We start from the raw sequence: 55,272 nt of genomic DNA on the forward strand, positions 1-55,272 counted from the left end.
TGACAGCTCCTCCAGGACCTCGGCGGTGTCGGCGCCGGGCAGCGGGGCCAGGCGGCGGACGGTGGCGGGCGTCGCGGAGAACTTCACCGGGATCCCGATGGAACGGATCGTGCCCTCGGTCGGGTGCCGCACCTCGTCGAGCAGGTGGCCGTCGCGGACGTACGGGTCCTCGTGCGCCTTGTCCAGCTCCAGCACCGGCCCGAACGGGATGCTGTGCTTCGCGCACACCTCGGCCCAGTCCTCGCTGGTCAGCGCCGGGGCGCACGCGTCGACGAGGCCCATCAGGTCGTCGCTGTCGCCGGGATCGATCCGCTCGCCGGCGACGCGCGGGTCCTCGACCAGGTCGGGACGGCCCGCCGCGGCGAAGAAGTCGCGGAAGTTCTGCGGGTTGTAGGGCACCACGCACGCGAGCCCGTCCTTGGTGTGCACGGCGTGGTGGCCCTTGGCCATCGACAGGTTGAAGCCCGTCGGCCCCTCCTCGGGCACGAACGCGTGGCCGGAGAGGTGCTCGACCAGGTTGAACGCGATCATCGTGTCCGCCATCGGGATCTCGACGCGCTGGCCCTGCCCGGTGCGGTTCCGGTGCACCAGCGCGGCCAGCACGCTGTAGGCGATGGTCAGCGACGAGACCTTGTCGCCGAGGATCGTCGGGAGGTAGACGGGCCGGCCAAGGGCCCGGTTCGCGATGTCGACCAGACCGGACGCGCCCTGGATCGTCTCGTCGTAGGCGGCGGTGCCGGCGCGGTCGGAATCGCCGCGGAAGCCCTGGGCGTGGGCGTAGACCAGGCCGGGGTTGCGCTCGGCGACGTCGGCGTAGTCCATGCCGAGCCTGCTCAGGGCGCCGGGACGCATGTTGGTGATCAGCACGTCGGCCGTGTCGATCAGTTCGAGGGCCTTCTCGCGGTCGCCCTCGTCCTTCAGGTTGAGGGCGACGCTGCGCTTGTTGCGGTTGACGTTGAGGCTCAACGGGGTCATGCCCGGCGTGGTGCGGTAGCGGCCGTTGCGGACGGTGTCCACAGGCGACTCGATCTTGATCACGTCGGCGCCGAGGTCTCCGAGGATCTGGGCCGCGTACGGGCCCATCACCACGGTCGAGAGGTCGATCACCCGCACGCCGTCCAGCGGACCGGCGGTGATGTCCTTCATCGTTCGTCCTTTCGCACCTGTTCGTTCCTGCACCTCCGAAGTTAGTGAGGAACGGCGAGAAAGGGAACGATCATGTCGCGAACAATGGTATGACCACAGCGGTCACACCATTGTTCATTTGACGATCGGTTCGGCGAAGATTTCTTTCGCGGTGTCGACGAGGTCGTCCAGGTCGCCTCCGGAGCCCCGGTCGTGCCGCCACAGCAGACCGGTGTCGAGTTGCGCCCGGAAGTCCTCGAACGGCAGCACCGCCATGTTCTCCAGGCGGTATCCGCTCATCGCGCTGTCCTCGTCGAGCATCGAAACGGAGAACCCGAGGCCGCTCGACACGATCTCCGAGGTGCCCTGGTAGCCGGTGTTGCTCAGCTGGATGCGCTTTTTGATGCCCAGTTCGCGCAGCTGCCGGTCGAGCTGGTCGAAATACGCGGGCATTATTTCTTCCGGCGACTTCGCGTACGCGAGTTCGGTCAGATCGGCCAATTTGACCGAATCACGTCCCTCGAACTGGTCGGCGGGCACCACGGCGCCGAGGCGTTCGGTCATCACGTGCAGGACGTCGAGAGAGGCCTCCTGCACGGGCAGCCGCGCCAACGCGAGTGCGAGCCTGCCGTCCTTCACCGCCGCGACGAGGTCCGAGGTCGTCCCCGGCCACCGCTTGACCTCGAACCGCCCGGCGACGCGCTCGGCCAGTGCGGTCAGCCGTTCCCGCAGCGCCGGGTGGACCCCCGCCGGCATGCCGACCAGCACCGTGACGCGGTCCGGTCCCGTGGCCTGGTCGAGCCGCCACCGGATGGACCCGACCCGGTCGAGCACGTCCCGCGCGATCGGCAGCAGGGCGGCGCCCGCGTCCGTCAGCGCCACGTGGTGGGTGCTGCGGTCGAACAACGGCCGCCCCAGCTCGTGTTCGAGGTCCTTGATGCGCTGGCTCAACGGCGACGCGGCCATGTGCAGCTTCCGCGCCGCCGCCGAGAAGTTGAGCTCCTCGGCGACCGCCACGAAGTACCTGAGGTGCAGCAGTTCCACGTGATCAGACTAGGCCGTTCGGGTCAGCCGTCCAGCGCGGCCAGTTTCCGCGAAGCCTCCGACTCGCCCCACCGGAACCCGATGCGCCGCGACAACTCCACCGCCTCGCCGTAGGAGGCTCGCGCCTGCTCCGCCCGCCCGGCGAGTTCGTGCACGATGCCCCGGTCGAGCAGCACGCCCGCCTCGATCTGCCGGTCCCCCACCGACCGCGCGAGCCGCAGCGCCTCGTCCGCCAGCTCCAGCGCCTGGTCGAGGGACCCGAGCTGGCGGTGGGCGTCGGCCATGTTCGCGAGCGCGTGCAGCTCGCCCGACCTGTCGCCGCACGCCCGCAGCGTCACGAGCGTCTCCTCGTAGCACGCCAGCGCGGCGGGGAGGTCGCCGAGAGCCGCGTGCACCAGCCCCAGGTTCGTGCGCACGTAGGCCGCGCCCTGCGAGTCGTCCAGTTCCTCGCGCAACGCGAGCGACTCCCGCAACGACTCCAAAGCGGCGGGCAGGTCGCGGCGGCGCCAGTGGGTGATGCCGAGGTTGTTGAGCGTCACGGCTTCCAGCCGGCGGTCGTGCAGCTGCCGGGCCAGGGTCAGGGCCGCCGTCCAGTGCCGCTGGGCCTCGGCGAACCTGAAGCCGCGCTCGCAGGCGGCGCCGAGTTCCTTCAGCGCCAACGCTTCCGCGCGCACGTCGCCCAAAGACCGCGCGGCCTCCAGCGCCAGCGCGTTCAGCGCGGCCCAGTCCGCCACCTCGGAGCGGCGGCGGAAGTACCACGACAGGCCGGTGGCGAAGGCGATCGCGTCGGCCGGGGAGGCCTGGTGCGCGGCGGCGATCAGGTTGTCGCGCTCCTCGGCGAGCCAGAGGTCGGTCGGGTTGTCCGCCAACGCCTCCAGGTAGTGCTTGTGCAGGCGTTCGAGTGCCAGCGACCGTTCTTCCGGCGACTCGCAGGCGCGGCACCGCTCGCGGGCGAAGAGGCGCAGCAGGTCGTGCAGCGCGAACCGGCCGGGCACCGGTTCCTCGACCAGGTGCGCGTCGGCCAGTTCGGCGAGCAGCTCCTCCACGTCCGGCACGTCGGTCAGCGCCCGTGCCGCGGCGACCGCGAAGTCCGGACCGTCGAGGAGCCCCAGCAGGCGGAACACCCTTGCCACGTCAGGGGATCCCAGCTCGGCGTAGCTGACCTCGAAGGCCGAGCGGACCGCGACGTCACCGAGCCTGAGCTCGTCGAGCCGGTGCGTCTCGTCCGCCAGGCGCGCGGCGAGCAGCGGTGCGGTCCACTGTGGACGGGCGGCCAGCCGCGCGCCCGCGATGCGCAACGCCAGCGGCAGCCCGCCGCACCAGCGCACCAGGTCCGCGGCGTCCTGCACCTCGCCGGCGACGCCCTCCAGCAGCCGGGAGGCGTCGTCCAGGGGCAGCGCGCCGAGTTTGACGTACGAGGCACCGGCCAGCTCGGTCAGCGGGCGGCGGGAGGTGATCAGCACGGCCGAGCCGGGACCGGTCGGCAACAGGCGTTTGACCTGGCCTGCGGTGGCGACGTTGTCCAGCACCACGAGCAGCCGGCGCGACGCGGTGAGCGAGCGGTAGCGCAGGGCCTCCTCGTCACCGGGCCGTTCGCCGAGGGCGCGCAGGAACTGGCTCAGCACCCGCTCGGAGGCGCCGTCGGAGAGGTCGGCGTAGAGCTGGCCGTCCGGGAACCGCGACGCGATCTCGTGCGCGGCCCGCACCGCGAGCGCCGACTTGCCGATGCCCGCCTGCCCGGTGATCACGCACACCGCGACCCTGTCCTGCCGCAGCCGCGCCCGGAGCAGGTCCAGCTCGCGAGCCCGTCCGGCGAAGGTGACGACGTCCGGCGGCAACTGCCGGATCGCCGCCGCGCCAACGGGTTTCGCGCGCAGAACCTCGGCCTGCAGACGCCGCAACGACTCCCCCGGCTCGACGCCGAGCTCGTCCATCAGCACCCGGCGGCACTCCTGGTAGGCGGCCAGCGCCTCCGCCGGCCTGCCCGCACGGTGCAGCGCGACCATCTGCTGCTCGCGCAGGCGTTCGTTCAACGGGTGCTCGCGCACCCACTCGCCCAGGTCGGCGACGACCTCGACGTGCCGGCCGAGGTCGAGCTCCGCCTCCGCGCACTCGACCCGCGCGGCCAGCCGCAGTTCCTCCAGCTGGGCCACGACCCCGCGCAACAGCCCGGACGCCGCGAGGTCCGCGAGGGCGGGCCCGCGCCACAACGCGAGCGCCTCGCGGTAGCTCTGCGGCGTGCGTTCCCGGCGGGCGACGGCGAGCAGGTCGGTGAAACGGGTGAGGTCCAACTCCGCCGGGTCGACCGACATCAGGTACCCCGGTGCCCGCGAGAGCAGCCGCGAGCCGACGACCTTGCGCAGCTGGTAGACGTAGACCTGGAGGTTCTTCAGCGCCGTCTTGGGCGGGGCGTCGTCCCACAGCACGCTGATCAGGCGGTCGACCGACAGCACCCGGCCCGCCTGCGCGAGGAGCAACGCGAGCACCGCTCGTTGTTTGGGCGGCCCAAGGCCCAGCCGCACGCCGTCGTCGGCGTAACACTCGACCGGCCCGAGCACCCGGAACTCCACAACTCCCGATCGTAACCACCATCCACATACCGGACACATGCCACGCGCCACGACGTTTGGTCCATGACGAGAACCCCACTGGCACTGGTGGTGGCACTAGGCACCCTGGCCGCCGCCGTGTCCCCCGCCCAGGCCGTCGAGCCCTACTCCTCCAGCCCGTCGCAGTCGCACGCCGTGAAGTCGGCCAACGGCTACGACGTGGTCGTCGGCGGCGTGAAGAGAGCCACCTTCACCGTCAGCGATCCCGCTTACACCATCAAGTCCACGTCCTCCGCCGATGGCGCGCTGGCGGCCGTGATCTCCGACTTCGACGGCACGAGCGGCGGTGCGCTGCACACCGTCGACCGCTATGGCAAGTCCCGTTTCGTGGCCCGCGGAAAGATCACGTCGGCCGTGTTCCACGGCTCCTCGCTGGCCTACGCCGACGGCGAGAACGTCGTGGTCGACGGCGCCTCTGTCGGCACGCTCAAGGGCCGTGCGCCCGAGTTGCTCGGCTTCACCTCCGACGGCACCGGGCTCCTCGCCGTGCAGCACCCGGACGTCGCCGACGACAGCACGTTCGTGGGCTCGCTGGTGCGGTTCGACCTGAAGTCCGGCGCCGCCAAGCCGTTGATCACGTCGGACTCGTCCGCGCTGTACCGCGACTTCAAACTCGTCGACGTCCGGGGCGAGCGGCACGTCAGCTTCGTCAAGCACAACGAGATCTACCGCTGCGGTGGCACCGAACCGCAGTGGCTGGGCCTCGCGTCGGAACACGGCGAGATCCGCTCGTTGGTCGGCCAGACCCGGCACCACTACCGCGGCGCGGTGTGGAGCACCGACGGCACGCGCGTCGCGTACGAGGTGATGGGATGCGTGACCGACAAGGCGCTCGGTCCCGACCAGTTCGCGGCCTTCAACGGCGTCTACGTGCAGGAACTGGCCTCGGGCAAGGCCTCGCGGGTCGTCGAGGGCCTGTCGTTCACGCACGCGCTGACCGGTTTCGACGGCACCGAGGCCGTGATCGGCAGCCCTGCCCGCGGCTACGTGAAGGCGTCCGGGCTTCGAGCGGCGACGCTCGACGGTGAGGTCACGACGATGGGCCGGCTGAACCGCGCCGAGTACATCCACCAGCTGTGGGACACGCGCAACGACTTCAACGGCAACTCGTCCTGCGGCCCGACCAGCGCCGTGATCGACCTCGTCACCTACCAGCTGCCCACCGAGTTCGGCGTGCAGGTCTCCCAACCGTTCTCGCACTACTCGAAGTGGGGCCGCTACATCACCGACGAGTTCTCCAACCGCGGCACCACCTTCAACCGCACGATGGCCGACTGGGGCCGCACCGGCAGCTGGAAAGGCGCGCACGGCTGGATCACCGGCTACTACTGCGGCGGCAACCCGGCCCGCCCCTGCGCCTCGTGGGAGTCGGAGCGCGACTTCCTGGCGCGCAACGGCGCCGCGGTGCAGCAGGGCAACTTCACGCCGGCGCAGGTCCGCGCGTTCCTCGACCAGGGCAAGTTCGTGATCATGAGCGGCACGTGGGGCTCGACGGCCGGGCACCTGTCCGTGGTGATCGGGTACCACGACAACGGCCAGTTCTACGTCCACGACACCTATGGCGCGGGCACGGACGGCAGCTACGACGGGGCGAACCAGTTGTACAGCTGGAACTACATCGCGCCGGTGCAGATGTGGGCCGCCTGACGACCTCCTACCGGCGGACCCCGGGGACCTGGTCGTCGAGCGGATCGCCCGGCGCGGGGGTCTCCGGGGAGCGCTGCGCCTCGGCGTGGACCTCGACGTTCGTCCGGTGGGCGACGGGATCCCAGATCTCCTCGAACGGCGCCATGAGCGACTGACCACTGCCGGTCCGGCGGGCCCGCAGGGCGTACCACGTGAACCCCGCGAGGGTCAGCGGCAGGCTCAGGAACGCGGCCACGCCGAGCAGGAGGTCCATGCGCCCGACTGTACAGTGACACGACGTTTCCAGAAACACCGTGTTACTGAATGGGCGAGTGATGGCCAGGCTCACGAGGGTCGAACAGCAAGCACGCACGCACGAACACCTGCTGCGCGCCGGGCGGCAGGTGTTCCTGCGCAAGGGTTTCCTCGCAGCGTCGGTCGAGGAGATCGCCGCCGAGGCCGGCTACACCCGAGGCGCCGTCTACAAGCACTTCGGCGGCAAGGAGGGGCTGTGGCTGGCGATCGTCGAGGCCGACGCGGGAACCCACCTCGACGGTCTGCGGCAGGCCCTCGGCCGGACCGGTGACCGCGACGAACTGATCGCGACGCTCGGCGGCGCCGCCCACGAAGAGGCGGCGAAGTGGACCGCCGTGACGGCCGAGGTGCTCGCCGCCACGGCCCAGCAACCTCAGATCGCGGCGCAGGTGGCCGCACTCCAGCAGCGGCACGACGCCCAGGTCGTCACCCTGCTCGCCGAGCACTTCGAGCGACTCGGACTCGACCCGGTGCTGCCCGTGGACCAGATCGTCGTCGTGATCGGAGCACTGGGGATCGGACTGGCCCTGCGTCAGGCCGTCCTGCGGGAGCCGGCGGCGGACGTCCTCGCACAGGTACTGGGGACGATGCTCCGAAGTACTTGACGCCGACCGTCAAGTACTTGATATCGTCTGTCAAGTGGCGACCCTCTCCGAACACGTGGACCTGCGGAACGACCTGATCCGGCTCGTGACGAGCCGCCTGCTCGACCCGCTGGAGATCCTGCTGCCGCAGGCCGGCCTGGCCGACCTGCGGTTGTCGGTCCGCGCCGACGCCGACATGTGGGCGGCCCAGTTGCTCGGACCCGACGACGCGCTGGCCCGGCAGGTCACCGTCCGCCTGCTGTCCGTGCTCTACCCCGGTGACACGCCGTTCGACCCGCCCGAGAGCTGGTGGGCGACACCGCTCGGCCGGGTCACCGCGCGCCGCGCCGGCCACCCAGGCAGGGACCACGTGTCGTTGGGCGTGGCCGGCGCGATGCTCGGCATCACCCGCCAGGGCGTGCACGACCTCGTGAACCGCGCCAAGTTGCTGCGGCACCCGGACGGCGGCGTGACCGTCGACTCGATCCGCGCACGACTGAGCCTGAGGAGAGACCAGTGAGGTTGGCAGCGACCGATTTCGGCGGCGACGGACGGCCGTTCCTGCTCCTGCACGGACTGGGCGGCGACAGGACGGCGTGGGAAACGCTTGCGCCGCAACTGGACGGACGTGCCGTGGCCGTCGACCTGCGCGGGCACGGCGACTCACCCGACGGCCCCTGGGACTGGGACGCGGTGCTCGACGACCTCGAGGACGCGACCGTCCAGTTCGGACTCGTCAGCCCGGTGGTCGTCGGCCACTCGCTGGGCGGCGTGATCGCCGGCCTGTGGGCGTTGCGGCACCCGGACTGCCCGGCGGCCGTCAGCCTGGACGGACACCGTTCCGCCACAACGCATCCGGCGAACTACTCGGGTCTGCCCGAAGAAGAGGTGGTCGAGGGCCTGGCCAGGTTGAACGCGATCTTCGACGCGCAGTTGGAGACGATCACCCGCCCGTCCCGCGAGATCCTCTCGGTGCTGCGGACCTCACCGGAGCTCCTCGACGCGCTCCCGGTCTTCGCGAAGGTGACCGTGCCGTTCCTGCTGGTGCTCGCCACCCGAAACCTGCCGGTGCCACCGGACCTCGTGCCGCTGTTCGACGCCCACCGCGCCGGTCTGCGCCGTGACCTGCCCCCGAACGTCGAGGTGCACGAGATCGACGCGTCGCACGGCATGGTCGCCGAACGGCCGGCGGAGGTCGCGGCGGCCGTGAATCACTTCGTGAGCAGTCGCTTCAGCGCCTGACGTGCGCGGCGCGGCGCCGCCTCGTCGTGCTCCAGCTGCAGGAAGTGGTTGAGCGCCAGCATGACGCCGAGGATCTCGTAGATCAGCTGCTCGACGTCGGTGTCCGGCTTGAGGTCGCCGTCGCTCACCGCGCGCCGGATGTGGATGCGCAGGTCCCGGCGCCACAACGCGTTCATGCCCGCCAGCGCGTCCCGCACCCGCCCGCTGCGGCCGTCGAACTCGGCCGTGGCGGCGGTGAAGAAGCACCCGCCGGGCAGCACCTCGCGTTCGAGGTAGGACACCCACGCCTCGCAGACCTCAATCAGGCGCGGCAGCCCCGACGGCATCTGCTTCACCTTGCGCGGCACCTCGCGCAGGAAGACCTCCGCGGCCTGGTCGACCACCGCGAGCTGCAGGGCCTCCTTGGTGCCGAAGTGCCCGAGCAACCCGGCCTTGCTCATCCCGAGCTCCGCGGCGAGCCGCCCGATCGTGAGCCCCTCGAGCCCTTCCGCCGAGGCGATGGCGAGGCTGCGGTCGAGGATGCGCTGCCGAGTCTCGAGGGTGTCGGCGACAGATCTGCGCGGGCTCATCCCTGTAGTTTACGTCTCTTTAGCTACCGACCGATCGGTTGCTATATTCGCGGCGTCGCAGCCTCGCCGAAGGAGCCCACCTTGTCCGGATCACGTGTCGTAGCGTTCGGCCACCACCAGCCCGAGCGAGTGCTGACCAACGCCGACCTGGAGAAGATGGTCGACACCAACGACGAGTGGATCCTCCAGCGCACCGGCATCGCGACCCGCCGCATCGCCGCCCCCACGGAAACCGTGGCGGACATGGCCTCCGAAGCAGGCGCGAAGGCCCTCGCCGCCTCCGGCCTGGCTCCGTCCGACATCGGCCAGGTCATCGTCGCCACCTGCTCGGCCATCGACCGCTCCCCCTCCACCGCGGCACAGGTGGCGGCACGGCTGGAGATCCCGTCCGCGGTCGTCTTCGACCTCAACAACGCCTGCGCCGGCTTCTGCACCGCCCTCGCCACCGCCGACCACACGATCCGCGCGGGCGCAGCACGCCACGCGCTCGTCATCGGCGCCGAGAAGATGTCCGACCTCGTCGACTGGACGGACCGCTCGTCCTGCATCCTGCTGGGCGACGGCGCCGGCGCGGCCGTGGTCAGCGCCTCCCCCGACGCCCTCATCGGCCCGGCCACGTGGGGCTCGGACCCCACCCGCGCGAACGCCGTCCGCCTGGTCGACGAGTGGCAGCCGCGCTTCGCCCAGGAGGGCCAGTCGGTCTTCCGCTGGGCCACCAGCGAACTCCCGTCGATCGCGGTCGAGGCCTGCGAACGGGCGGGCATCGCCGTCACGGACCTCGCGGCCGTCGTCACGCACCAGGCCAACCTGCGGATCATCGAGGCACTCACGCGCAAGCTCGGCCTGAGCCCCGGCACGGTGATCGGCCGCGACGTGGTGGAGTCCGGCAACACCTCGGCCGCGTCCGTTCCGCTCGCGCTGTCCAAAATGGCCGAGCGCGGGGAACTGCCTTCGGGTCAGCCGGTGCTGTTGTTCGCGTTCGGCGGCGGGTTGTCGTGGGCGGGCCAGGTGATCACGGCTCCGTAGGGCGGCGGCCCGCCGCACCACCGGGGGCGCCGGCACGCCGAACACACCTGCTGCCAAGCAATGGCGGAGCCGGGGGCACCTGCTGTCAAGCAATGGCGGAGCCGGGGGCGCACCTGCTGCCCAACGCAATGGCGAAGCCGAGGCGTCCTTACCTCGCCTGCCCGAGCAAGCGGTGGTGACCCGGCCCCGACGGGGATTGGGGCTTGACTTCGGGTGCGAGGCCTTGAACTTGACCACTCGGCCGGGCTTCACAGACCGGCCTTTTCCAGGCCGAGAAGGCCTCGCAAGGGCCCCGAAGTCAAGCCCCAATCGCAATCGTCGCGAAGCGGCGATGAAACAACCCGGCTCGACAAGGCCCACGCAACCACCCTCGCCAGGTGACGCGACCGCACGCCACGCGACCACCTCGCTGGAACCGGCGCCAGCCCGCACAAGCACAAGCCGCACAACCCGAACCGCACATAGGCCGGTGTGGCGACTCGGGAGCCCGCCGAGCCGCCACACCGTTGGTGACGCACGAGAAGGAGATCCAAGCTGCCGGCGCGGGAACGAGCGCATCGCCGCGTGACGTCATCGGTCCGCCACCTGGCCACGCGGGCGACGTCGGAGTTCGCCGCTCCCGCTTGCCCTGTACCGGCAACCGCACCTCCTCTACCTGGTTAGGGCCTCGCGCGTCCTCCGCCCGAGCGCACCATCTCCGGCCTCGAGCGCGAGTGCCTCCGCCGCTGCAATGGCGGGGACATCGACGACGAGACGGACGGGGGAACGGATGATGCGTGGGCGGCGACCGGTTCGGGAACCGGGATCATGGTGGTCGGGAGGACCTCCGGTTCCGCAGCCGGCTCGGGCTGCGTCCACACCGGGGTGTTCGTCTCGACCTCGTTCTGCCGGAACAGTTCCGGGGTCTCGGTGATGATCTTGCCCGGCGATTCCAGACCCACGATGCCGACGAGCTTGCCGTTGGCGATGAAGCCGGTGAGTCCGTTCACGTCGGTGGTGTCGGTGCCGAGCACGGGCAGGCCCGCGCCCTGCACGCGCATGCCGTACTGCTCGGTCCAGAAGCGGGGCACCGGCGTGTAGGTCTTGGCGTGGTTGCGGCCCACGAGGAGGTTCTCGGCCGCGGCGCGGCCTCCCTCGACGGCGTTCAGCCAGTGCTCGACGCGGCGGACCACGCCGTTGAAGCGCATGTTGGGCCAGCGGGCCACGTCGCCGCAGGCGACGAGGTTCTCGGCGCCGACCACGTGGTTGGTGGAGTCGCACAGGACGCCGTCGGAGATGTCGAGGCCGGAGCCGCGCAGCCAGTCGACGGCCGGCGAGGCGCCCACGGCCAGCACCACGCACGAGGCGAAGAAGACCTGACCATCGCTCAGGTGGATCCCGATGCCGCCGGGCTGGCGCACCCAGTGCTTGATGCCGACGCCGGTGGCCAGGCGGACGCCGTGCTCGACGTGCGCCTCGGTGATCTTCTTGCCGATGTCGTCGCCGACCACGCCGCCCAGCAAGGCGGGCGAACGCACGATCAGCGCGACGTCGCGGCCCATGTGGCGCACCGAGCACGCGAGCTCGCAGCCGATGAAGCCGCCGCCGATGACGGCGACGAGTCCCTGGGACTGGCGGATGTTCTTGCGGATCGCGACCGCGTCGTCCAGCGTCCGCAGCACGTGCACCCGCGGGTCGTGGCGCGGAGCCCCGCCCATCGCGCGGGCGTCGACGCCCGTGGCGATGATCATGCCGTCGTACTTGATCTCCTCGCCGCCCGGGACCCAGACCGACTGCTTCTTCGGGTCCAGGTGCAGGGCCGGGGAGTTCAGCCGCCACTCGGCGTCGAGGTCTCCGGAGAACGACAGCAACGCGTCGTCCGGGGTCCACTCCCCGGTGATGATCTGCTTCGACAGGCACGGGCGGTGGTACGGGAGGTGCCGCTCGGCGGACAGGATGGTGATCTGCCCGTCGAAACCCATCTCCCGCAGCCGTTCCGCGGAACGGACTCCACCGAGTCCGCCGCCGACGACCACGATCCGTTCGCTCACTTCACTCGCTCCCTGATCTCGATCGCGCGCATCGGGCACGCGCGCTGTGCCGCCCGGGCCTGAGCGAAGTGCTCCTCTGGCGGCCGGCGGTTGTAGGTCAGGCGGTTGTCCTCGATCAACTGGAAGACGTCGGGGGCCTCCGCCTGGCAGGTGCCGTAGCGGTGGCACTTCTCGTTGTTGACGCTCACGTCCATCGCGTCGCCCTCGCCGACGCCGGGTTCCTTGCCGCGCTCGGAGTCGAGCATGCCGATGCGCACCAGCACCTCGGGAGGCAGGAACCTGGCGAGCGCCAGGGTCGCGGTGGGGACGAGAACGGTGAGGCCGGCCAGCCAGAGAACGGACAGGTTGCCGTTCGCGATGGCGCCGAACCAGGAGTGCACCACGGTGATGCCCACCGCGATGTACGCCGTCTGGTGGAACCTCAACCACTTGCGGTAGAAGACTTTGTGCCTCATCGAGGCGAGGACGGCGATCGCGAGCATGACCTCCAGGCCGAGGATGCCCAGCGCGTGCCGGAAGAGACCGCCGTCGACGAACGGCAGGACGAGCTTGACGAAGCTGAACGTACCGGTCTGGATCAGCGTGAACGCGAACGCGTGGACGCAGCCGAACGCGATCGCCAGCGACGCGAGCACCATGTGCCCGTTCTTCAAACCCTCACGGCCGGTGAGCTTCTCGGCCCACCCGGTCGCGATCAGCACACCCCAGGACAGGGTGGCGCACATCAGGACGTAAGCCAGCCTGGCAGACAGCTGCGCCATCTTCTTGACGCCCGCGTCGAACTCGGACGACTGGGCCACCAGGAGCGGAATCTGGCTCGACAACAACTCTTCCTCCGGAGAAACCACTGGGTGGGACTACCTCGCGGGAACCCGCCCGGTCCTGGGTGCAGGAGTGGACACATCAGAACCGGGCGGGTGGGAACAGGTCCGCGTTGGAGTGCCTCTGACCTTGGGACACCACCTCCGTTTCCCGTTGCCACAACGGGGTCTTGCGAATCACCGCACCGGTCGTCGCGGGCGGAGTACTCGGAGCAGGAGCACCGTGAGGACGGCTCCCGCGGCGGTGACCGTGAGGATCACCCACATGTTCGGCCCCTCGTTCGAGGCCAGGGTCGCGTTGATGATGCCGCCGGCGGGCTGCGGTTCGGCGAACGACGAGTCGCCCGCGAGACCGGTGCTCTCCAGCAACGTCATGTGCTTCATCACCACGTCGATGCCCGCCTGGGCGAACCCGCGGATGACGTCGTTGCGGGTCCCCGAGCGCACCTTCGCGATGAAGGGGAAAATCTGGCCGTGCGCGGCGCGCAACCGGGCGACGAACGCCTGGTCGAACGCGTCACCCTCAAGCGCGTTGATCTCTTCCATCCACGACTGCTGTGCCGGGTTCGGCACGTCGGGCGTGGTCAGCCCGAACCCCGCGGCCGTCTTCTTCGTCAGCGCGTCCAGCATCATGTGGTCGAGCATGATCATCTTGCCGATCTGCTTGACCCTGGCGTTGGACGCCTTGGTGGCCGTGAGCTCGCCCATGGGCATCTCCCACAGGCCTGCGAGGCGCACCCGGTTGAGCAGTTCGCGGTCGTTCGCGGTCAGCGGTCCGCTCGGGGTGTCCATCACTCCCCCGGTGTCCGCGGGCTGTGCTGCAGCCGTGGCGGTCAGACCGGAGAAGAGGAACAACAGCGCAAAGACGGTGGCGAGGGCTCTGGTCATCGTCTTGTTGTCCTCGTTGTCCAAAGGAAGTCGATAGGGGGCGAATGATTTGCGGCTGAGCAGTGGGCTCAGTAACCGGGCGCTGCCGGAGGTGGCGCGGACTGCGGTGTCTGCGCCGTTCCGGAACCGGGGGACGTGCTCGGCGTACTGCTGCTCTTGCTGTTGTTCTGCGCTTTTCCGCCGGTGATCTTGGCGCCGTTGGGGGCCGTGACCCACCACGTGCCGCCCTTGCCCTGGCCCTTCATGTCGCCGGCGACCTTGTCCTCGGCGTAGGTGTACTGGGGCCAGCCCTGGATGGTGAGCTGCTTGGTGCCGTCCGGCCTGGTCAGGACGCCCATGGAGATCGGATCCACACCGGTCGCCATCGGCGTCTTGTCGGCGAGGACCGGCTTCCAGGCCTTCGCGCACTCCCCTTCGCAGTTGGACTTCGAGGGCTTGGGAACGTCCTTGTCGAACCGGTAGAGCGGGAGCCCCTCGGCGTCGATGACGAACCAGCCCATCTGGTCGTTGTTCGCGATGAAGTAGTTGTTCATACCGCTCAGATCAGCGGGTTTGGCCTGCAGGCCACCGGCGGCGGCCGCCCCACCGGGAGGGGTCTGGGTGCTGCCGCACGCGGTGAGGGAGAGAGCCAGTGCCGCCAGGGCGGTGATGGCTGGTCCACGTCGCATCGGCAGGTCCTTTCTCGGCGGGGTACCGAGGAGTACGGACACGATCCGGCAACGGTTCACGGACTTCGTGAGGAATATTTGCCTCTCGACTTCGGACGGTTGATGGGGCAAGGATGTCCCCCGTGGCGCGGCATAGACGTCAACGTGAGTTAGACGAACAATCACCAAGACCGGGATCTCTCGAGGAAGAGTTGATCCGTCGGCTGTACGAGGAATTCGGCAGTGCCCTGCTGGGACACTGCATGAGGTTGACGGGCCACGATCGCCAGTGGGCCGAGGACATCGTGCAGGAAACCCTGGTCAGGGCATGGCGCAACGCCGAGAAACTCGAGCGTGATCCCGTGCTCTTGCGGTCGTGGTTGTTCACGGTGGCAAGGCGGTTGGTCATTGACGACAGGCGCAAGAGAAGCGTCCGTCCGCAGGAGTTCGAACTGACCCCTTCGGACGAGTCGCCCTCCGGCAGCGAAGAGGATCGCACCCTCGCGGCGATCGTCGTGGCGGAGGCGATGAACGGTCTCTCGGAGGAACACAGGGAGGCTATTCTCGAAACATATCTGCGGGACCGCACCGTCGGTGAGGCCGCGGCGGCACTGGGTGTGCCACCGGGAACGGTCAAGTCGAGGGTGTACTACGCGCTCCGTGCGTTGCGGCGTGCGTTGCACGATCGGGGAGAGACGCGGTGACAACGGCACCAGATCACCTCGACGTCGCCGCCTACGTGCTCGGCATCCTCGATGCCGATGAGGTGGAGGCGTTCGAGAACCACCTGACCGAGTGTCGGCGGTGCGCGCTCGACCTGCGCGACTTCGCGGTGGTGCCGGACCTCATCGACGAGGCCGACGCCGGCGGGATGCTGCGCGGAACGGCCCCGGAACGCCCCGACGGCAAGTCGGTGCGGGTCATGCTCGACGCCGTCGCCGCGCGCAGGAAGCGCCGACGGTGGTTCGTCGCCCAGGGCGTCGCGGCCGCCGCCGCCGGCGTCGTGGCGGTGACGGCCGTGGTCACGACGCTCGTCGTGCGCGGCAGCGATGAAGGTTCGAACCAGGCGGCACCCCAGAACCCCGGCACGTCGACGTCGCAGACGAGGGTGGCGAACAACTCCTCCGACAAGTCGATGGAGCTCAAGCACCAGGACCCGAACAGCGGCGTCGGCACGAAGATCACCGCGTCCGACGAGCCGTCCGGGACGGCGATGGACATCGAGATCTCCGGCATGGCGGGCCCCGGCAGGGGATCGCTCGTCGCCGTCGGACGGGCGGGCCGCGTCGCGCAGGTCACGTCCTGGTACGCCCCGGAACCGGTGGCAGGGGACAAGAAGACCATCAAGCTGGCCGCCAACGTGGCCATGCGGTGGCACGAGATCGCGACGTTCCGGATCGTCGACGAGAACGGCAAGACGCTGCTCGAGGTCGTCGCTTCCTGACCTTTCCCGGCACCAGACCGCTGCCCCCATCGGATCCGTGAGATCCTGTGGGGGCAGTTGTCGTTCGAGGGGAAGGCTGTCTACGTGGCGATTGGCCCGTCAGCGGTCGAGCGCTGGCTCGATCTGTCCACAGAGGAGCTGCGCGTGCAGGTCTCGCGGCTCGTCTCCGCCCGGCTCCCGGGTGATCACGCTGTGTGGCAGGCGATTCGGCGTCATCCAGCACTGGTCCCCCGCATCCGCGGTGTCCTCTCCGGACTCGCGGCCACGGCGGCCGGTTCCAAGGACGAGGCCATGCAGAAGGTCTGGATCTCCAAGGCGCGCGCCGCCCTGGACCAGACCGCGGCCGCGCCGGTGAAGGCGGCGCCGAAGCCGGTGGTTGAAGAGGTGCCCGCGGAGGAACCCGAAGCGGTGATCGAGCTGCGGGAGCCGGAGCCGCAGCAGAGGCAACCGCACAGGGCCGTGCCGACGATGCTCTTCCAGGAGCCGAGCTAGCCGGTGCGACAGGAGGCGTAGGTGGAGCGTTCAGGTGGGGAGGGACGCCCTCGCGGCTCCGGCCCGCACGTCCACCACGACGACGCGGGAGCGGTGCCACGATCCGTCCGCGAACCCGCCCGCCGCGTTTCGAGTCACTAGGGAGCCCAGCACAGATGGTCGTCCTCGGATCGCTCGTCTCGTTGTCCGGTCTGCTGATCCTGCTGCTCCGCGACGCCCCTCTAGGCGGCCTGAGCCCTGCCGTCGCCGGCTGGGTGATGATCCCGCTGGGTCTGGTGTTCGCGGGGCTCGGCGTGCTGCGCAACCGCCGCAAGCGCGCCCAGAACGGTCCCGGCCCGGTCGGCAACCCGATCGCGCGCCTGAAGGCGTTGCCGCGGCTGTTCAGGACGTGGCGGAGCGGGAAGTACCCCGAGCTGCCGCGCAGCCAGGTGCTGATGTGGGCGGTGGCACTGGTCTACCTCGTGTCGCCGATCGACGTCCTGCCGGAGTTCCTTCCGGTGATCGGCGTGACCGACGACGCGGGTGTCCTCGTGTGGCTGCTCAGCAGCCTTTCGATCGCCTCAGGCTCGTACCTGCGCTGGGAGAAGGGCCATGGCGACACGGGTCGCGGGATCGAGGCCCCGTGAGGCCTCCTCGCGCATGATCTCGGCCAGGCCGGGCGAGACGTCCGCCACGGCCTGGAAGCCGAGGCGTTCGTAGTACGGCGCGTTCCACGGGATGTCGCGGAACGTGGTCAGCGTCACGGCGCGCTCGGCACGGGTGACGTGCTCGATGAGCGCAGCGCCGATCCCCTGACGTGCGTGCGAGGGGTGCACGCTCACCTGGTGGACGTGTGTGGCGCCGTCGACGTCCCCGACGGCGATGAACGCCACGGGCACGCCTTCCGCGCCGATCGCGACCCAGACCTCCTGTTCGGCGAGGTCCTCGAGGGACATCGGGTCGTCGTCGGCGATCTCGGGCATTCCGGCGTCTCGGAACGGTTCTCCGGACGCGATTTCGATCTGCTGGAGGTACGGCAGCTCGGCTGGTTGGGCGAGACGGATCAACACGCCCGTCATCCTGGTAGGTCGGACGCGTACCTTCCAGCCCGATAACGTTAAAGTCCGACTTGATGCGAACCAAGACAGTGCGCGTCCTCCTGGTCGAGGACGACGATGGCGACGCGGTGCTCGTGGAGGCACTGCTGGAAGAGGCGAACGCGCCGTTCGTGCTGTCGCGCGCCGGCACGCTCGCCGAGGCGGAGCAGATGCTCTCCGACGCCGAGTGCGTGCTGCTCGACCTCGGTCTGCCCGACTCACAGGGGCTCACCGGCCTGCACAGGCTGCTCGCCAAGCAGAACGCGCCGGCGATCCTGGTGCTGACCGGCCTCGACGACGAGCGCGAGGGCATCGACGCGGTCGCCGCGGGTGCCGAGGACTACCTCATCAAGGGCAAGGTCGACGGCGAGCTGCTGCTGCGCGGCGTCCGGTACGCGGTCGAACGCCGCCGCGCCGAGGACGCCCAGCGCAAGCTCCGCGAGGCGGAGCTGATCGCCGCCGAACGGGCCAGGCTCGAACGCGGCCTGCTGCCTCCCCCGCTGCTGCAGAACTCGGACGTCGACCTGGAGGTCCGCTACCAGCCCGGTGGCCAGCGGATGCTGCTCGGCGGCGACTTCTACGACGCGGTCGGCCTGCCGGACGGCACCGTGCACGCGATCATCGGTGACGTCTGCGGCCACGGCCCGGACGAGGCCGCACTGGGCGTCTGCCTGCGGATCGCGTGGCGCGCGCTGGTGCTCGCGGGCGAACCGGCGGAGAAGGTGCTCAAGACGCTCGACCAGGTCCTCGTCGCCGAACGGCACGGCGAGGGCATCTTCACCACGGCCTGCATGGTCACGGTGTCGCCGGACCGCCGCTCGGCCCGCTACTTCCTCGCGGGGCACCCCGAGCCGCTGATGATGGTCGGCAGGCAGATCGTGGACCTGCCGAAGTCGAAGATCGGCGTGCCGCTGGGCGTGCTGACGGACTACGCGTGGACCGGTGTGGACGTGCCGCTGCCGTCCGGCTGGTCGCTCGCCTGCTACACGGATGGACTGATCGAGGGCCGGGTACCCGACGACGTCGACCGCCTCGGTGTCGAACGCCTGTGCGAGATCCTGGGCAGACACCTGCAGGACGGCCCCAACTGGATGGACTCGGTCATCGCGGAGGTGACGGAGCTCAACGGCGGGGCGCTCGACGACGACGTGGCCATCCTGCTGCTGAAGGACGGAAAGTGAACCTGCCCCAACGGCTGCCGGCGAGCCGGCTGCTGGGCGTCATCGTGGTGGTCCTGCTGGCCATGACCGCGGTGGCGATCTCCTCCACGGTCGTCGCGCTCGACGCGCTCAGCTCCTCGCGGGCGCGGTCCGTCGACCGGATCGAACCCGCCGCACGCCGCGCGAACGACCTGAACCGCGCCCTGCTCGACCAGGAGACCGGCGTGCGCGGTTTCACCCTGACCGGGCAGAACGACTTCCTGCAGCCCTACCGGGACGGTCAGGCGGCCGAGACCGAGGCCGCCAGGACCGTCGTCGACCTGGTCGGCGACGTGAACGGCCGGGTCGGCCGCATCCAGGAGCTGGCCGGCCGGTGGCGCTCCGAGTACGCCGAGCCGACCGTCGCCACCGTCCAGCAGTCCGGTCCCGCCTCGGGCACCGGGGTGACCATCGAACGCGGGAAGGTGCTGTTCGACGAGATCCGCGCGGAGACGGCGGCACTGCAGTCCGACATCGGCGGGCTCGGCCGGGAAGCGCGCGCCAACCTCGACCGTGCGGCGAACGTGGTGTTGTGGCTGGTCATCGGCATGGGCGTGCTGCTGGTGGCGGTGATCGGCGGCCTGTCGCTGCTGCTGCACCGCCTGCTGATCGCGCCGCTCGCGAACCTCGCCGACCACACCCGGCAGGTGGCGTCCGGCGACTTCGAGCACGAGATCGACGCGGACGGCCCGCGCGAGACCGTGCAGCTCGGCGAGGACGTCGACGCGATGCGCCGCCGGATCGTGCAGGAGCTCGCGACGCTCGAGATGGCGAAGTCCGAGCTGCAGCGTTCGAACTCGGAGCTGGAGCAGTTCGCCTACGTCGCCTCGCACGACCTGCAGGAACCGCTGCGCAAGGTGGCGTCGTTCTGCCAGCTGCTGCAACGGCGCTACGGCGGCCAGCTCGACGAGCGCGCCGACCAGTACATCGGCTTCGCGGTGGACGGCGCCAAGCGCATGCAGGTGCTGATCAACGACCTGCTGGCGTTCTCCCGCGTCGGCCGCATGACCCGCGAGCTGATGGTGATCGACCTGAACGACCTCGTGCGCCAGGTCGTCGACAGCTACTCCGACCGCATCGAGGAGACCGGGGCGAGGCTCGACATCGCGGAGCTCCCCTCGGTGCGCGGTGAGGCGTCGCTGCTCAGCGCCGTCTTCCAGAACCTGATCAGCAACGCGCTCAAGTTCAAGGGCGACGAGGCACCGGTGATCAGCATCGCCGTGGAGCAGGACGGCGAGATGTGGAAGTTCACGGTGCGTGACAACGGCATCGGGATCGAGCCGGAGTACGCTGACCGGATCTTCGTCATCTTCCAGCGCCTGCACCCGAAGGACGCGTATCCGGGCACGGGCATCGGACTGGCGATGTGCCGGAAGATCGTCGAGTACCACGGCGGCACCATCTGGCTGAAGACCGATGTGGACTCCGGCACCACTTTTGAGTTCACCCTGCCCGTGGTACCCGAACTCGTCGCCCAAGCTGAGGAAGTACATGTCTGAGTCACCGCTGAACGTGATCGACGTCCTGCTCGTCGAGGACGACCCGGGCGATGCCCTGATGACGCAGGAGGCGTTCGAGCACCACAAGATCCGCAACCAGCTGCACGTGGTGAAGGACGGCGTGGAGGCGCTGGAGTTCCTGCGCCGCGAGGGCCAGTACGAGAACGCGCCGCGGCCGGGCCTGATCCTGCTCGACCTCAACCTGCCCCGCAAGGACGGCCGCGAGGTGCTGAGCGAGGTCAAGGCGGACGCCGAGCTGCGCTCGATCCCCGTCGTGGTGCTGACGACCTCCGAGGCGGAGGAGGACATCCTGCGCAGCTACAGCCTCTACGCAAACGCCTACGTGACGAAGCCGGTCGACTTCGACAGGTTCATCGAGGTCGTCCGGCAGATCGATGACTTCTTCGTCACCGTAGTGAAGCTGCCCCGCTGATCACGGCGGCACTGAAGTCCAGGCAGGAGCGGCAGATCTGCGCTTCCGCGCTTGAAAACACAGGCGCGGACTTGCTGCAGAACGAACAGTCGCCCACCTCGGCCACCTGGCCTTCCGAGATGCACAGGTCGCAGATCAACGCGGCCGGTCCGGCCATCATCTTGCCGACGTCGGCGGCGCCACGTCCGCAGAACCAGCAGCGTTCGGTCCTCTTGGACTGTTCCACGATCTGATGAACGCGCTGATGACTCATGCTCAGCGCTTCCGCGATCTCGCGCATCGACCCACCGGCGCGGTGCAGCTTCAGCACGCTGTGGTGGTACACGGCTTTCGCGATGTCGGCCTGGTCTTGGGCAGCGGCGGAGGCGGTCCCCGCCTTCCGTGCCGCTGCCAGCAGTTCTTCGTCCAGCGTCATGCCGTCTACCGTAGCTAGACGCGTCTACCTGAGATAGACGCCGTCCAGGTGAAGTAGACGCTCAGTCGACGCTGCGGACGATCACCGGTTCGTCGTCGGCCTGCACGACCCATTCCTGGGGCTCGCGGGGTTCAGGGAAGACCGGGGCCCAGATCCCCGTCCCACCGGGACGACGACCCTTCCTCAACTCGAATTCCTCTCGCGTGGTCATGCACTTCGGCTACCCGTCCCGGCGGAACGTATGCCTGTCAGCATGGTCGTGATGGCGTCCATGACCCTGCGCGTCGCCTCGTCGAGCACCGCCGCGGTGAGCTCGCGGCCGTAGAGGTCGGACAGGTCGACGGGCGCGCCCGCGACGACCTCGATCTTCTTGCGCGGCAACAACCTCGGCAGGAGGCTGCCCTTGGGCAGCAGGTCCTGGGTGCCCCACTCGGCGACCGGCACGACGGGCACGCGGGCCTCCAGCGCCATCCGCGCGACACCCGACTTGCCCTTCATCGGCCAGTTGTCGGGGTCCGTGGTGAACGTGCCCTCGGGGAACGCCATCACGCACTGACCCTCTCGCAACGCCTCCACGGCGGGCCTCAGCGCCTCCGAGGCCTTCACCGTGCCGCGTTCGACCGGGATGTGGCCACCGGACCGCATGATCCAGCCGACGACCGGTGCTCGCCACAGGGAGGCCTTCGCGAGCACTCGCGGCACCCGGTTCGACATGAGCGCGAACACCACGGCCGCCACCGCGTCCGCGTTGGACAGGTGGTTGAACGCGAGGACCACACCGCCGTTGCCCGGCACGTGGTGCTTGCCCCGCACCCGCAGCCGCACGAACAGCACCACGAAGGGCCACAGCACGTCGATCGCCAGCGAGAACCAGAAGCCACGGCCCCTGCGGGGCATCTTCCAGGTCCAGGCGGCCAGCTCAAGCGGTCTCACGCGGAGTATTCGAGCACGCCGGCGTTCAGAGTTCGGGTCAATTCGCCACGTTCGACCAGAACGTCGAGATGAGCGGCCGTCTCGCCGATCGCCAGCACCTGGTTGAACATGTCGAGGTCGTCGAAGCGGCGCTGGTGGCGCGTCCAGCCGATCTTGCGCGCGGTCTCGAACGCGCTGCCCGCCACGGCCTTGCCGATCTCCTCCAGGCGCTGCTCGTGGAAGTGCAGCAGCTCGTCGACGCGGGCGTGCGAGCTGTCGGTCACCTCGCCGTGCGCGGGCAGCAGCTTGAGGTCCGGCAGCTCGCGGGTGAGCCGCAGCGACGTCATGTAGTCACCCAGCGGCAGTTCGGGCCGCAACGGCTCGAAGCCGATCGACGGCGTGATGTGCGGCAGCACGTGGTCGCCGGAGAACAGCACCTTCGCGGTGTGGTCGACGAACACGACGTGCCCGCGCGTGTGCCCCGGCGTCGGGATCACCTCGAGCCTGCGGTGCTCCAGGTCCACGGTGCTGCGGACGAGCCACTCGTCCGGCTCCTCGTAGTCGCGCAACGCGTCACCGCGGTCGACGTGGTGCATGATCTTGATCCACGTCTCGGCCAGCTCCGCGGCACCCCACTTGCGCAGGTCGGCGACGTGCTGGTCGTCCTGGCCGTGCAGCATGTGGTTCAGCGACGGCTGCTCGCCGAGACCCAGCCCGATCCTGCTGCCGAACGTCCGGCGCAGCGACACGGCCATCGTGAAGTGGTCGCGGTGGACGTGCGTGATGAGGAACCGCTTGATGTCCTCGAAGCCCTTGTCCAGGGCGCCGAGGGCCGCTTCGAGCTGGGCCCTCGCCTCGTCCAGCGCCCAGCCGGAGTCGATCAGCACGAGGCCGTCGCCGTCCTCGATCGCGTAGACGTTCACCGCGCGCAGCCCGTCGTTCGGCAGCGGCAGCGGAATCCGGTGCACACCTGGTGCGACCTCGAACGCGCCCGGCTCACTCCACACGCTCGCCCACCTCGTCGTTAGCGACAGCAACTAATTCTTACCGGATGGTAACCCGGTATTCGGGGTGCTTGTCGATGTACTTCGCCACGAACGGGCACAGCGGCGAGATCTTGATGTTCCGCGCCTTCACGTCGTCGAGCGCGAACTGCGCGAGCTTGCCGCCGAGGCCCTGGCCGGCGTACGCGTCGTCGACCTCGGTGTGCACGAGGGCGAGGACTCCCCCGACGTTCCGGTACTCCAGGAAGCCGGCGAGCTCGCCGTCGACGTGGATCTCGTAGCGGCTCTCGGCCTCGTTGTTGGTGACCATCTGGCGTGCTCTCCGTCCTCGTGGGCTCCACACGGCCGTGCGGTGCTTCCTGCTTCAACAGCCTTGCGGCGAGGATGTTCCGGCTCGCGCCGCCCGGACCCGTGGCCGGTACGACGATCACCGTAGCGCGCCGCGGCGGGCCCCGTCGGGCGCGAGTTCGATCTCGGTCCGCCACCCCCGGCGCCGACGATGGAAAATGGCGGTCATGGACGTCTACCTCCTGATCCTGGGTGACCACCTGCCCAACCCCTGCACGGGCGAGGAGGTGTCGCAGGCCGACCGGCTGCGCGCGATGGTGGAGCAGGCGGTCGTGGCGGAGCAGGCGGGGTTCGCGGGTGTCGCCATCGGTGAGCACCACTTCACGCGCTACATCGTGTCCGCGCCCGAGCTGCTGCTGGCGTCCGTGGCGGCGCGGACGAGCACGCTGCGGCTCTCGACGGGCGTGACGCTGCTCGCCCACCGCGATCCGGTGCTGGTGGCCGAGGCGCTGGCGACGCTCGACGTGCTGTCGAACGGGCGCGCGGAGCTGATCGTGGCGCGCGGGGTCGACCAGCAGACCGACGCGGCGTTCGGGGTGCAGCCCGGCGAGCTGCGGGCGCGGTTCGAGGAGCACCTGCGGTTGCTGCTCAAGCTGCTGGAGGAGCCGTCGGTGAGCTGGGACGGGCGGTTCCGGGGGCAGCTCGACGACGTGACGACGACGCCGCGGCCGGTGCAGACGCCGCGGCCCACGGTGTGGATCGGGTCGGGGTCCGCGGTGTCGGCGGACCTGGGCGCGGAGCTCGAGATGCCGCTGATGCTGCCGTCGACCCTGCGGGACCCGTCGATCTACCGCGAGGTCGTGCAGCGCTACCGGGAGCGCTTCCCCACCGGGCGCGTCGGCGTGCCGAGCCACGTGTTCGTGGCGAACGACGACGCGCGGGAGCGCTGGCGGCCGCACCTGGCCGAGTACGCGCGGTTCGCGGACCCGTGGCGCGGGGACGGCGACATCGACGTCGACGCGATCATGGACGGTGCCGCGGTGTGCGGGACGCCGGACGAGGTCGCCGCGCGGCTGAACGAGCTGGCGGAGCACCTGTCCATCGACACGCACCTCGTGATGGTGGACATCGGGGGCATGCCGCACGAGTCGGTCGTCGAGACGATCCGGTTGTTCGGCGCGGAAGTGCTCCCGAAACTTGTTTAACGTGCTCGGTGCCAAGGGTTAACACAGGCCGGGCACCATTGAGGCGTGGGCATCACCGTCATCGGCATCACGCATCCTGGGCAGGTCGGGGCGCTCCCCGACGGCACGAACGTGCTGGTGCTGGCCGATGACGGCACGTTCGCCGAGGAGTTCCTCGACACCGACTTCGGCGCCCACCAGCTCGTGGTGCGCGCGTTCGGACGCGGGTCGGCTTTCTTCGGAGTGGCGGACAAGGCTCGTGAGTTGGGTGCGGATCGGATCCTCTTCGGTGGTGCGCACGACACCGCCGCCTCTTTCACCACCGGAGAGGATCCGGTGCTCGTGCTCGGCGTGCGCCCGCCCGGCGGCCCCATCGCGTGCAACGCGGCGTTCCTCGAGTGGCTGGACCGCTGGCCGCGGCCGGCCCGCGCCTACCACGGCGACGTCGACCACTGGCTCGCCGAGAACGCGCTGCGCGAAGGCCTGCGCGTCGAACTGGTTTCATGGCTGATGGAACCGTCCGTCCCCATGCGACGGAAGTTGACGGCCTAGTCATCTCAAGGCGGAAGACACTGTCCCGCCGGTGAAATACCGTTCCTCTCGTCGCACGCGATGACGCGTACGCACCGGAGCCGAGAGCTCGCTCGTCGTGTGCCCACTCGGGGGTAGGCGCACACTGGTTCAGGGTCATCTCAGGGGAGAACCTGAGCCTTCGGTGCGGCGGCGTCACCGAAGATGGTGCGCACGAAGCCCACAGAGGGGAACAGACAGGTGAGCGCGTCCGATGGAGTCGCGGCGAGAGCCGTCGACGTGTGGAAGTCCTATGGGTCCGGCGACGCCGCCGTGACCGCGCTCGCGGGGGTGAGCGTCGACCTGGAGAAGTCCAGGTTCACCGCGATCATGGGCCCGTCCGGTTCGGGCAAGTCGACGTTGATGCACTGCCTCGCGGGGCTGGACGACGTCACGAGCGGTGAGGTGTGGGTCGGGGACACCAAGGTCACCGGGTTGAAGGACCGCGGGCTCACGGAGCTGCGGCGCGACAAGGTCGGCTTCATCTTCCAGCAGTTCAACCTGCTGCCGACGCTGACCGCGGAGGAGAACATCACCCTGCCGCTCGCGATCGGCGGCAAGAAGGTCGACAGGGACTGGTTCGACGTCGTCGTCGACACGGTGGGTCTGAGGGACAGGCTGACCCACCGGCCGACGCAGCTCTCGGGTGGTCAGCAGCAGCGCGTGGCGTGCGCGCGTGCGCTCGTCTCCCGCCCCGACGTGGTCTTCGCGGACGAGCCGACGGGCAACCTGGACTCGCAGTCCGGTGCCGAGGTCCTCGGGTTCCTGCAGCGGTCCGCCCGCGAGTTCGGGCAGACGATCGTGATGGTCACGCACGACGCCAACGCCGCGTCGTACGCCGACCGCGTCATCTTCCTCAAGGACGGCCACATCGTCCGCGAGCTGCTGTCGCCGTCGGCCGACGAGGTCCTCGACACGATGAAGCACCTCGACTCCGTGGTCGCGGTGCCGCATGTTTAAGGCGACTCTGAAGAGCTTGCTCTCGCGCAAGCTCCGTCTCGTGCTGTCCGCGCTCGCGGTGGTGCTGGGCGTGATGTTCGTGTCCGGTTCGTTCGTCCTGACCGACACGCTCCAGCGTTCGTTCACCGACCTGTTCTCCTCGGCGTTCGCCAACGTGGACGTGTCGGTGTCTCCGAAGGCGGAGAAGGGCAAGCAACCGGAACCGCTGACGCCGCAGGCGATCGCGGACGTGAAGTCGGTGCCGGGGGTGGCGTCGGCGGTCGGGGACGTGCAGGGGTCCGCGCGGCCGATCGGCAAGAACGGCAAGGTCATCACCACGTCGGGCTCGCCGCGGTTCGGTTTCAACTGGACGGGCACCGGCCAGGAGAAGATCCGCGACGGCAAGGCACCCGCCGCCGAGAACGAGGTCGCCGTCGGCGGTTTCCTCGCGACCACCGGTGGTTTCAAGGTCGGCGACGACATCGCGTTGCTGACACTGGAGCCGAAGAAGACCTTCAAGATCACCGGCATCTACGAGTACGCGGGCGGACGCGACTCGCTCGGCGGTGAGCTGTCGGTGGCGTTCACCGAGCCGGTCGCGCAGCAGTTGTTGCTGGGCAAGAAGGACGTGTTCTCCGGCATCACCGTCACGGCGGCGCAGGGCACGTCGGATGACGCGCTGCGCGACGCCGTCGCGGCCAAGCTCGGTTCCGGCTACGACGTCAAGACCGGCGCTGCGCTCGCGAAGGAACAGGCCGACCAGATCAACGAGGGCCTGAAGTTCTTCAACTACGTGCTGCTCGGCTTCGCGGGCATCGCGTTGTTCGTCGGCATCTTCATCATCCTCAACACGTTCTCCATCATCGTCGCCCAGCGCACGCGGGAACTGGCGCTGCTGCGGTCGATGGGCGCCTCGCGCGGCCAGGTCATCGGGTCCGTGGTGCTGGAGGCGTTGGTGATCGGCCTGATCGCGTCGATCGTCGGTCTCGGGGCCGGCGTGGGCGTGGGCGCGTTGCTGGCCACCATCTTCAGCTCGCTGGGCGGCAGCAGCCTGCAGCTCGCGGGGATCGGCGTGCCGATGTCGGCGATCATCTCGTCGTTCGCGGTGGGCATGATCGTCACCGTGGTCGCGGCGGTCATGCCGGCGCTGCGGGCGTCGCGGATCGCCCCGGTCGCGGCGATGCGGGAGGCGGCGACGCCGGACCGCCCGCTCACGAAGATCACGATCACGGGCGCGGCCGTCGCGGCTCTGGGCGGCACGTCGCTGGGGTTCGGCTTCAACCAGGCCTCGCTGCCGTTGATCTTCGGCGGCATCCTGGTGGCGTTCGTCGGTGTCGCGCTGCTGACCCCGATCCTGTCGAAGCCGATGGTGTCGCTGATCGGCCGCCTGCTGTCGTGGTCGATGCCGGGTCTGCTGGGCCGCCGCAACTCCGCGCGCAACCCGCGCCGCACCGCCATCACCGCGGCCGCCCTGATGGTCGGCATCTCGCTGATCACCGGCGTGAGCGTGGTGCTGACGTCGGCGACCAAGTCGATCGAGAAGCTGGCCTCCGGTCAGCTCCAGACCGACCTGATCATCTCCGGCGAGGGCCAGGTGGAGGGCCAGCCCGCCACGTTCCAGCGCGACGTGCTGACGAAGGTCGAGAAGACCGACGGCGTGAAGTCGGCCTTCGGCTGGGCGTCGGACGGCGTGCTGCAGGGCGAGGACCAGCTCTTCGCCGTCGCGGTCACGGACGTGAACGCGCTGAAAGAGATGTTCGCCCTCAAGCCGAAGTCCGGTGCCATCTCGCCGTTGCGGGACGACCAGCTCGGCCTGCCGGAGGACCTCGCGACCGAGAAGGGCTGGACGGTCGGCAGCACGATCACGTTGCAGCTGGCCAAGGGCGAGCCCCGCACGTACACGGTCGGCTTCGTCTGGGCCAAGTCCCAGGTGCTCCAGGGCGCGATGGTGCTGCCCGAGTCGGCGTCGAAGGACTTCCGCTCGGACCAGATCGGCCAGGCCTTCGCCCAGGTGCAGCCGGGGGCGAACGTGGCGGACGTGCAGAAGCGCGTCGAGCCGCTGTTCGCGGACAACCCGGAGATCACCGTCCAGGACCGCAGCGGGTTCGTGAAGCAGACGACCTCGCAGTTCGACACGGTCCTGCTGATGATCCAGATCCTGCTGGCCCTGGCGATCCTGATCGCGGTGCTCGGCGTCATCAACACCCTGGCGCTGTCGGTGATCGAGCGGACCCGCGAGCTGGGCCTGCTGCGCGCCATCGGCATGCGGCGGGCGCAGGTGATGCGGATGATCACCGTCGAGTCGGTGGTGATCTCGGTGTTCGGCGCGGTCCTCGGCCTCGCGGTCGGCCTCGCGCTGGGCGTCGCGACCGTGCAGGCGCTGAAGGACCAGGGCATCTCGGAGCTCGGGTTCCCGTGGGCCACGATGGCGCAGTACCTGGTGGTGGCGGCGGTGGTCGGCGTGGTGGCGGCGATCCTGCCGGCGATCAGGGCGGCGCGGCTGAACGTGCTGGACGCGATCGCCTACGAGTGAGGCGAACCGGGGCGGTCGCGCCTGGGGTGAGCCGTGCGGAAGCGGCTGTGCCGGGCGGTCGCCTCTGGTGAGGCGAACAGAGGGTGCCGTGCCGGCCGCCGCGGACCGGTGAGGCGAAGGGGAGGGTGCCGTGCCAGGCCTTCGCGGGCCGGCACGGCACCCTCCTATCGTGCGTGCTCACTCGCGGGAGGGGCTGCGCCGGGCCGCCGCTGGCCGACACAACCCCTCCCCTCTCTCACGCGTGCGGGCAGGTGTCCCTGTACGCGGAGATGAGCGTGTTCGGCGCGGGCGCCGGGCACAGGAACTGGTCGTACCGCACGTCGTCGTCCACGAACCGCTTCAACCACGACAGCGTGTACTTCCGCACCGTCACGTTGTCGCTGCGCGGCGCCGAGTGGTCACCGCCGCGCAGTTCGAGGAACGCCTTGTCCGGCGCCGCGGTGATCGAGTTGTAGAACGGCGTCGAGTGCTGCGAGTTCGGCGCGGTGGGGTCGTTCTGGCCGCCGAGCACCAGGGTCGGCACCTGGACCGTCGACCAGTTCTTCGTGGTGTGCCAGCCGGCCATCGGGATCGACGCCTGCAGGGCGGGGCGGGTCGCGGAGGCGCGCAACGCTCCCCCGCCGCCCATGGAGTGGCCCATGACCGACAGGCGCGAGGCGTCCACGCGCGGGTTGGTGCGGACCACGTAGTCGAGCGCGGCCAGCAGCTGGCGGCCTCGGCTGTCCGGGTCGTCGAAACCGGACAGGGTGTTGATGGTGATCACCACGAAGCCGTAGGACGCCAGGCGCGGGCCGAAGTGCGCGACGGACGTCTGGGTGGCGGTGAAGCCCGGTGAGATGGCGACCGCGCCGAACGTGAGGTCGCTGGTCGGTGTGTAGACGGTGCCGCCGCCGAAGTTCGACTGGCGGGCCACGGCCGCGGACGTCACGGCGAACGTGCCCCTGGCGGCTTCGACGGAGGCGGCCGTGGGTGCGGGGCCGCGTTCGTAGGGGTTGGCCGCCGCGGTGGCGACGGCGGGGGCGGTGGCTGGGATCAGCGCCAGGACCAGCGCCGCAAGCATGGGTTTGACGCGCACGACGAAGACACCTCAATTGGTTGCAGGGGAACCAAAAGCGACGGCGAGGCACACGCTACCGCCCGGTAGCCCCGCTCCGATCCGGCCATATGGATGGTTACCGGGATGTTTCGACGGTGTTCGACGGCACGTCGTCGAAATCGACGCGGTCACCCAGCGCAGCGGACCGGGACGTTGTCGTCCTGTCCAGTCACCGGAGAAGCGGTATGCGGCGACTCGGACGGCCCACGAGGGTGATCTATGCCCACCCGCAGACAGTTCCTCGTCCTGAGCTCCACAGCGGCACTCACCGGTCTGCTGTCCGAGACGCCCGCGACGGCCGCCGAGACCGCGCAGCCGTTCGCGTCCTACTGGCACCCGGCGACGATCCTGAACTGGGACCCGTCGACCGACCGGGACGCGAAGTACAACCGCAGCACCGTTCCGCTCGCGAGACGGGTCGCCCCGGCCAGACCGGCCAACGCGCACGCCCGCCCGAACGAGGCCAGGGTGCAGGCGCTGGTGGCCTACGCGCCGACGAGCGGCAACCCCGCGCAGGGCTCGCTCGACATGAACTACTACGCCACGAACTACTGGCAGTACATCGACGAGCTGGTGTTCTGGGGCGGATCCGCGTCCGAGGGCCTGATCCTCGCGCCGAACCCGACCGTCACCGACGCCGCGCACCGCAACGGCGTCAGGGTGATCGGCAACGTCTTCCTCCCGCCCACGGCGTACGGCGGTCAGATCCAGTGGGTCCGCGACTTCGTGAGGCGCGAGGGCGACCGGTTCCCGGTGGCGGACAAGATGGTCCAGGTCGCGCGTCACCACGGGTTCGACGGCTGGTTCCTCAACCAGGAGACCGCCGGCGGCAACACCCAGCTCGCCACCGACATGCGCGACTTCATCGTCTACCTGAAGAAGTCCGGGCTGCGGGTCATCTGGTACGACGCGATGACCGACACGGGCAGCGTCAGCTGGCAGAACGCCCTGACCGCGCGCAACCGGGCGTTCTTCGAGCAGTCCGACGAGATGTTCCTGAACTTCTGGTGGAGCACGCAGGGCCTCGCGAACTCGGCGGCGCTCGCGCAGCAGATGGGGCGCAGCCCGTACGACCTGGCGTCCGGGGTGGACGTCGAGGCCAACGGCTACAACACGAGCGTCACCTGGGCGAGCATCTTCCCCGAGGGCAGGCCGCACGTGACCTCGCTCGGCTTCTACCGTCCGGAGTGGACGTTCAAGTCCTCCACGGGCCCCGCCGACTTCTACAGCCGCGACAACAGGTTCTGGGTCGGCCAGAACGGCGACCCGTCGAACACCACGACGACCGCGAACTGGAAGGGCGTCGCCCACTACGTCACCGAGCTGACGCCGATCACGCAGCTGCCGTTCGTCACGAACTTCAACACCGGCCACGGCAGGAAGTTCGCCGTCAACGGGACCGTGCGCTCGACGCAGGCGTGGAACAACCTGTCGTTGCAGGACGTCCTGCCGACGTGGCGGTGGAGCGTCACGGGCAGCGGCACGAAGGTCACGCCGTCGCTCGACTGGGACGACCCGTACGACGGCGGCACCGCGCTGAAGATCACCGGCACCCCGCAGTCCGCCAACGACGTCCGCCTGTTCGCGACGTCGCTGAGGCTCACCGGCGCCAGCCAGTTCGAGATCGTGCACCGCACGGGCACCGGACCGTCGCGGCTGCAGGCCGTCCTGAAGATCGGCACGACCGAGCAGGTCCTCGACCTCGGCGGCGTCAGCGGGGCGTGGCGGCGCAGCGTCTTCCCGCTCGGCGAGCACTCCGGCGCCACGCTCACCGAGATCTCGCTGCGCGTGCTGCCCGGGGCCGCGGTCACCGCGCTGATCGGCCGGATCGGCGTGACGAACCCGGTCCTCACGCCGCCCGCCGCGCCGTCCGACGTCCAGACCGAGCAGGTGAGCCGCACCAACGCCACGACGGTGTCGGCACGGCTCACCTGGACCCGGTCACCCGGTGCGCGGCAGTACCGCGTCTACAAGGCCGGCACCGAGCGGATCTTCCTGGGCGGCACGGCGAACGACGCGTACTTCGTGCCCGCGATCCCGCTGGCCATCGGCGAGACCGCGCGGATCGAGGTGGAAGCGGTCAGCGAGGCGTTCGACGTCTCGCCTCCCGCGAGCACCTCGATCACTGGTACACCCTGACGTAGTCCAGCACCATGTCCTGCGGCAGCTGCGTCCCGGCCCCCGGCGGGCCGGGCCAGTCGCCGCCCACCGCGTTGTTGATGATCAGGAAGAACGGGTGGTCGTAGACCCACGGCCCCCGCGTCGTCTCCAGCTGCTCCCGGTCGACGGTGAAGAACCTGTTGCCGTCCACCGAGAACGTCATGTGGCTCGAGTCCCACTCGACCGCGAACGTCCGGAACGCCGACGACGCGGGCTGGCCGAGGTCGAGCGGCGACCCGTACCCGCCCGCGCCGAAGTACGCGGGCGCGTGCAGCGTCGAGTACACGCGGTTCGGTTCCTTGCCGACGTGCTCCATGATGTCGATCTCGCCGGTGTAGGGCCACGGCCTGCGCTGGTCGAAGAAGTCCGCGCCCAGCATCCAGAACGCGGGCCACAGCCCCTGCGTCGACGACACCTTGATCCGCGCCTCCACCCGGCCGTAGGTGAAGGTGAACTTGCCGTAGGTGTTGAGCCGCGCGGACGTGTACTGGCAGGTCCCGCTGCCGCTCACCGGGTCGACCGGGCACGCGCTGCCGGGCGTCACCTCACGCCGTGCCTGCAACACCAGGTTGCCGTTGCCGTCGTGCCGGGCGTTGTTGTTGTTCGTGTAGTACTGCAGCTCGTTGTTCACGCCCGGCCCGATCTCCGGCGTCCACTTGGAGGCGTCCGGCCCGGTGCCCGCCGGGGCGTTGAACTCGTCGGCCCACACGAGCCGGCCGGGGAACGACGGGTTCGGCGGCAGCGGCGGAGGCGTCACCGGAGCGCCGCCCGTGCCGTAGACCTGGAACTCCCACAACGAGTAGCCATAACCGTTCGACCTGGCCGTGCCGTACATCCGCACGTACCGGCCGGTGCCGCTGACCGTCAGCGTCTCCTTCAGGCCGCGGCCCGCGGTGGTCGAGTAGATCTGCCGCCAGTTCGCGTTGTCGTCGGAGACCTCCAGCCGGTACGCGGTGGCGAAGGCCGGGTCCCACTGCAGCACGACCTTCGAGATCTGCGCGGTCGCGCCCAGGTCGACGGAGATCCAGCCGGGGTCGACCCAGCCGTTGGTCGCGCTCGTCGCCCAGCGGGTGGCGGGATCGCGGTCGAACGCCTTGGCGGGCGTGCACCCGCCGCAGTTCGCGTCGTCCTGGAACGTCGACGCGGCACCGGTTTTGCCGTACGAGAGCAGGGTCTCCGCGGTGCTGCCCCGCGTGCCGAACACCTGGAACTCCCACAGCGAGTAGCCGTACTGCGTGGCTCGCTGGGTCAGGTCGAGCCGCACGTACCGTCCGGTGCCGCTGACCGCGAGCGTCTCGGTGCCGCCCGGACCGGTCGTCGTTCGACGAAGCTCCTGCCAGCTGGTGCCGTCGGCGGAGATGCTGAGCGTGTACGCCCGCGCGCTGGCGGCCTCCCAGGCGAGCACCACCTGGTCGACCCTCGCGGACGAGCCGAGGTCGATCTGGATCCACTGCGGATCGCTGAACGCGCTGGACCAGCGGGTGCCGAGATCGCCGTCGACGGCCGACGTGGCGCCGAACGCGGCGTTCTCACTGCTGGAGGCGGTGACCGGGCGGTTCTGGGAGATCAGCGGGCCGGCGGCCGCGGCCTGCACCGGGACGATCAGGGCCGCGGCGGCCACGACCGCGGCGAACAGGGGGAATCTTCCGCGTTGAAGTCTTCCTGACATGGGTGCTCCTGGAGCCGGAGAACGAGAGGTGAGGGCGAGAGAGCGCTCTCTTGCGACAGGAGTTCAGAACCGAGCGTCGGGGCACGGGAGGCGCCGTGTCAAGAAAACCGGGACTTCTGAACGTTTCTTGCGGATTGACGCCAGATTGCGGACTGCGCCATGCTCGGTATGCGTGAGAGCGCTCTCCCAATCCTGCTGCGGAGAGGAAAGCTTCAATGAGGAAGCCTTTGTTCCACATCGCCGCCGTCATCGGGCTGATAGCCACGGCGCTCAGCATTCCCGTTGCGGCACAAGGAGAACCCGTCCGCGTGGCCGAGTTCCTCGCAGAGTGTCCCATCAGCCACCGGCTGCCGGACGACCCGATCGTCCTGCCGAACCTCGCCGGTGCCTCGCACATGCACGACTTCTTCGGCAACCACTCGACGAACGCCCGGTCCACCCAGCAGTCGCTGGAGGGGCAGACCGGCAACTGCAACCCGGCCGCGGACATCTCGTCGTACTGGGTGCCGACGCTGTACCGGGACAACACGGCGATCGCACCGACCGGCGTGACCTTCTACTACCTCGGTGAGGGCGTGAACAACCCGGCGGCGATCCAGCCGACGCCGTACGGGTTGAAGATCGTCGCGGGCAACGCGAAAGCCACGGGTGATGCCGACAGCATCGCGCGCTGGTCCTGCCTGCACGCCGGGCACGTCAACCCGTCCAAGAACTTCGTGACCTGCCCCGCGGGCACGATGCTCGAGACCTACCTGGACTTCCCGCAGTGCTGGGACGGCCGGAACCTGGACTCGGCCGACCACAAGTCCCACATGTCCTACCCGGTCGCGGGCGGCTGCCCGTCGAGCCACCCAGTGTCCGTGCCGAAGCTGCGCATGGTGCTGAGGTATCCGGTGAACGGCAGCACCGCCGGACTCCGGCTCGCTTCCGGTACGGGACAGACGATGCACGGTGACTTCTTCAACGTGTGGCCGCGCGCCGAGATGGAGCGCCGCGTCCGCAACTGCATCAACGTGGTGATCAAGTGCGACCACAACGGCAACCACGGATGAAAGTGCTCCTGCTGGCAGGCCTTCTCGCGGCCTGCCAGCAGGCTCCACCCCCGCCACCGGCACCGGTCGCCCAGAACGGTTACGGCGCAACGGAACGGGCATTCGTCGAGCTCGCCATCGCCACCGACGAGCAGGCCCTGAAGCTGCTCGACCTCACCGACCGGTCCGAGCTGAAGGAGAACCGGAACATCGAGCTGACCGAACTGAGGAAGCTGCTCGACGCGCCGTACGTGAACAACCACGCCGGGCACGACATGCCGGGCATGCCGACGGACGCCGAGATCCAGCTCGCCTCGACCAGCCCGGACGCCCTGGACCAGTTCGTGCGCACCCACCTCACCGAGTCGCTCGAGGTCGTGCGCTCGGCGGGGTCCGCGATCACCCACCCGCCGACCGCCGAGGTCGTGAAGCTGATGGAGCGGCACCGCACGGCAGAGCTGGCGGCCGGGTGAAGCGCGTGACGCTGGAGGAGGTGGCTCGGGTGGCCGGGGTGTCGCGCGCGACGGCGTCGAGAGTCGTCAACGGCGCTTCCAGCGTCGACGAGTCGCTGCGCCACGCCGTGCAGAAGGCCATCTCCAGCACGGGGTACCTGCCGAACATCGCCGCGCGGTCGCTCGTGACGCGCCGGGCGGCCGCGATCGGCCTGCTGCTGCCCGACGAACGCCGCATGGACGGCGACCCGCACCTCGCGAGCGTCGTCAGCGGCGTGACGAGGGTCGTGCGACCGCTCGGCATCCACCTGGTGCTGATGATGACCGGCCCCGGCACGCGTGCGCAGGCGATGAGCGACCTGCGGTGCGGGCGGCTCGACGGCGTGATCCTCGTGCACACCGACCCGGCGGACCCGGTGCCGGGCGAGCTGATCGCGGCCGGGCTGCCGGTCGTGCTCGCCGGCCGCCCGCTCAAGCCGATGCCGATCACCTACGTCGACGTGAACCAGACCGCGGGGGCCGCGATGGCCGGGCGTCGCCTGAAGTCGTTGCGGTGCAGCAGGATCGCGACGATCACCGGACCCCAGGACACCCCGGCGGGCCAGGACCGGCTCGCCGGGTTCCTCGCCGAGGTGCCGGACGCCGTGGTCGTGCACGGGGACTTCACCCGGCAGTCCGGGATCACCGCGATGCAGAAGCTCCTGCGCTGCTGCCCGGACGTCGACGGAGTGTTCATCGCCTCGGACCTGATGGCGAACGGCGCCATCCCCGTGCTGCACCGCAACGGTCGCAAGGTGCCGGACGACGTGGCGGTCGTCGGGTTCGACGACAGCAGCGCCGCGCTGACGTCCGAACCCGAGCTCACCACGGTCCGGCAGCCGATCACCGACATGGCCGCGGAGATGGCGCGGCAGCTGCTGCGCCAGATCGCCGAGCCGCGCTCCCCCGCCACCTCGGTGGTCTTCGAGCCGACGCTGGTGGTGCGGGACAGCGGCTGAGTCAGCTCGTCCGCTGCCGGATCGGCATGTCGCGCGCGATCACCCACGTGCCGGCCAGCGCCACCACGAACGACAGCACGAGGACCGCGGGCAGCGCCGAGCCGAACAGGTCGGGGGTGTCGTCGACGAACGGCAGGTTGCCCGACCCCGGCATCCGCAGCCGCGTCACGACCACGAGCGCCAGCGCCACGGGCAGGACGAAGAGCCCGCCCCCGCCGTACCTGTCGAACGCGGCGGCGCAGAGCATCCCGACCGCGATCCACACCAGGTACATCAGGAAGTACGAGAGCTGGGCGCCGTGCTCGTCCGCACGCCAGTCCATGAGCGAGTAGATCCCGCCCTCGACGAGGAAGCCGAGCCATTCGGTCGCCGTCATCACGACCGCCAGCACGACGGAGAACGCCGATGCCGCAAGGAGGAACTCACGGCGCGTACGCCCGTGCGCCACGGCGACCGGCATCATGTTGTGGATCGCGTAGACGCCGATGAACAGCAGGAACCAGGGCCCGACCTGGGACGCGACGACGTTCCACGCGCTGATCTCGACGTCGCGGAAGATCGACACGACGAACGTGAGCGCCACGACGAACACGAACGCGCCGCCCGCGACCATCGCGCTGAACAGGCCGAGCGCCGCCGTCAGGCGACGGAAGATCTTCACCGCTTGCCTCCGACCGGATCGGTGAGGTGCACGAACAGGTCCTGCAACGCGATCGGCCCGAGCTCCAGGCCGAGCCCGCGCGCCCGGATCAGCTGGTCGTCCTCCAGCGCCCCGTAGACCATCGCGGCCTTGGTGCGTCCCAGCGACTTCTCGCCGAGCACCGTCATCCCGGCGGTGAACTCGTCGACGTCGGAGGCGTTCCCGGTGACCTCGGTGCCGCGCGAGCGCAGCACGTCGGCCTCCTCCTGCAGCACCAGCCGGCCGGCGTCGACGATCACGACCTCCTCCAGCAGCGAGGAGAGCTCCTCGATGAGGTGCGTCGAGATCATGATCGTGCGCGGGTGCGCCATGAAGTCGTGCAGCAGCGTGTCGTAGAACGCGTACCGCGTCGGCGTGTCCATGCCGAGGTGCGACTCGTCGAGCATGGTGAGCGGCGAGCGGCTGGCGAGCCCGATCACGACGCCGAGCGCGGACCGCTGCCCCAGCGAGAGCTCGCCGACCTTGGTCCTGAGCCCGATCTTGAACAGCTCGGTGAGCTCCAGCGCGTAGTCGTTGTCCCACGTGTCGCGCCAGGCGGCGCCGTACTCCAGCACGTGCGAGACCTTGTCGCCCTTGTCCGCGGCGTCGGCGGAGTGCCGGACCAGGCACACCCGGCGCATCGCGGCGGCGTTCTCGAAGACGGGCACGCCGTCGAGCTGAACGGTTCCTGAAGGCTTGCGGTACCCCGCGAGCGCCGACATCAGGCTGGTCTTGCCGGCGCCGTTGCGCCCCAGCAGCCCGTAGATCTTGTTGCCGGACAACGTGAAGCTCATGTCGTCGATGGCGGTCACGTCGCCGTAGCGGACCGTTAAGCCCTGCACCTCTACTCGCATCACACGCCCCCGTTGTTCTCGTGCTGCTCGATCCGGCGGATGACCTCGGCGAGCGGGATGCCGATCGCCCGCGCCTCCGCGACCATCGGGTCCACGACCTCGCCGAAGAAGGTCTCCCGCCCCTGTGCCCGCAGCATGTCGCGAGCCCGCGTGCTCACGAACATCCCGATCCCCCTCTTCTTGTAGAGCACCTGCTCGTCCACGAGCTGCTGGAACGCCTTCGCGGCCGTCGCCGGGTTGATCCGGTAGTAGGCGGCGTACTGGTTGGTCGACATGACCTGCTCGTCCGCCTTCAACGCCCCGCTGAGCACGTCCGCCTTGATCCGGTCGGCGATCTGCCGGTAGATCGGGCTCCGGTCGTCGAACATGACCTAGTTCCTCGGTTCGTTACTCATGTAATGAACCATAGCAGTGGCGGGGTACGCTTGGCCACGTGGTCGGGGTCGCGATCCTGTGCGCGGTTCTCGCGGCGGTGTGCAGCGCACTCGGCGCGATGTGGCAGCACGCCGGTGTGCGGGAGACGACCGACCTGAAGCTGACGTCGGCGTTGCAACTCGTGCGTTCACGCCGGTGGGTCCACGGGTTCCTGGTGCTCTTCGCGTGCGCGGTCCTGCAGGTCGTCGCGCTGTCGCTGGCCCCGGTCTCGGTGGTCGCGCCGCTGAACGCGCTGGCCATCCCGATCATCGCGGTGGTCCGCGCCCGCAGGCTGAGCGGGATGCTCGCCGCCGCGGTGCTGGTGGCCACGGTCGGGATCGTGGTGTTCGTGACCATCACGGCGGGCGAGGCGATTCCCACCGAGGTGACGCCGAAGGTCGCGTTGCAGGCCGGTCAACTCGTGGTCGCGGGCGTGCTGGTGTGCGTCGTCGCGGCGACGTTCACCGCGGGGGCCATCAGGGCGCTGGCGCTGTCCGTGGGCGCCGGCATCGCGTACGGGCTGGTCGCCGTGCTGGTCAGAGACGTCACGACGTCGCTGCCGGCACTCGAGTGGGTCTCGCTCGGCGGGCTCGTCGTCGCGTTCCTCACCGGCGCGTGGTTCATCCAGCTCGGCTACGCCGCCGGGCCACCCGACCTCGTCGTGGCCGGTCAGACCGTCGTGAACCCGATCGTGGCGGCGTGGATCGGCATCAAGCTGCTCGGCGAGGGCACGGGCATGAGCGCGGTGGCGCAGGCCGGGCTGGTGGTGAGCGCGGTGGCCGCGGTGTCCGGCACCGTCGTGCTGGCCTACTACCACCGCGTGAAGGTCGAGGCATGACCTTGGTGGCACGCGAGAAATGCGCTCGCGTGCCACCAAAGTAGGAGGACGCTCTTCCGCCGGCTACCTCACCGGATGGAGGCCGGACGCAGGTCCGTCCAGTTCTCCTCGACGTAGGCCAGGCACGCCTCGCGGCTCTCCTCGCCGAACACCTTGGTCCACCCGGCGGGCACCTCCGCGAACACCGGCCACAGCGAGTGCTGCTCTTCTTCGTTGACCAGCACGAAGAAACGGCCCTGCGGGTCCTCGAACGGGTTGGTCATGACGGTCCTTCCTCGTGGAACTACTTGACTGCCTGGAGCTTCGGTTCCGCCTGCTGCTGCGCGACCCCGCGCAGGACGGAGTCGAGGATCTCGCCGACGCGCACGGCGGTGTTGGAGAGCAGCGACGACGTGATGCCGTGCGTGTGTTCGGTGCCGCCCTGCAGGTAGATGCCGCCGCGTACGGTGTCGTCCGTGACGAGGCGGTAGTCGCGCGTCACCTTCAGCCGGCCGCGCTCGTCGCGTTCGAGGTGGCGGCCGAGGTCGCCGAGCAACCCGGCGGGGTTCGCCGGCCGGTAGCCGGTGGCGTAGACGATCACGTCGGCGTCGATCGGCAACTGCCCGCCGTCGGCGAGCGACTCGACGACGCACTTGCCGTCGGAGGTCACGTCGGTGAGCCTGGAGGTGTTGTGCAGCAACAACCTCTGCCTGCCGACGACCTTCTCCCGGTACACCCGCCGGTACAGCTCCTCGATGAGGTCGCCGTCGACCACGCCGTAGTTCGTGTTGGCGTGGTAGCCCATGAGCCTGGCCTTGACGTCCTCGGGCGCGGCGTAGAAGTCGTCCACCGCGGCGGGGTCGAAGATCCGGTTCGCGAACGAGCTGTCGTCGGCGGGGCTGTAGCCGTACCGCGCGAACACGCCGTGCACCTCGGCCCGCGGGAACCGGTCGTGGAAGAACGCCACGGCCTCGGCCGCGCTCTGCCCGGCGCCGACCACGACGACCTGGCGCGGGTCCTCCAGTGTGTCGACGCGCGTGAGCAGGTCCTTGTTGTGCCAGATCCGCTCGCCCGGCTCGATGCCGTCCGGCAGGTTGGCCTCGAGACCGGTCGCCAGCACCAGGTTGCGCGTCCTGACCTGCTGGTTCCCCGCGGTGAACTCGAACCCGTCGCCGGTCGCGCGGACCTCGGAGACCTCCGCGCCGTACGAGACGTGGTGCTCGACCCGTTCCGCGGCCCACTCGAAGTAGTCGTGGAACTCCTTGCGCAGCGGGAAGAGGTTCTTGTGGTTGACGAAGTCGATCAGCCGCCCGCGGTCGCGCAGGTAGCAGAGGAAGCTGAAGGCGCTGGTGGGGTTGCGCAGGGTGACGAGATCCTTGAGGAACGAGACCTGCATCGTCGCGTCCTCGAGCAGCATCCCCCGGTGCCAGCCGAACCGCGGCTGCTTCTCGAAGAAGCGGGCTCTGACGGGGAGTTCGTGTTCCTCCACGGCGATCGCGAGAGCGAGGTTGGACGGGCCGAACCCCACTCCGGCCAGGTCTAACACCGGTTCCATCGCGATCCTCTCCTGGCACTCCACGCTGGCGTAAAGTAACCCTAACTTAACTAAGGCATGCCTTAGCTAGTACATTCGGACGTGATCCACGTCGCTGGAGCGCGAGAACGGTCGTACGCGAGCGCCGCTCGACTCGGATTCAAGCCGTGAACAGGCGCGAAGAGGCGGAAATGGAACCGGCCCGGCCGTCGTGGGGGCGCGGAGATTCCACGACGGCCGGGCCGGAATTCAGGGGTCAGTGGCGGGTGATCAAATCCCGGAACCACCGCGCGCTCTGCTTGAGCGTCCGCTCCTGGGTCTCGTAGTCGACGTGCACGATGCCGAACCGCTTGCCGTACCCGTAGCCCCACTCGAAGTTGTCCATCAACGACCAGGCCAGGTAGCCGCGCACGTCCGCGCCGGCCCGCACCGCGGCGGCCACGGCGGCGATGTGCGACCTCAGGTAGTCCACGCGGTCGGCGTCGGCGACGTGGCCGTCCACCACGTCCAGGTCGTCGAAGGCCGCGCCGTTCTCGGTGATCACCATCGGCACGCCGTAGTCCTCGTGCAGGCGCACCAGCAACGACGTGAAGCCCTCCGGCACGATCTCCCAGCCCATCGCGGTGACCGGGCGGCCCTGCGGCACCACCTCGGACACGTGCGGGTCGTCGGTCGCCCTGCGCACGTGCGAGGTGTAGTAGTTCACGCCGAACACGTCCAGCGGCGTCGAGATGACCTCCAGGTCGCCCGGACGCACCGGCAGTTCGGCACCTCGCGCGGCGACGTCGGCCAGCACGTCCTCCGGATAACGCCCGTGCACCAGCGGATCCAGGTAGATCCGGGTGCCGAACCCGTCGGCGCGGCGGGCCGCGTCCACGTCACGCGGGTCGTCGGACGCCGCGCTGTGCGTGCCCATGTTCAGCGTGATGCCGAGCGACGCCACGTTGCGCGAACGGAGCTCCTGCGCCGCCAGCCCGTGTGCGAGCAGGAGGTGGTGCGTGGCACGCATGGACTCGGCGAAGTTCGTGCGGCCCGGCGCGTGCCTGCCGGTGTCGTAGCCGAGCACCGCCGAGCACCACGGCTCGTTCAGCGTCGTCCACGTCGGCACGCGGTCGCCCAGCGCGTCGTGCACCAGGCCCGCGAACTCGGCGAACCGGTACGCGGTGTCGCGGTGGGGCCAGCCGCCCGCGTCCTCCAGCTCCTGCGGCAGGTCCCAGTGGTAGAGCGTGAGCCACGGGTCGACGCCCTTGTCCAGCAACTCGTCGACGAGCCGGGAGTAGAAGTCGACGCCCTTGCGGTTCACCGGGCCGCGGCCGCCGGGCTGGATGCGCGGCCACGACACGGAGAACCGGTACTTGTCGACGCCCAGACCGGCGATCAACGCCACGTCGGACGGCATGCGGTGGTAGTGGTCGCAGGCCACGTCGCCGGTCTCGCCGTTCACGACGGCGCCGGGACGGCGGGAGAAGGTGTCCCAAATGGACAGGGTTCGGCCGTCCTCGTCCCACGCGCCCTCGATCTGGTACGCCGAAGTCGCGACGCCCCAGAAGAAGTCGGCGGGCAGCCCCGCGGTCACGTCAGACATGCACACCCTCCAGCCAGCACGCGACGCGCCGGGTCTCCTCGACGTTCTCGAGCGACGGCACCCGCTCGCCGCACACGTCCATCGCCGACGGGCACCGCGGGTGGAACGGGCAGCCGGACGGCATCGAGCGCAGGTCCGGCGGTGAGCCCGGGATGCCCTTCAGCTCACGGCGGGGACCGCGCAGCGCCGGGAACGACCCCAGCAACCCCTTGCTGTACGGGTGCTTCGCCGCCCGGTAGATCTCGCCCGCCGGCGCCTCCTCGACCACGCGCCCGCCGTACATGATCGCGATGCGGTCGGAGAACTCCACCAGCAGCGAGATGTCGTGGGTGATGAAGATGACCGAGAACCCCAGGGTCTCGCGCAGCCTCATCATCTGGCCGAGGATCTGCCGCTGCACCACCACGTCGAGCGCGGTCGTCGGCTCGTCCATGATGACGATCTCGGGTTCCAGCGCGAGCGCCATCGCGATCATCACGCGTTGCCGCATGCCGCCGGAGAGCTGGTGCGGGTACGCCCCCAGCCGGTCGGCCGGGATGCCCACCAGCCCGAGCAGCTCGCGGGCACGGGCCGTGCGCTCCGGCCGCTTCATCTGCGGCCGGTGGGTGCGCAGGACGTCGTCGAGCTGCGTGGCGACCGAGATCACCGGGTTCAGGGCGTTCATCGCGCCCTGGAACACGATGGAGATCTCGCTCCACCGCAGGACCTGGAGTTCCTTGTCGCTGAGCGACAGCAGGTCCTTGCCCTTGAAGAAAACCTCGCCCGACGGCACGTGTCCCGGCGGTTGCAGCAGGCGCGTCGCCGCATAGGCCAAAGTGGACTTGCCGCTGCCGCTCTCCCCCGCGAGGCCGAGCACCTCGCCCTTGTTCAGCGTCAGCGAGACGTTGTGCACGGCGCGGAGCTTGCCGTAGTCGACCGAGAGATCGCGGATCTCCAGCACCGGGCTCATGCGCGCACCTTCCGCAGCCGGGGATTCGCGTACTCGTCGATCCCGAAGTTGATCAGCGCCAGCGCCGTGCCCAGCAACGCGATGCACAGGCCAGCGGGGACGAACCACCACCACGCGCCCAGGCCGAGCGCCTGGTTGCTCTGCGCCCAGAACAGGATCGTGCCCCAGTTCCAGGTCGAGAGCGAGATGACGCCGACGAACGACAGCGTGATCTGGAGCATGACCGCGAAGATCACCGTGCCGACGAAGCCGGACGCGATCACCGCCATCAGGTTCGGCAGCACCTCGAACACGATGATGCGCCAGGTCGACTCACCGGACGCCCGCGCGGCCTCCACGAAGTCCCTGCGGCGCAACGACATCGTCTGGGCGCGGAGCACACGGGCTCCCCACGCCCACGCGGTCAGCGAGATCACCGCGGCGATCAGCACGGTGTCGGCGGACGGCAGCATCGAGGCCACGATGATGATCAGCGGCAACGCCGGGATCACCAGGAACACGTTGGCCAGCATGGACAACGCCTCGTCGGCCGCGCCGCCGAGGAACCCCGAGGTGACGCCGACGAGGATCGACAGCAGCGTCGCGAGCACACCGCACACCAGCCCGACGACCATCACTCCCCTGGTGCCCACGAGCACCTGGGAGAAGATGTCCTGCCCGGTCATGGTCGTGCCGAACCAGTGCGAGCCCGACGGCGGCGACAGCAGGTCGTCGCTCATCGCGGACGGGTCGTACGGCGCGATCCACGAGCCGATGACCGCGATCAGCGTGAAGAAGGCCAGGATGCCCAGGCCCAGTTTGGTCTTGAAGTTCACCGTCAGCCCTCCCGCCGGGTGCGCGGGTCCAGCAGCAGGTAGCCGATGTCCGCGAGCAGGTTCGCCACCAGCACCGCCAGTGTGATCACCAGGAACACGCCCTGCATCAACGGGTAGTCCTTCGCGCCGATGCCCTGGAACAGCACGTAACCGAGGCCCGGGTAGGAGAACACCATCTCGACCAGCAGGGCGCCGCCGACGATGAAGCCCAGCGACAGCGCGAAACCGGAGATCGACGGCAGCACGGCGTTGCGCGCGGCGTAGGCGAACATGATCCGCTTCTGCGTGAGCCCCTTGGCCCGCGCGACGAGCACGTAGTCCTCGGCCGTCACGGTCACCATCATGTTGCGCATGCCGAGGATCCAGCCGGCGACCGAGCTGATGACGATCGTGATGCCGGGCAGCACGGCGTGCTCCAGGACGCTGCCGATGAACTCGCCGGAGAACTCGGGCACGAGCCCCGGCGCGTAGCCGCCGGACGCCGGGAACAACGGCCAGGTCACGGAGAACAGCGAGATCGCGATCAGGCCGAGCCAGAAGTACGGGATCGACGACAGGAACGTCGTCATCGGGATGAGGTTGTCCATCCACGACCCGCGTTTCCAGCCCGCGTACACCCCCAGCAACGTGCCGAGGACGAACGCGATGACCGTGGTGACGCCGACCAGCCCGAGCGTCCACGGCAGCGACTGGCTGAGCACGTCCGCGACCGGAGTCGGGAAGAACGTGAAGGACAGCCCGAGGTCGCCTTGGAGCAGCGAGCCCCAGTAGTCGACGTACTGCTGCCAGATCGACTTGTTGTCGTCGAGGCCGAACAGGATGTAGAGCGACGCCATCGCGTCGCTGTTGAGCCGGCCACCGAGCTTGGTGATCATGGCCTGCACGGGGTCACCGGGGAGCAGGCGCGGCAGCAGGAAGTTGGCCGTGATCGCCGCCCAGAGGGTGACGAGGTAGAACACGGCACGGCGGAGCAGGAACGTCATGCCGCCGCCTCCACGTACAGCCAGCACGCCGCCCAGTGCCCGTAGGAGTCGACGTCGGTGCGCGGGGGCGCCTCGGTCCAGCAGCGGGACTGCACCTTCGGGCAGCGCGGCGCGAACTGGCAGCCGGTCGAGACCTGCGTGACCTCCTCCGGTGGTGCGTCCAGCGCCATCACCGACCGTTCGGGGTCGGGCGCCGACTCGATCAGCAGCTGCGTGTACGGGTGCGCGGGCCGCTGCGTCACGGTCTCGCTGTCACCGCCCTCGACGATCTGCCCGCCGTACATCACGAACGTCTCGTCCGCGAAGTAGCGCGCCGACGCGATGTCGTGCGTGATGTAGAGGACGGCGAGCTTGAGCCGTTCCTTGAGGTCCAGCAACAGGTTCAGCACGCCGAGCCGGATCGAGACGTCCAACATGGACACCGGCTCGTCGGCGAGCAGCACCTCGGGGTGCGCGGCGAGCGCGCGGGCGATCGCGACGCGCTGCCGCTGACCGCCCGAGAGCTCGTGCGGGTACCTGCCGGCGAAGTCCGCGGGCAGGTTCACCCTCTCGAGCAGTTCCTCCACCGTCTCCGACCGCTTGTGGATCTTGAGCGGCCGGGTCAGGTGGTAGCGGATCGTGTGGACCGGGTTGAGCGATGCGAAGGGGTCCTGGAACACCATCTGGACCTTGCGCCGGTACTCCCGGACCCTCCGCACCTTCTCGCCGTCCAGCAGGATCTCGCCGGAGGTGGGTTCCACGAGCCGCGCGAGCAGCTTCGCCACCGTCGACTTGCCTGATCCGGATTCGCCGACGAGGGCGGTCACGCGCCCGCGGCGCAGGACGATGGAGACGTCCTGCACCGCGCGCACGCGCTTGTAGGTCTTGACCAGACCCTTCGCTTCAAGCGCTGCCTCGAAATCAGGCACTGTGTTCATGGTTCTACGACCCCGCGGGCTTCAGCTTCATGACGATCTGCAGTGCGTTGGGCAGCGTCGCCTGCGGCGGACCGTACGGGTCCTCCTCGGACGGCCAGCCGACCCAGCTCTTCGTGCTGTACTCCGCACCGATCGGACCGGCGGAGGTCGGGATCATCGGCACCTGCTCGACCATGATCTTCTGCAGCACCGCGAGGCTCTTGGCGCGGCCCGCGTCGTCGGTGGCGTTCGCGTACTCGGCCAGCGCCGCGGTCGCCTCGGGACTGTTGTAACGCCCGAAGTTGACCGCCGCGGTCTGCCCGATCGGCTTGATCTCCGCGCCGTCCATGATGTTCTGGTACATCTCGTACGGCGTCGCGCCGGTGTTGGTCCAGCGCAGCGAACCCTGGAACGCGCCGTTGGCGAAGTCGGTCGTCCACGCGTCCGCGGTCTGCGTGCGCACGGTCGCCTCGATGCCGATCTTCTTCAGGTCGCCCTTGATGATGTCGAGCACCGTCAGGTAGTCCGACCAGCCGGACGGGTTCGTGAGCTCGATCGTGACGGGCTTGCCGTCCGGGGCCTGGAGCACGTCGCCCGCGTACTTGAAGCCGGCGGCCGTGAGCTTGGCCTTGGCGCCCTCGACGTCGATCTTGAACTTCGCGTCCTTGTACTCCGGCGCGAGGAACGAGTCACCGGCGGGCAACGGCATGCCGGTCTTCGACTCGAGCTTCGGGAAGAGCTTGGCCTCACCCTTGACGAAGATCGCCTCGCGGTCGATCACGTCGCTCATCGCCGAGCGCAGCGCGGGGTTGTCGAACGGCGCGATCGTCGTGTTCAGCCACAGGCCGTGGATGCCGAGACCGGCCGGGAACCAGAGCTTGTGGTTCGCCGGGTCCTTGTCGACGTAGAGCTTCTGGTAGTCCGGGATGAAGACGTACGACCACTGGCTCGCACCCGACGCCAGCGCCGTCGTCTGCGCCGTGTTGTCGTTGTACGAGGTGTACTGGATCTCCGGGACCTTGGGCAGCTCCTGCCAGTACTCGGCACGCCGCGCGATCGTGACCGTCTGCGAGGTGAACGACTTCAGCTCGTACGGCCCGGTGCCGACGGGCTTCGGGTTCGTGTAGGTCGTCGGGTCCTGGACGGTGCTCCAGATGTGCTGCGGGATCACCATCGCGCTGATGACCTTGTTGCGGTTCACGAACTGCGGGCTCGCGAACGTGACCTCGACCTTGCCGTCCGGCGTCGCCGTCGCGGTCTCGACCTTGAGCGAGTCGCGGTTGTTGAGCGCCGGCCACTTCTTCAGGATCTCGTACGAGAAGGCGACGTCGGCAGCCGTGAGCGGCTTGCCGTCGGACCACTTCACGTTCTCCCGGATCGTGAAGGTGACCTTCTTGTAGTCGGGCGTCCAGTCCCACTTCGTCGCGAGCCACGGCACCGGGTCCTGGGCCGGGCGCGTGTTGTTCACGAACGCCAGCGGCTCGTAGATCTGGTAGCGGTAGCCCAGCGACCCCGCCGCCGACGTGGGCAGGAACGGGTTGTGGTTCTCGGTCAGCGGCCCGTTGGGCATGCCCACGGTCAACACACCGGAGGCCTTCGAAGCACCACCGGAGGAGCAACCCGTCGCCGCGAGCGCCAGTGCCAACGCGACGATGATCGTTCTGCGCATGGGGGAATCTCCCGATACGGAGCATGAGAGCGCTCTCTCATGCGTACGGCGAACTCGCCAGACCGCATGCGGTGGCCTGGCGTGTTCGTTTCAGTTGTGGTGGAGCAGGGTGGGTCTAGGGCGCGGATTCGCGCACGATCAACGAGGTCGGCAGCACCAGCGGGTGGTCGGGCATCGGCTGTCCCTCGAGCGTGGAGAGCAGCATCCGCGCGGCGGCGGCACCCATCTCCTGCAGCGGCTGGCGGATCGTCGTCAGCCGGGGTTCGGTGTGTCCCGCGACCGGGACGTCGTCGAAACCGACCACGGACACGTCACCGGGGACGGTCCTGCCGGATTCCCGCAGCGCCCGCAGCACCCCGACCGCCGAGAGGTCGTTCTGCGCGAACACGGCGTCGAAGGGAATTCCACTCGCCACGAGCTTGTCCACGGCGACTTCACCACCTTCCGTGGTGAAGTCGCCGTCGACGACGAGGTCCGGGTGCAGCGTCAGGCCCGCTTCCGCCAAAGCGAGCCGGAACCCGTCCAGCCTCGCCTGAGTGCACCCGAAGTGCGGTGGCCCGGTGACGACGGCGAACCTGCGGCGGCCTGCCGCGACGAGGTGCCGGGCGACATCCGCGCCTCCCTGCCGGTTCGTCGTCGTCACCGAGGGGAACTCCGGGTGCGAACCGCGGTCGTCGATCATGACGACCGGCAGCCCGGCCCGGTAGAGCGTGGAGATGTAGTGCAGCGCGTCCGGCGGCTCGACGACCAGCAGGCCGTCGAAGGCGTTGGCGGACACGTGGTTCGCGAACTGGTTCAACGACTCGGGCCCGCGGTTGAGCGTGTAGAGCAACAACCCGTACCCGTCGGCCTCGAGGGTGTCGACGATGCCTTGCAGCACCTCGCCCATCCACGGCCACGTGAGCGAAGGGGCCAGCATCGCGACGGTCCGGGTCCGGCCCCGCGCGAGCCCGACGGCGCGGGCACTGGGCACGTACCCGATCTCGTCGATGACCTTGCGAACGCGCTGCGCCGTGGAGGCGTCCACGTCCGGCTTGCCGTTCAGCACGCGTGACACGGTCGCTTTGGACACCTGGGCGCGTTGGGCGACCTCTGCGATCGTGACACGCATGCCGAACTTCCTTCCGCCGCCTCCTGGAACCGGTTCCGTAACCGGTTCCGACGAGGTGTGACGCAGTCAACAGCCCGCTCCCGTCTTTAGTCAAGACTCTTGCCGGAAGTTCGTGAGAGCGTTTCCACAACTCGGATCGTCTCCGCAGGTAGAGCACCGCCTGGAGCCCCGAAATGAGACTCCTTGATCGATTCGCGGTTACCAGATCCCCTGCTCCATTCGGAGCAACCGTTGCGTCTCAACCGATCGTGCACAATCGGAGGCATGGGGGTTGTCACTGCGGTGAGCCGCAACGAGGAGTACACGTTCACGAAGCCCACCCGCCCGAGCATCACGCTGCTCGCGGGCCTGGGCGTGGAAGGCGACGTCCACCAGGGCGTCACGGTCAAGCACAGGTCCCGCGTGGCCCAGGACCCGACCCAGCCGAACCTGCGCCAGGTCCACCTGATCCACGCGGAGCTCTTCGACGAACTCGACGCCAAGGGCTTCTCCGTCGCGCCGGGTGAGATCGGCGAGAACATCACCACCCGAGGCATCGACCTGCTGGCCCTGCCCACCGGCACCCGCCTGCACCTCGGCCCCGAGGCCGTGGTGGAGGTGACGGGCCTGCGCAATCCGTGCCTGCAGATCGACCGCTTCGCGAAGGGCCTCCTGAAGGAGGTCGTGGGCAAGGGCCCGGACGGCGAGCTGGTGCGGCGCGCGGGGATCATGTCGATCGTGCTGGTGGGCGGCGTGGTCAGCCCGGGTGACGAGATCCGGGTGGAGCTGCCGGCGGAACCGCACCGGCCGCTGGAGAAGGTGTAGCCCCGGGGCCGCGACAGGCGCGGCAGATGGGTGGGCGCCTCCGCTGGGACCGGCGTCCCCCCACGCACGCAGGTCCGGCGCGCGGTACCACCCGCGGCCGCCCACCCGAGCCCACCACGCACGCAAGCCTGGCGCGCGGTACCAACCGCACTCGCCAACGCAAAGCGACCCGCACTCAGGCCCGGCGCGGTGCCAACCGCACTCGCCCACCCAAGCCCCACGCACGCAAGCTCGGCGCGCGGTGCCAACCGGACAGCCGCACGCACAAAGCCGACCACGCATCCAGCCTGGCGTGGCGATGCGCAGCGAGCCGTCCGAACCATCACGCGATGGGAGCCGCTGCACACCTGCACTGGCGATTGGGGCTTTACCTTGAGGGGGCGGGGTGCTACCTCACTGGCACGGCCGGGCGCTTTTCAGCCCGGCCCTTTTCCGGCCGTCACAGCACCCCGCCAGAGGCTCAAGGTCAAGCCCCAATCGCACCCCAAACTCGTCAAGACCCGCGCAAGCAGGCCACGCACCGCGACCCGACCAACAAAACGCGACCCACCCCCGCCCAAACCGGCACGAGCCCACACAAGCCGACCCGACCCCAGAAACGCGACCAGCCCTAATCCCCGAAGTGATCGTCCAAGATCACCGAAATGGTCCGAGGCGCCTCCACCACGGCCAAATGCGCCGCCTCCCCCACCACGTACAACTCGGAATCCACCAACTCATCAGCGATCCGCCGCACCAACTCAGTAGGCGTGGCATGATCCTGCGCAGCGGCGATCACCACGGTGGGCACGTCGATCTTCACCAGATCCGCCCGCAGATCCATGTCCCGCACCGCCTCCAGACACGAGACGTACGACGACAGGTCCACCCCCAGCAGCCCGTCCCGGAACCGCTCCACCACCCCGGCCGAACACCCCGGCGTGAACCACCGCGCCACCACGGAGTCGACCACGGCCGGCATGCCGCCGGCGCGCAGCAGGGCAAGCCGCGACTCCAGCCGCCCCTTGTCCGGCACCCACGCGGTGGTGCACACCAGCGCCAGCCGCGAGATCCGGTCGGTGTGCGCGGCCAGCCACATGCCGACCATGCCGCCGAGCGACACACCGCAGTAGTACACCTGGCGCAATCCCAAGTGGTCCAACAGTTCCACGACGTCGGCGGCGAGGTCCTCGATCGTGCACGGGCCCGGGACGGGCTCGCTGTCGCCGTGGCCGCGGTGGTCGAAGCGCAGCAGGCGGAACGGGAGCGCGAAGTCCCGCCAAAGTGAGGTGGTCGTGCCGAGTGCGTTGCCGAGTACCAGAACCGGCGCGTCGTCCGGCCCGGTCAGCGTGTGCGCGAGCACGGCGTCACCTCCTCGCAAGGCCCCGACAGCAGCGAGTCTGCCTGGGCTTTTCCCGGCTCGCACGATGAACGGGCCACGAACCGCGTGACGCCCGCGCCACCGGTCGTACGACGATCCGCCCTGCGGAGCACGCGCGGGACCGGCGCGCATCCGCCATCAATCGCAACCACCGGTCTGGCCCCCCGCCGTAACACCGTTACGGGGAGCAGAATGGTGGATTGCCGCAACCGCCTATCGCACCGGGAAGCCGATGAACTCCGTTGCCCCGTTCGCACACGAAGCCCTGTTCTACCGGGATGAGGCCGACTTCCTCTCCGGTACGGCGAGATTCGTCGCGGACGGCGTGGACCACGGCGAGCCGGTGCTGGTCGCGGTGCCCGAGGCGAGCATCGCCCCGTTGCGCGAACGGCTGGGCCCCCTCGCCGACCAGGTGCACTTCATCGACATGACCGAGGCCGGCCGCAACCCCGGGCGGATCATCCCCGGTGTGCTGATGGCCTTCAGCGCCAGCACGCAGCAGCGGTTCCGCATGATCGGCGAGCCGATGTGGCCCGGCCGCACCGAGCTCGAGTACCCGGCGTGCGTCCAGCACGAGGTGTTGATCAACACGGCGTTCGAGGGCAGGGAGGGCGTCATCCTCTGCCCGTACGACGCGACGGCGCTGCCCGGCCACGTGCTGCAGGACGCGCGGCGCACCCATCCCGTGGTGATCGACGGCGAGCGGCGCGTCGCCAGTGAGTGGTACACCGACCCGTCGGCGTTGACCGACCTCTACAACGTGCCGTTGCCGCCGCCTCCGCTCGGCGCAGAGGAGCACCCGTTCTCCGTCGGCACGCTCGCGCACATGCGCAAGCTCGTGTCGGCCTACGCGCAGGGGCTGCGCCACGAACAGGCCGAGGACCTGGTGCTGGCGGTGAACGAGCTCGCGACGAACAGCATCCTGCACGCGTCGGGTCGCGGGGTGCTGCGGATGTGGCGCGAGGGCGACGCCGTGGTGTGCGAGGTGAGCGACACGGGCACCGGTTTCCCGCCCTCGTTCACCGGCCTGTCCGGCTTCGGGATCGTGATGGTGAACCTGTTGTGTGACCTGGTTCGCACCCACACGAGTCACAGCGGTACCACCGTTCGAGTGTACTTGGGGCGGTAGGGAGTCGCCGCCATCTCATCGCAATGCGCACGACACGCGGACCTGTTTTCCTTGCACAGCTATGACAGACGACCTCTCCCCCCTCGACATCGCTTTCCTCGCAATGGAGGGCGACAGCAACCCGCTGCACCTCGGCGCGGTCGCGACCTTCGCACCGTCCACTCCGGTGCATCCGGCCCGCATCGCCGCCGTCCTCTGCGAACGGGCGCAAGAGATTCCGCGACTGCGGCAACGCGCCCGCACGTCGTTGCTCGGCGGCGCGCGCTGGGTGGAGGACCCCGGTTTCGCGCCCGAGGACCACGTCTTCACCCACCACGTCCGCGGTCGCGACCGGTTCGCCACGCTGGTCTCGCACCTCATGGCGCAGCCGCTCGACCTCGCGCGCCCGCCGTGGGAGCTGCACGTGATCACGGGGCTCGCGGGCGGGAGGTTCGCAGTCGTCGCGAAGCTGCACCACTCGTTGTGCGACGGCATGAAGGCCGTCGGCCTGGGGATTCAGCTCTTCGACCCGTCCCGGCTGTCCATTCCGGACGTTCCGGAGCCGATCACCAGGTCGATCATCCCGTCCCTCCCGTCGCTGCGCGGGATCAAGGACACGATCGACATCGCGTCGAGCGTGCTGATGAACACGCGCCCGCCGACGTTGAACTCGCCGGTGCTCACCGCGTCCACCCGGCCACGCCGCGTGGTGATGTCGCGCGTGGATCTCGCCGAGGTGCACCGGATCCGGCGCGAGCACGGCGGCACGGTGAACGACGTGCTGCTCGCCCTCGTCACGGGTGCCTTGCGCCACTGGCTTTCCGCGCACGGCAGCGCGGGCCCCGACTCGGTCGTGCGCGCGCTCATCCCGGTTAACCAGCGCTCACGCTCGGGTGACGGCGCCGCGGGCAACCAGATCTCCGGCTTCCTCGTCCCGCTGCCCGTCGGAGAGGCGGACCCGGCGGAACGGCTGCGGATCGTCCGTGCGCAGATGGAGTCCGCGAAGGCGGCGGGCCCCGACCGGGGCGCGGGCGCACTGCCGTTGCTCGCCGACAAGGTGCCGCCACTGGTGCACCGCCTGGCCGCGCCCGTGATGGGCCGCTGCGCTCCACTGCTGTTCGACACGCTCGTGACGTCGGTGCCGCTGCCGTCCGTGCCGCTCGCCCTCGACGGCGCGTCGCTGTGCGAGATGTACCCGGTCGCGCCCGTCGCGCCGGGTCACGCGGTCGGCATCGCGTTGTCCGTCTACCGGTCCTCGGTGCACGTCTGCCTGAACACGAACCAGTCGTGGATGTCGGACGCGCACTGGCTCGACGGCGTGCTGCGCCGGGAGCTCGCGGCACTGCAGAAGACCCGCGAGCTGGTGGGTTTGCCGAGGTAGGGGCGCGGGCACACCTGTTCTCATGAGCAACACCGTGGTCCTCGACGTGGACGGAACCCTGGTCGACACCAACTACCACCACACGGTGGCGTGGCTGCGCGCCTTCCGCAGCGTGGACGTCACCGTGCCCGGATGGCGCGTGCACCGCGCGATCGGGATGGGCGGCGACAAGTTGGTGGCCGCCGTGGCGGGCGACAAGGTCGAGCGGGACCACGGCGACGAGTTGCGCACGGCGTGGGAAAACTACTTCGACGAGATGCTGCACGAGATCCAGCCGCTGGAGGGCGCGCACCGCCTCGTCCGCGCCGCGACCGACCTCGGCCTCGCCGTCGTGCTCGCGAGCTCCGGCAAGAGCAAGCACGTCGAGCACTACCTGAAGCTGCTCGACCCCGGCGACGTCGCGTGGACCACCTCGGACGACGTCGACGACAGCAAGCCGGCGCCGGACCTGATCGAGGTGGCGCTGCGCGAGGTGAACGGCGAGCGCGCGGTCGTGATCGGCGACTCGGTGTGGGACTGCGAGGCCGCGAAGCGCGCCGGACTGCCGTCGATCGGGCTGCTGACCGGCGGGTTCGGGGAGGACGAGCTGATCGACCGCGGGGCGTCGGCGGTGTACCCGGACCTGGACACGCTGCGGGCGGAGCTGTCGGACCTGCCCTTCGCCGTGGTGGAGGAGCCGAAGGCCTGACGGTCTGGGCCTACGGCAGGGGGACCTGGGACGGCGTCGGCAGCTCGGAAGGCTTCCCGCGGTCCTTCTTCCGCTCCTTGCTCGCTTGGGTCGTCTCCTCGGCCGGTTCCACCGTGGTCTCCACCACCACAGAGGTCGACGTCGACACCACGGCCCCGGCCCCCGGCACCGCCACCCCGGGCAGCCCCGGCGCCTCCGAGGAACCGGACGGCGTCTGCACCACCGTCACCGTGGACGGGGTCACCGTCACGACACGGGTCTGCTCGTCGGGCGCGACCGTCCGGTCTGCGGCGGGGGCCTCGCCGCCGGAGAGGTTCACGACCCCCACGGCGGCCATCGCGCCGACGGCGACGGCGGCGGCCGCGATCGCCACGCGCCTGCCACGCCGCGACCGGGGCTCGGGCACGACCACGTCCGGGGCGACGGGCGCGTCCGGCAGCAGTGCCGGCAACCCGCGGCTGGCCTCGAAGGCGACCTGCAGCGACTCCGCGCAGCGGGCGGCGGACGGACGGCGCGCGGGGTCCATGTCCGTCATCGCCGCCAGCAGCGACTCCCACGCGGGCGGAAGGTCGACCGGGATTCTCGGCGACCTCGCCAGCCGGGCGAGCGCGGCCTCGGCGTCGCCGCCGGGGTACTCGGTCCGCCCGGTCAGGCACTCCAGCAGCACCAGACCCAGCGAGTAGACGTCGGCGGCGGGGCCCACCTCGGCGCCGCGGACCTGCTCCGGCGACAGGTAGCCGGCGGTGCCGACCAGCACGCCGGACGTCGTCACCCGCGTCACCTCGGCCACCAGGGCGAGGCCGAAGTCCGCCAGGTAGGCCTGCTTCTCGGTGTCGTCGAGCAGGATGTTGGACGGCTTGATGTCGCGGTGCACGACGCCCAGGCCGTGCACGTGGTCCAGGACGGCCGCGATCTGGCTGCCGACCCGCGCGACGAACCGGGGCGGCAGCGGTTCGCGCATGCGCTGGCGCAGCGTGCCGCCGGTGATCTCGCGCATCACGAAGTACGGGCGGCGCGACACGGTGCCTGAGGCGTACACCGGGATGATGCCGGGACATTCCAGGGAGACCAGCATCGTGGCCTCGCGCTGCAGGCGAAGTTCGTCGTCGGGCAGGCCGGGGCCGGTGAACACCTTGACGGCGACCGAGGACGTGGTCGAACGGTCGTACGCGCGGTAGACCTCGGCCATCCCACCTGAGCCGAGCAGCGAGCCGAGCACGTAGCGGTCGTCGACCACCGCTCCCGTCAGGTCACCGTCCCAGCGCTCGCTCATGGGCCTCCGCATCGTCGCACCGGCAAAGCTATCGGGTCGCGTGGAATCTCGGCTACCCGGTCGAACCTGACGTTCACACGACGATCAGCCCGGCTTCGATCTCCCGGACCACCGCCACGTCCCGTTCCAGCTGGTCGGCGTCGGTCGTCGCCAGCACTACCGAACCCAACGACGTCCACAGGTCATCGGTACGCGGAACCATGGAACCTTCCCGATACGCCAGCGCATCGCTCTGGTAACTCGGCAGAAGTGAGGCGAGCTCACCAAAACGCACCGAGTTGCCGAGCTCGCCGGCCGCGGGCGACGACACGTAGACCGACTTCACGTGCTGGCGCCGCGAGTACCGGCGGGCCGAGTCGCCGTCCACGCGGTGGCGCACCATCCGCGTGATCTGGTTCTCGCCCGTGCCGAGCAGCGCCAGGTGCTGCTGTT

59 protein-coding genes (3 of these 59 running past the window's edge) are annotated in these 55,272 nt (G+C 69.5%); 26 read left to right on the forward strand and 33 right to left on the reverse strand.

The features are described from left to right. On the reverse strand, position 1 holds a 1-nt sliver of the coding sequence (locus BMY74_RS16155; RefSeq protein WP_089916555.1) for a crotonase/enoyl-CoA hydratase family protein. 743 nt of this gene lie to the left of the window's left edge; a 1-nt sliver of its 744-nt coding sequence is all that appears in the window; the start codon is cut by the window's left edge — 1 of its three bases falls inside, at position 1; its stop codon lies beyond the left edge, outside the window. Beyond that, a protein-coding gene (locus BMY74_RS16160; RefSeq protein WP_177229767.1) for a CaiB/BaiF CoA transferase family protein crosses the window boundary here: on the reverse strand, positions 1–1,146 show its 5' portion. Its footprint begins 3 nt before the window's first position; 1,146 of the gene's 1,149 nt are visible here — the first part of the coding sequence; it begins with the start codon at positions 1,144–1,146; the stop codon falls past the left edge of the window. Before BMY74_RS16160 ends, BMY74_RS16155 begins: the two co-directional genes overlap by 4 nt. A 114-nt stretch (positions 1,147–1,260) precedes the next feature. Beyond that, positions 1,261–2,169 carry a LysR family transcriptional regulator gene (locus BMY74_RS16165; protein WP_089916558.1) on the reverse strand — a complete coding sequence of 303 codons (909 nt, stop codon included), beginning with the start codon at positions 2,167–2,169 and terminating at the stop codon, positions 1,261–1,263. A gap of 23 nt (positions 2,170–2,192) precedes the next feature. After that, a complete protein-coding gene (locus BMY74_RS16170; RefSeq protein WP_177229768.1) occupies positions 2,193–4,739 on the reverse strand; it encodes an AfsR/SARP family transcriptional regulator in 2,547 nt (848 codons plus the stop codon). 63 nt (positions 4,740–4,802) lie between these two features. Between BMY74_RS16170 and BMY74_RS16175 the strand changes: the two genes are divergently transcribed. After that, positions 4,803–6,425, forward strand: coding sequence for a C39 family peptidase (locus BMY74_RS16175; protein ID WP_143091587.1), 1,623 nt, complete (start codon positions 4,803–4,805; stop codon positions 6,423–6,425). 7 nt (positions 6,426–6,432) lie between these two features. Here the strand turns inward: BMY74_RS16175 and BMY74_RS16180 are convergent, their stop codons facing one another. Beyond that, positions 6,433–6,678: a hypothetical protein gene (locus BMY74_RS16180; protein WP_089916565.1), complete on the reverse strand. Its 246-nt coding sequence runs from the start codon at positions 6,676–6,678 to the stop codon at positions 6,433–6,435. A 61-nt stretch (positions 6,679–6,739) separates the two neighbouring features. Between BMY74_RS16180 and BMY74_RS16185 the strand changes: the two genes are divergently transcribed. Genes BMY74_RS16185 through BMY74_RS16195 form a run of 3 tightly spaced genes read left to right on the forward strand, consistent with a single transcriptional unit; the run spans position 6,740 to position 8,545 of the window. Continuing rightward, complete coding sequence (locus BMY74_RS16185; protein ID WP_089916955.1) at positions 6,740–7,324, forward strand: TetR/AcrR family transcriptional regulator; 585 nt, start codon at positions 6,740–6,742, stop codon at positions 7,322–7,324. A gap of 34 nt (positions 7,325–7,358) precedes the next feature. Further along, positions 7,359–7,823 (forward strand): hypothetical protein, encoded by a 465-nt coding sequence (locus BMY74_RS16190; RefSeq protein WP_245786152.1) that lies wholly within the window; start codon positions 7,359–7,361, stop codon positions 7,821–7,823. Further along, the gene (locus BMY74_RS16195; protein WP_089916570.1) at positions 7,820–8,545 is read left to right on the forward strand and encodes an alpha/beta fold hydrolase; all 726 of its coding nucleotides are present in this window, start codon (positions 7,820–7,822) and stop codon (positions 8,543–8,545) included. Before BMY74_RS16190 ends, BMY74_RS16195 begins: the two co-directional genes overlap by 4 nt. Here BMY74_RS16195 and BMY74_RS16200 read toward each other — a convergent pair. Then, a complete protein-coding gene (locus BMY74_RS16200; protein ID WP_089916573.1) occupies positions 8,515–9,114 on the reverse strand; it encodes a TetR/AcrR family transcriptional regulator in 600 nt (199 codons plus the stop codon). The genes BMY74_RS16195 and BMY74_RS16200 overlap by 31 nt on opposite strands. A gap of 81 nt (positions 9,115–9,195) precedes the next feature. On the opposite strand from BMY74_RS16200, the gene BMY74_RS16205 reads away from it, so the two are divergent. Beyond that, positions 9,196–10,140 carry a beta-ketoacyl-ACP synthase III gene (locus BMY74_RS16205; RefSeq protein ID WP_089916576.1) on the forward strand — a complete coding sequence of 315 codons (945 nt, stop codon included), beginning with the start codon at positions 9,196–9,198 and terminating at the stop codon, positions 10,138–10,140. A gap of 659 nt (positions 10,141–10,799) precedes the next feature. Here BMY74_RS16205 and BMY74_RS16210 read toward each other — a convergent pair. The 4 genes from BMY74_RS16210 to BMY74_RS16225 all read right to left on the reverse strand — a co-directional run bounded on the left by BMY74_RS16210 (position 10,800) and on the right by BMY74_RS16225 (position 14,547). Next, positions 10,800–12,170 (reverse strand): NAD(P)/FAD-dependent oxidoreductase, encoded by a 1,371-nt coding sequence (locus BMY74_RS16210; protein WP_177229769.1) that lies wholly within the window; start codon positions 12,168–12,170, stop codon positions 10,800–10,802. Then, positions 12,167–12,994, reverse strand: coding sequence for a 4Fe-4S domain-containing protein (locus BMY74_RS16215; RefSeq protein WP_089916582.1), 828 nt, complete (start codon positions 12,992–12,994; stop codon positions 12,167–12,169). Before BMY74_RS16215 ends, BMY74_RS16210 begins: the two co-directional genes overlap by 4 nt. 174 nt (positions 12,995–13,168) lie before the next feature. Next, positions 13,169–13,903 carry a DUF4142 domain-containing protein gene (locus BMY74_RS16220; RefSeq protein WP_089916586.1) on the reverse strand — a complete coding sequence of 245 codons (735 nt, stop codon included), beginning with the start codon at positions 13,901–13,903 and terminating at the stop codon, positions 13,169–13,171. A gap of 44 nt (positions 13,904–13,947) precedes the next feature. Further along, positions 13,948–14,547: a COG4315 family predicted lipoprotein gene (locus BMY74_RS16225; protein ID WP_089916589.1), complete on the reverse strand. Its 600-nt coding sequence runs from the start codon at positions 14,545–14,547 to the stop codon at positions 13,948–13,950. A gap of 113 nt (positions 14,548–14,660) precedes the next feature. Between BMY74_RS16225 and BMY74_RS16230 the strand changes: the two genes are divergently transcribed. From BMY74_RS16230 to BMY74_RS16245, 4 genes are all read left to right on the forward strand, one after another. Further along, on the forward strand, positions 14,661–15,230 hold the full coding sequence (locus tag BMY74_RS16230) for a sigma-70 family RNA polymerase sigma factor (protein WP_045315736.1): 570 nt from the start codon (positions 14,661–14,663) through the stop codon (positions 15,228–15,230). After that, positions 15,227–15,970 (forward strand): anti-sigma factor family protein, encoded by a 744-nt coding sequence (locus BMY74_RS16235; RefSeq protein WP_089916592.1) that lies wholly within the window; start codon positions 15,227–15,229, stop codon positions 15,968–15,970. Before BMY74_RS16230 ends, BMY74_RS16235 begins: the two co-directional genes overlap by 4 nt. An 84-nt stretch (positions 15,971–16,054) precedes the next feature. Further along, on the forward strand, positions 16,055–16,462 hold the full coding sequence (locus BMY74_RS16240) for a hypothetical protein (RefSeq protein ID WP_143091588.1): 408 nt from the start codon (positions 16,055–16,057) through the stop codon (positions 16,460–16,462). Between the two features lie 155 nt (positions 16,463–16,617). Continuing rightward, complete coding sequence (locus BMY74_RS16245) at positions 16,618–17,088, forward strand: YkvA family protein (RefSeq protein ID WP_089916598.1); 471 nt, start codon at positions 16,618–16,620, stop codon at positions 17,086–17,088. Here the strand turns inward: BMY74_RS16245 and BMY74_RS16250 are convergent. Next, a complete protein-coding gene (locus BMY74_RS16250) occupies positions 17,023–17,508 on the reverse strand; it encodes a GNAT family N-acetyltransferase (RefSeq protein WP_218159651.1) in 486 nt (161 codons plus the stop codon). The genes BMY74_RS16245 and BMY74_RS16250 overlap by 66 nt on opposite strands. A 65-nt stretch (positions 17,509–17,573) precedes the next feature. Between BMY74_RS16250 and BMY74_RS16255 the strand changes: the two genes are divergently transcribed. The 3 genes from BMY74_RS16255 to BMY74_RS16265 are packed head-to-tail and all read left to right on the forward strand — an operon-like array spanning position 17,574 to position 20,669. Further along, positions 17,574–18,719 (forward strand): PP2C family protein-serine/threonine phosphatase, encoded by a 1,146-nt coding sequence (locus BMY74_RS16255; RefSeq protein ID WP_089916601.1) that lies wholly within the window; start codon positions 17,574–17,576, stop codon positions 18,717–18,719. Next, positions 18,716–20,236, forward strand: coding sequence for a sensor histidine kinase (locus tag BMY74_RS16260; RefSeq protein ID WP_089916604.1), 1,521 nt, complete (start codon positions 18,716–18,718; stop codon positions 20,234–20,236). The genes BMY74_RS16255 and BMY74_RS16260 overlap by 4 nt, the downstream gene beginning before the upstream one ends. Further along, positions 20,229–20,669, forward strand: a complete 441-nt coding sequence (locus BMY74_RS16265; protein ID WP_089916606.1) for a response regulator — start codon at positions 20,229–20,231, stop codon at positions 20,667–20,669. The genes BMY74_RS16260 and BMY74_RS16265 overlap by 8 nt, the downstream gene beginning before the upstream one ends. On the opposite strand, the gene BMY74_RS16270 is transcribed toward BMY74_RS16265, so the two are convergent. The 5 genes from BMY74_RS16270 to BMY74_RS16285 form a co-directional block, all read right to left on the reverse strand. Continuing rightward, complete coding sequence (locus BMY74_RS16270; RefSeq protein ID WP_089916609.1) at positions 20,644–21,084, reverse strand: ClpX C4-type zinc finger protein; 441 nt, start codon at positions 21,082–21,084, stop codon at positions 20,644–20,646. The genes BMY74_RS16265 and BMY74_RS16270 overlap by 26 nt on opposite strands. A gap of 61 nt (positions 21,085–21,145) precedes the next feature. Beyond that, entirely contained in the window at positions 21,146–21,295 is a 150-nt protein-coding gene (locus BMY74_RS45075; protein ID WP_176960101.1) for a hypothetical protein, read from the reverse strand. Next, positions 21,292–22,017 carry a lysophospholipid acyltransferase family protein gene (locus BMY74_RS16275; protein ID WP_245786153.1) on the reverse strand — a complete coding sequence of 242 codons (726 nt, stop codon included), beginning with the start codon at positions 22,015–22,017 and terminating at the stop codon, positions 21,292–21,294. The genes BMY74_RS45075 and BMY74_RS16275 overlap by 4 nt, the downstream gene beginning before the upstream one ends. Beyond that, entirely contained in the window at positions 22,014–23,003 is a 990-nt protein-coding gene (locus tag BMY74_RS16280) for an MBL fold metallo-hydrolase (RefSeq protein WP_245786154.1), read from the reverse strand. Before BMY74_RS16280 ends, BMY74_RS16275 begins: the two co-directional genes overlap by 4 nt. Before the next feature lie 37 nt (positions 23,004–23,040). Then, positions 23,041–23,310: a GNAT family N-acetyltransferase gene (locus BMY74_RS16285; RefSeq protein WP_089916612.1), complete on the reverse strand. Its 270-nt coding sequence runs from the start codon at positions 23,308–23,310 to the stop codon at positions 23,041–23,043. Between the two features lie 205 nt (positions 23,311–23,515). Between BMY74_RS16285 and BMY74_RS16290 the strand changes: the two genes are divergently transcribed. From BMY74_RS16290 to BMY74_RS16305, 4 genes are all read left to right on the forward strand, one after another. Beyond that, positions 23,516–24,493, forward strand: a complete 978-nt coding sequence (locus BMY74_RS16290; RefSeq protein WP_177229770.1) for an LLM class flavin-dependent oxidoreductase — start codon at positions 23,516–23,518, stop codon at positions 24,491–24,493. 45 nt (positions 24,494–24,538) lie between these two features. Then, on the forward strand, positions 24,539–25,024 hold the full coding sequence (locus tag BMY74_RS16295; protein ID WP_089916618.1) for a hypothetical protein: 486 nt from the start codon (positions 24,539–24,541) through the stop codon (positions 25,022–25,024). Positions 25,025–25,243: 219 nt separating this feature from the next. Beyond that, positions 25,244–26,002 carry an ABC transporter ATP-binding protein gene (locus BMY74_RS16300; protein ID WP_245786155.1) on the forward strand — a complete coding sequence of 253 codons (759 nt, stop codon included), beginning with the start codon at positions 25,244–25,246 and terminating at the stop codon, positions 26,000–26,002. Continuing rightward, positions 25,995–28,514, forward strand: a complete 2,520-nt coding sequence (locus tag BMY74_RS16305; protein ID WP_089916624.1) for an ABC transporter permease — start codon at positions 25,995–25,997, stop codon at positions 28,512–28,514. The genes BMY74_RS16300 and BMY74_RS16305 overlap by 8 nt, the downstream gene beginning before the upstream one ends. Positions 28,515–28,749: 235 nt before the next feature. On the opposite strand, the gene BMY74_RS16310 is transcribed toward BMY74_RS16305, so the two are convergent. Then, the gene (locus BMY74_RS16310) at positions 28,750–29,589 is read right to left on the reverse strand and encodes a dienelactone hydrolase family protein (RefSeq protein WP_089916627.1); all 840 of its coding nucleotides are present in this window, start codon (positions 29,587–29,589) and stop codon (positions 28,750–28,752) included. Between the two features lie 105 nt (positions 29,590–29,694). On the opposite strand from BMY74_RS16310, the gene BMY74_RS47010 reads away from it, so the two are divergent. Beyond that, positions 29,695–29,826, forward strand: coding sequence for a 50S ribosomal protein L32 (locus tag BMY74_RS47010; protein WP_177229771.1), 132 nt, complete (start codon positions 29,695–29,697; stop codon positions 29,824–29,826). Between the two features lie 3 nt (positions 29,827–29,829). Further along, positions 29,830–31,749: an endo-beta-N-acetylglucosaminidase gene (locus BMY74_RS16315; RefSeq protein ID WP_089916630.1), complete on the forward strand. Its 1,920-nt coding sequence runs from the start codon at positions 29,830–29,832 to the stop codon at positions 31,747–31,749. Here the strand turns inward: BMY74_RS16315 and BMY74_RS16320 are convergent. Continuing rightward, complete coding sequence (locus BMY74_RS16320) at positions 31,733–33,439, reverse strand: discoidin domain-containing protein (RefSeq protein WP_089916632.1); 1,707 nt, start codon at positions 33,437–33,439, stop codon at positions 31,733–31,735. The genes BMY74_RS16315 and BMY74_RS16320 overlap by 17 nt on opposite strands. Before the next feature lie 215 nt (positions 33,440–33,654). On the opposite strand from BMY74_RS16320, the gene BMY74_RS16325 reads away from it, so the two are divergent. The 3 genes from BMY74_RS16325 to BMY74_RS16335 are packed head-to-tail and all read left to right on the forward strand — an operon-like array spanning position 33,655 to position 35,920. Continuing rightward, positions 33,655–34,491, forward strand: coding sequence for a DUF1996 domain-containing protein (locus tag BMY74_RS16325; RefSeq protein WP_089916634.1), 837 nt, complete (start codon positions 33,655–33,657; stop codon positions 34,489–34,491). After that, positions 34,488–34,943, forward strand: a complete 456-nt coding sequence (locus BMY74_RS16330) for a hypothetical protein (protein WP_143091590.1) — start codon at positions 34,488–34,490, stop codon at positions 34,941–34,943. Before BMY74_RS16325 ends, BMY74_RS16330 begins: the two co-directional genes overlap by 4 nt. A 5-nt stretch (positions 34,944–34,948) precedes the next feature. Continuing rightward, positions 34,949–35,920 carry a LacI family DNA-binding transcriptional regulator gene (locus BMY74_RS16335; protein ID WP_245786156.1) on the forward strand — a complete coding sequence of 324 codons (972 nt, stop codon included), beginning with the start codon at positions 34,949–34,951 and terminating at the stop codon, positions 35,918–35,920. Between the two features lies 1 nt (position 35,921). On the opposite strand, the gene BMY74_RS16340 is transcribed toward BMY74_RS16335, so the two are convergent. From BMY74_RS16340 to BMY74_RS16350, 3 genes are read right to left on the reverse strand one after another with little or no spacing between them, the layout of a single operon-like run. Then, positions 35,922–36,581: a hypothetical protein gene (locus BMY74_RS16340; RefSeq protein WP_089916641.1), complete on the reverse strand. Its 660-nt coding sequence runs from the start codon at positions 36,579–36,581 to the stop codon at positions 35,922–35,924. Further along, the gene (locus BMY74_RS16345) at positions 36,578–37,453 is read right to left on the reverse strand and encodes an ATP-binding cassette domain-containing protein (protein ID WP_089916644.1); all 876 of its coding nucleotides are present in this window, start codon (positions 37,451–37,453) and stop codon (positions 36,578–36,580) included. The genes BMY74_RS16340 and BMY74_RS16345 overlap by 4 nt, the downstream gene beginning before the upstream one ends. Then, entirely contained in the window at positions 37,453–37,821 is a 369-nt protein-coding gene (locus BMY74_RS16350; RefSeq protein ID WP_089916647.1) for a GntR family transcriptional regulator, read from the reverse strand. Before BMY74_RS16350 ends, BMY74_RS16345 begins: the two co-directional genes overlap by 1 nt. A 65-nt stretch (positions 37,822–37,886) precedes the next feature. Here BMY74_RS16350 and BMY74_RS16355 point away from each other — a divergent pair, with 65 nt between their 5' ends. Then, complete coding sequence (locus BMY74_RS16355) at positions 37,887–38,705, forward strand: DMT family protein (protein WP_089916650.1); 819 nt, start codon at positions 37,887–37,889, stop codon at positions 38,703–38,705. 68 nt (positions 38,706–38,773) lie between these two features. On the opposite strand, the gene BMY74_RS16360 is transcribed toward BMY74_RS16355, so the two are convergent. The 9 genes from BMY74_RS16360 to BMY74_RS16400 form a co-directional block, all read right to left on the reverse strand. Further along, positions 38,774–38,968 carry an MbtH family protein gene (locus tag BMY74_RS16360; protein WP_089916653.1) on the reverse strand — a complete coding sequence of 65 codons (195 nt, stop codon included), beginning with the start codon at positions 38,966–38,968 and terminating at the stop codon, positions 38,774–38,776. Positions 38,969–38,988: 20 nt separating this feature from the next. After that, a complete protein-coding gene (locus BMY74_RS16365; RefSeq protein ID WP_089916655.1) occupies positions 38,989–40,239 on the reverse strand; it encodes a lysine N(6)-hydroxylase/L-ornithine N(5)-oxygenase family protein in 1,251 nt (416 codons plus the stop codon). A 235-nt stretch (positions 40,240–40,474) separates the two neighbouring features. Then, positions 40,475–41,803 (reverse strand): GH1 family beta-glucosidase, encoded by a 1,329-nt coding sequence (locus BMY74_RS16370; RefSeq protein WP_089916658.1) that lies wholly within the window; start codon positions 41,801–41,803, stop codon positions 40,475–40,477. Then, positions 41,796–42,752 carry an ABC transporter ATP-binding protein gene (locus BMY74_RS16375; protein ID WP_089916660.1) on the reverse strand — a complete coding sequence of 319 codons (957 nt, stop codon included), beginning with the start codon at positions 42,750–42,752 and terminating at the stop codon, positions 41,796–41,798. Before BMY74_RS16375 ends, BMY74_RS16370 begins: the two co-directional genes overlap by 8 nt. Beyond that, a complete protein-coding gene (locus BMY74_RS16380) occupies positions 42,749–43,567 on the reverse strand; it encodes an ABC transporter permease (RefSeq protein ID WP_245786157.1) in 819 nt (272 codons plus the stop codon). Before BMY74_RS16380 ends, BMY74_RS16375 begins: the two co-directional genes overlap by 4 nt. Before the next feature lie 2 nt (positions 43,568–43,569). After that, complete coding sequence (locus BMY74_RS16385; RefSeq protein ID WP_089916663.1) at positions 43,570–44,550, reverse strand: ABC transporter permease; 981 nt, start codon at positions 44,548–44,550, stop codon at positions 43,570–43,572. Further along, entirely contained in the window at positions 44,547–45,458 is a 912-nt protein-coding gene (locus BMY74_RS16390) for an ABC transporter ATP-binding protein (protein WP_245786158.1), read from the reverse strand. The genes BMY74_RS16385 and BMY74_RS16390 overlap by 4 nt, the downstream gene beginning before the upstream one ends. Positions 45,459–45,471: 13 nt before the next feature. Then, entirely contained in the window at positions 45,472–47,115 is a 1,644-nt protein-coding gene (locus BMY74_RS16395; protein WP_089916667.1) for an ABC transporter substrate-binding protein, read from the reverse strand. Positions 47,116–47,230: 115 nt separating this feature from the next. Further along, positions 47,231–48,226 carry a LacI family DNA-binding transcriptional regulator gene (locus BMY74_RS16400; protein WP_089916669.1) on the reverse strand — a complete coding sequence of 332 codons (996 nt, stop codon included), beginning with the start codon at positions 48,224–48,226 and terminating at the stop codon, positions 47,231–47,233. 264 nt (positions 48,227–48,490) lie between these two features. Here BMY74_RS16400 and BMY74_RS16405 point away from each other — a divergent pair, with 264 nt between their 5' ends. Continuing rightward, on the forward strand, positions 48,491–49,030 hold the full coding sequence (locus BMY74_RS16405; protein WP_089916670.1) for an MOSC domain-containing protein: 540 nt from the start codon (positions 48,491–48,493) through the stop codon (positions 49,028–49,030). A 610-nt stretch (positions 49,031–49,640) separates the two neighbouring features. Here BMY74_RS16405 and BMY74_RS16410 read toward each other — a convergent pair. Then, a complete protein-coding gene (locus BMY74_RS16410) occupies positions 49,641–50,372 on the reverse strand; it encodes an alpha/beta fold hydrolase (protein WP_245786159.1) in 732 nt (243 codons plus the stop codon). 250 nt (positions 50,373–50,622) lie between these two features. On the opposite strand from BMY74_RS16410, the gene BMY74_RS16415 reads away from it, so the two are divergent. The 3 genes from BMY74_RS16415 to BMY74_RS16425 all read left to right on the forward strand — a co-directional run bounded on the left by BMY74_RS16415 (position 50,623) and on the right by BMY74_RS16425 (position 53,567). Continuing rightward, on the forward strand, positions 50,623–51,519 hold the full coding sequence (locus BMY74_RS16415) for an anti-sigma factor RsbA family regulatory protein (protein WP_089916675.1): 897 nt from the start codon (positions 50,623–50,625) through the stop codon (positions 51,517–51,519). 61 nt (positions 51,520–51,580) lie between these two features. After that, positions 51,581–52,879, forward strand: a complete 1,299-nt coding sequence (locus BMY74_RS16420; RefSeq protein ID WP_089916677.1) for a wax ester/triacylglycerol synthase family O-acyltransferase — start codon at positions 51,581–51,583, stop codon at positions 52,877–52,879. Between the two features lie 22 nt (positions 52,880–52,901). Beyond that, positions 52,902–53,567: an HAD family hydrolase gene (locus BMY74_RS16425; protein ID WP_089916679.1), complete on the forward strand. Its 666-nt coding sequence runs from the start codon at positions 52,902–52,904 to the stop codon at positions 53,565–53,567. A gap of 10 nt (positions 53,568–53,577) precedes the next feature. Here the strand turns inward: BMY74_RS16425 and BMY74_RS16430 are convergent, their stop codons facing one another. Together BMY74_RS16430 and BMY74_RS16435 are read right to left on the reverse strand one after the other, a co-directional pair. Beyond that, the gene (locus tag BMY74_RS16430) at positions 53,578–54,840 is read right to left on the reverse strand and encodes a serine/threonine-protein kinase (RefSeq protein ID WP_177229772.1); all 1,263 of its coding nucleotides are present in this window, start codon (positions 54,838–54,840) and stop codon (positions 53,578–53,580) included. A gap of 73 nt (positions 54,841–54,913) precedes the next feature. Continuing rightward, on the reverse strand, positions 54,914–55,272 hold the end of the coding sequence (locus tag BMY74_RS16435) for an ATP-grasp domain-containing protein (protein ID WP_089916684.1). 877 nt of this gene lie beyond the right edge of the window; the window shows 359 of its 1,236 coding nt (coding positions 878–1,236); the start codon falls outside the window, past its right edge; its stop codon occupies positions 54,914–54,916.

Origin of the sequence: Lentzea albida (assembly GCF_900111005.1) — a bacterium.
In the GTDB taxonomy this organism is placed as follows: Bacteria; Actinomycetota; Actinomycetes; order Mycobacteriales; family Pseudonocardiaceae; genus Lentzea; species Lentzea albida.

Excerpts from the sequence above, each read along its gene's own strand:
- BMY74_RS16175 (WP_143091587.1), top strand. The coding sequence starts at position 4,803 with ATGACGAGAACCCCACTGGCACTGGTGGTGGCACTAGGCACCCTGGCC.
- BMY74_RS16180 (WP_089916565.1), bottom strand. The coding sequence starts at position 6,678 with ATGGACCTCCTGCTCGGCGTGGCCGCGTTCCTGAGCCTGCCGCTGACC.
- BMY74_RS16185 (WP_089916955.1), top strand. The coding sequence starts at position 6,740 with ATGGCCAGGCTCACGAGGGTCGAACAGCAAGCACGCACGCACGAACAC.
- BMY74_RS16200 (WP_089916573.1), bottom strand. The coding sequence starts at position 9,114 with ATGAGCCCGCGCAGATCTGTCGCCGACACCCTCGAGACTCGGCAGCGC.
- BMY74_RS16225 (WP_089916589.1), bottom strand. The coding sequence starts at position 14,547 with ATGCGACGTGGACCAGCCATCACCGCCCTGGCGGCACTGGCTCTCTCC.
- BMY74_RS16230 (WP_045315736.1), top strand. The coding sequence starts at position 14,661 with ATGTCCCCCGTGGCGCGGCATAGACGTCAACGTGAGTTAGACGAACAA.
- BMY74_RS16245 (WP_089916598.1), top strand. The coding sequence starts at position 16,618 with ATGGTCGTCCTCGGATCGCTCGTCTCGTTGTCCGGTCTGCTGATCCTG.
- BMY74_RS16255 (WP_089916601.1), top strand. The coding sequence starts at position 17,574 with ATGCGAACCAAGACAGTGCGCGTCCTCCTGGTCGAGGACGACGATGGC.
- BMY74_RS16265 (WP_089916606.1), top strand. The coding sequence starts at position 20,229 with ATGTCTGAGTCACCGCTGAACGTGATCGACGTCCTGCTCGTCGAGGAC.
- BMY74_RS16270 (WP_089916609.1), bottom strand. The coding sequence starts at position 21,084 with ATGACGCTGGACGAAGAACTGCTGGCAGCGGCACGGAAGGCGGGGACC.
- BMY74_RS45075 (WP_176960101.1), bottom strand. The coding sequence starts at position 21,295 with ATGACCACGCGAGAGGAATTCGAGTTGAGGAAGGGTCGTCGTCCCGGT.
- BMY74_RS16285 (WP_089916612.1), bottom strand. The coding sequence starts at position 23,310 with ATGGTCACCAACAACGAGGCCGAGAGCCGCTACGAGATCCACGTCGAC.
- BMY74_RS16290 (WP_177229770.1), top strand. The coding sequence starts at position 23,516 with ATGGACGTCTACCTCCTGATCCTGGGTGACCACCTGCCCAACCCCTGC.
- BMY74_RS16305 (WP_089916624.1), top strand. The coding sequence starts at position 25,995 with ATGTTTAAGGCGACTCTGAAGAGCTTGCTCTCGCGCAAGCTCCGTCTC.
- BMY74_RS47010 (WP_177229771.1), top strand. The coding sequence starts at position 29,695 with ATGTTTCGACGGTGTTCGACGGCACGTCGTCGAAATCGACGCGGTCAC.
- BMY74_RS16315 (WP_089916630.1), top strand. The coding sequence starts at position 29,830 with ATGCCCACCCGCAGACAGTTCCTCGTCCTGAGCTCCACAGCGGCACTC.
- BMY74_RS16320 (WP_089916632.1), bottom strand. The coding sequence starts at position 33,439 with ATGTCAGGAAGACTTCAACGCGGAAGATTCCCCCTGTTCGCCGCGGTC.
- BMY74_RS16325 (WP_089916634.1), top strand. The coding sequence starts at position 33,655 with ATGAGGAAGCCTTTGTTCCACATCGCCGCCGTCATCGGGCTGATAGCC.
- BMY74_RS16330 (WP_143091590.1), top strand. The coding sequence starts at position 34,488 with ATGAAAGTGCTCCTGCTGGCAGGCCTTCTCGCGGCCTGCCAGCAGGCT.
- BMY74_RS16345 (WP_089916644.1), bottom strand. The coding sequence starts at position 37,453 with ATGCGAGTAGAGGTGCAGGGCTTAACGGTCCGCTACGGCGACGTGACC.
- BMY74_RS16350 (WP_089916647.1), bottom strand. The coding sequence starts at position 37,821 with ATGTTCGACGACCGGAGCCCGATCTACCGGCAGATCGCCGACCGGATC.
- BMY74_RS16360 (WP_089916653.1), bottom strand. The coding sequence starts at position 38,968 with ATGACCAACCCGTTCGAGGACCCGCAGGGCCGTTTCTTCGTGCTGGTC.
- BMY74_RS16365 (WP_089916655.1), bottom strand. The coding sequence starts at position 40,239 with ATGGAACCGGTGTTAGACCTGGCCGGAGTGGGGTTCGGCCCGTCCAAC.
- BMY74_RS16370 (WP_089916658.1), bottom strand. The coding sequence starts at position 41,803 with ATGTCTGACGTGACCGCGGGGCTGCCCGCCGACTTCTTCTGGGGCGTC.
- BMY74_RS16375 (WP_089916660.1), bottom strand. The coding sequence starts at position 42,752 with ATGAGCCCGGTGCTGGAGATCCGCGATCTCTCGGTCGACTACGGCAAG.
- BMY74_RS16385 (WP_089916663.1), bottom strand. The coding sequence starts at position 44,550 with ATGACGTTCCTGCTCCGCCGTGCCGTGTTCTACCTCGTCACCCTCTGG.
- BMY74_RS16395 (WP_089916667.1), bottom strand. The coding sequence starts at position 47,115 with ATGCGCAGAACGATCATCGTCGCGTTGGCACTGGCGCTCGCGGCGACG.
- BMY74_RS16400 (WP_089916669.1), bottom strand. The coding sequence starts at position 48,226 with ATGCGTGTCACGATCGCAGAGGTCGCCCAACGCGCCCAGGTGTCCAAA.
- BMY74_RS16405 (WP_089916670.1), top strand. The coding sequence starts at position 48,491 with ATGGGGGTTGTCACTGCGGTGAGCCGCAACGAGGAGTACACGTTCACG.
- BMY74_RS16415 (WP_089916675.1), top strand. The coding sequence starts at position 50,623 with ATGAACTCCGTTGCCCCGTTCGCACACGAAGCCCTGTTCTACCGGGAT.
- BMY74_RS16420 (WP_089916677.1), top strand. The coding sequence starts at position 51,581 with ATGACAGACGACCTCTCCCCCCTCGACATCGCTTTCCTCGCAATGGAG.
- BMY74_RS16425 (WP_089916679.1), top strand. The coding sequence starts at position 52,902 with ATGAGCAACACCGTGGTCCTCGACGTGGACGGAACCCTGGTCGACACC.
- BMY74_RS16430 (WP_177229772.1), bottom strand. The coding sequence starts at position 54,840 with ATGAGCGAGCGCTGGGACGGTGACCTGACGGGAGCGGTGGTCGACGAC.